This window comes from Acinetobacter bereziniae LMG 1003 = CIP 70.12 (genome assembly GCF_000368925.1).
Taxonomy (GTDB): Bacteria; Pseudomonadota; Gammaproteobacteria; order Pseudomonadales; family Moraxellaceae; genus Acinetobacter; species Acinetobacter bereziniae.
Map to the genome: position 1 here is coordinate 1454647 of NZ_KB849755.1, position 57671 is coordinate 1512317.

The 57671-nt window shown below is 37.3% G+C and carries 49 protein-coding genes and 1 tRNA gene (2 of these 50 only partly in view); 32 read left to right on the forward strand and 18 right to left on the reverse strand.

All coding sequences use genetic code 11. From position 1 onward, the window contains the following. From aspS to F938_RS08680, 6 genes are all read left to right on the forward strand, one after another. Positions 1–214 carry the end of an aspartate--tRNA ligase gene (aspS, locus tag F938_RS08655; protein ID WP_005030933.1) on the forward strand. It extends 1574 nt beyond the left edge of the window, so 214 of the gene's 1788 nt are visible here — the last part of the coding sequence; the start codon falls outside the window, past its left edge; its stop codon occupies positions 212–214. A gap of 138 nt (positions 215–352) precedes the next feature. Next, complete coding sequence (locus tag F938_RS08660; RefSeq protein ID WP_005030934.1) at positions 353–571, forward strand: hypothetical protein; 219 nt, start codon at positions 353–355, stop codon at positions 569–571. Between the two features lie 10 nt (positions 572–581). Next, complete coding sequence (locus F938_RS08665; protein WP_005030936.1) at positions 582–1445, forward strand: lysophospholipid acyltransferase family protein; 864 nt, start codon at positions 582–584, stop codon at positions 1443–1445. A 69-nt stretch (positions 1446–1514) separates the two neighbouring features. Next, positions 1515–2579 (forward strand): WaaS/CpsH family glycosyltransferase, encoded by a 1065-nt coding sequence (locus F938_RS08670; protein WP_005030937.1) that lies wholly within the window; start codon positions 1515–1517, stop codon positions 2577–2579. A gap of 122 nt (positions 2580–2701) precedes the next feature. Continuing rightward, positions 2702–3607: a glycosyltransferase gene (locus tag F938_RS08675; RefSeq protein ID WP_005030938.1), complete on the forward strand. Its 906-nt coding sequence runs from the start codon at positions 2702–2704 to the stop codon at positions 3605–3607. Between the two features lie 103 nt (positions 3608–3710). Continuing rightward, positions 3711–4616, forward strand: coding sequence for a hypothetical protein (locus tag F938_RS08680; RefSeq protein WP_005030939.1), 906 nt, complete (start codon positions 3711–3713; stop codon positions 4614–4616). A 2-nt stretch (positions 4617–4618) separates the two neighbouring features. Here the strand turns inward: F938_RS08680 and F938_RS08685 are convergent, their stop codons facing one another. The 4 genes from F938_RS08685 to F938_RS08700 form a co-directional block, all read right to left on the reverse strand. Next, positions 4619–5530, reverse strand: coding sequence for a glycosyltransferase family 32 protein (locus tag F938_RS08685; protein WP_005030940.1), 912 nt, complete (start codon positions 5528–5530; stop codon positions 4619–4621). A gap of 102 nt (positions 5531–5632) precedes the next feature. Then, positions 5633–6391 carry a glycosyltransferase family 25 protein gene (locus tag F938_RS08690; RefSeq protein ID WP_004827780.1) on the reverse strand — a complete coding sequence of 253 codons (759 nt, stop codon included), beginning with the start codon at positions 6389–6391 and terminating at the stop codon, positions 5633–5635. Next, positions 6381–7388, reverse strand: coding sequence for a hypothetical protein (locus F938_RS08695; RefSeq protein ID WP_005030941.1), 1008 nt, complete (start codon positions 7386–7388; stop codon positions 6381–6383). Before F938_RS08695 ends, F938_RS08690 begins: the two co-directional genes overlap by 11 nt. A gap of 39 nt (positions 7389–7427) precedes the next feature. Beyond that, a complete protein-coding gene (locus F938_RS08700) occupies positions 7428–8198 on the reverse strand; it encodes a hypothetical protein (protein WP_004827776.1) in 771 nt (256 codons plus the stop codon). Between the two features lie 235 nt (positions 8199–8433). Here F938_RS08700 and F938_RS08705 point away from each other — a divergent pair, with 235 nt between their 5' ends. Beyond that, a complete protein-coding gene (locus F938_RS08705; protein WP_005030942.1) occupies positions 8434–9603 on the forward strand; it encodes a nucleotide sugar dehydrogenase in 1170 nt (389 codons plus the stop codon). After that, positions 9600–10622, forward strand: coding sequence for an NAD-dependent epimerase (locus tag F938_RS08710; protein WP_005030944.1), 1023 nt, complete (start codon positions 9600–9602; stop codon positions 10620–10622). Before F938_RS08705 ends, F938_RS08710 begins: the two co-directional genes overlap by 4 nt. A gap of 91 nt (positions 10623–10713) precedes the next feature. On the opposite strand, the gene F938_RS08715 is transcribed toward F938_RS08710, so the two are convergent. The 4 genes from F938_RS08715 to F938_RS08730 all read right to left on the reverse strand — a co-directional run bounded on the left by F938_RS08715 (position 10714) and on the right by F938_RS08730 (position 17654). Continuing rightward, on the reverse strand, positions 10714–11640 hold the full coding sequence (locus F938_RS08715) for a branched-chain amino acid transaminase (protein WP_005030945.1): 927 nt from the start codon (positions 11638–11640) through the stop codon (positions 10714–10716). A gap of 26 nt (positions 11641–11666) precedes the next feature. Beyond that, complete coding sequence (glnE, locus tag F938_RS08720; RefSeq protein ID WP_005030946.1) at positions 11667–14417, reverse strand: bifunctional [glutamate--ammonia ligase]-adenylyl-L-tyrosine phosphorylase/[glutamate--ammonia-ligase] adenylyltransferase; 2751 nt, start codon at positions 14415–14417, stop codon at positions 11667–11669. 153 nt (positions 14418–14570) lie between these two features. Next, complete coding sequence (locus F938_RS08725; protein ID WP_005030947.1) at positions 14571–15848, reverse strand: sensor histidine kinase; 1278 nt, start codon at positions 15846–15848, stop codon at positions 14571–14573. A 534-nt stretch (positions 15849–16382) separates the two neighbouring features. Beyond that, complete coding sequence (locus tag F938_RS08730) at positions 16383–17654, reverse strand: Glu/Leu/Phe/Val family dehydrogenase (RefSeq protein WP_005030948.1); 1272 nt, start codon at positions 17652–17654, stop codon at positions 16383–16385. A gap of 253 nt (positions 17655–17907) precedes the next feature. Here F938_RS08730 and F938_RS08735 point away from each other — a divergent pair, with 253 nt between their 5' ends. The 5 genes from F938_RS08735 to F938_RS08755 all read left to right on the forward strand — a co-directional run bounded on the left by F938_RS08735 (position 17908) and on the right by F938_RS08755 (position 26559). Further along, on the forward strand, positions 17908–19185 hold the full coding sequence (locus tag F938_RS08735; protein WP_005030949.1) for a 2-aminoadipate transaminase: 1278 nt from the start codon (positions 17908–17910) through the stop codon (positions 19183–19185). A gap of 14 nt (positions 19186–19199) precedes the next feature. Next, positions 19200–20579: a 2-oxoadipate dioxygenase/decarboxylase HglS gene (gene hglS, locus F938_RS08740; RefSeq protein WP_005030950.1), complete on the forward strand. Its 1380-nt coding sequence runs from the start codon at positions 19200–19202 to the stop codon at positions 20577–20579. Positions 20580–20625: 46 nt separating this feature from the next. Continuing rightward, positions 20626–22119 carry an L-piperidine-6-carboxylate dehydrogenase gene (gene amaB / locus F938_RS08745; RefSeq protein WP_005030953.1) on the forward strand — a complete coding sequence of 498 codons (1494 nt, stop codon included), beginning with the start codon at positions 20626–20628 and terminating at the stop codon, positions 22117–22119. A 136-nt stretch (positions 22120–22255) separates the two neighbouring features. Further along, entirely contained in the window at positions 22256–23539 is a 1284-nt protein-coding gene (gene amaA / locus F938_RS08750; RefSeq protein ID WP_004827763.1) for an L-pipecolate oxidase, read from the forward strand. A gap of 86 nt (positions 23540–23625) precedes the next feature. After that, positions 23626–26559, forward strand: a complete 2934-nt coding sequence (locus F938_RS08755; RefSeq protein WP_005030955.1) for an FAD-binding and (Fe-S)-binding domain-containing protein — start codon at positions 23626–23628, stop codon at positions 26557–26559. A gap of 384 nt (positions 26560–26943) precedes the next feature. On the opposite strand, the gene F938_RS08760 is transcribed toward F938_RS08755, so the two are convergent. Next, complete coding sequence (locus F938_RS08760) at positions 26944–27816, reverse strand: LysR substrate-binding domain-containing protein (RefSeq protein ID WP_227560669.1); 873 nt, start codon at positions 27814–27816, stop codon at positions 26944–26946. A gap of 118 nt (positions 27817–27934) precedes the next feature. Between F938_RS08760 and F938_RS08765 the strand changes: the two genes are divergently transcribed. The 3 genes from F938_RS08765 to F938_RS08775 all read left to right on the forward strand — a co-directional run bounded on the left by F938_RS08765 (position 27935) and on the right by F938_RS08775 (position 29539). Then, positions 27935–28636, forward strand: coding sequence for an SDR family oxidoreductase (locus F938_RS08765; RefSeq protein ID WP_005030959.1), 702 nt, complete (start codon positions 27935–27937; stop codon positions 28634–28636). 64 nt (positions 28637–28700) lie between these two features. After that, positions 28701–28892 carry a 4-oxalocrotonate tautomerase gene (locus F938_RS08770; protein ID WP_004827759.1) on the forward strand — a complete coding sequence of 64 codons (192 nt, stop codon included), beginning with the start codon at positions 28701–28703 and terminating at the stop codon, positions 28890–28892. 68 nt (positions 28893–28960) lie between these two features. After that, positions 28961–29539 (forward strand): pyridoxamine 5'-phosphate oxidase family protein, encoded by a 579-nt coding sequence (locus F938_RS08775; protein WP_005030961.1) that lies wholly within the window; start codon positions 28961–28963, stop codon positions 29537–29539. A gap of 317 nt (positions 29540–29856) precedes the next feature. On the opposite strand, the gene F938_RS08780 is transcribed toward F938_RS08775, so the two are convergent. From F938_RS08780 to F938_RS08790, 3 genes are all read right to left on the reverse strand, one after another. Beyond that, a complete protein-coding gene (locus F938_RS08780) occupies positions 29857–30750 on the reverse strand; it encodes a LysR substrate-binding domain-containing protein (protein WP_005030962.1) in 894 nt (297 codons plus the stop codon). 221 nt (positions 30751–30971) lie between these two features. Further along, a complete protein-coding gene (locus F938_RS08785; RefSeq protein WP_005030963.1) occupies positions 30972–31844 on the reverse strand; it encodes a DMT family transporter in 873 nt (290 codons plus the stop codon). Positions 31845–31942: 98 nt separating this feature from the next. After that, a complete protein-coding gene (locus F938_RS08790) occupies positions 31943–33340 on the reverse strand; it encodes an amino acid permease (protein ID WP_005030964.1) in 1398 nt (465 codons plus the stop codon). Between the two features lie 383 nt (positions 33341–33723). Between F938_RS08790 and F938_RS08795 the strand changes: the two genes are divergently transcribed. Continuing rightward, complete coding sequence (locus tag F938_RS08795) at positions 33724–34890, forward strand: hypothetical protein (protein ID WP_005030965.1); 1167 nt, start codon at positions 33724–33726, stop codon at positions 34888–34890. 276 nt (positions 34891–35166) lie between these two features. On the opposite strand, the gene F938_RS08800 is transcribed toward F938_RS08795, so the two are convergent. Continuing rightward, complete coding sequence (locus F938_RS08800; protein ID WP_005030966.1) at positions 35167–36183, reverse strand: Fic family protein; 1017 nt, start codon at positions 36181–36183, stop codon at positions 35167–35169. A gap of 422 nt (positions 36184–36605) precedes the next feature. Next, positions 36606–36692, reverse strand: a tRNA-Leu gene (locus F938_RS08805). Positions 36693–36876: 184 nt separating this feature from the next. Here F938_RS08805 and queA point away from each other — a divergent pair. The 9 genes from queA to secF all read left to right on the forward strand — a co-directional run bounded on the left by queA (position 36877) and on the right by secF (position 46246). Then, positions 36877–37932, forward strand: coding sequence for a tRNA preQ1(34) S-adenosylmethionine ribosyltransferase-isomerase QueA (gene queA, locus F938_RS08810; protein ID WP_034715030.1), 1056 nt, complete (start codon positions 36877–36879; stop codon positions 37930–37932). Between the two features lie 118 nt (positions 37933–38050). Next, the gene (locus tag F938_RS08815) at positions 38051–39067 is read left to right on the forward strand and encodes a hypothetical protein (protein ID WP_005030968.1); all 1017 of its coding nucleotides are present in this window, start codon (positions 38051–38053) and stop codon (positions 39065–39067) included. A gap of 101 nt (positions 39068–39168) precedes the next feature. After that, positions 39169–40194, forward strand: a complete 1026-nt coding sequence (locus F938_RS08820) for a membrane protein (protein WP_005030970.1) — start codon at positions 39169–39171, stop codon at positions 40192–40194. A gap of 19 nt (positions 40195–40213) precedes the next feature. Continuing rightward, on the forward strand, positions 40214–40783 hold the full coding sequence (locus F938_RS08825) for a LemA family protein (RefSeq protein ID WP_005030971.1): 570 nt from the start codon (positions 40214–40216) through the stop codon (positions 40781–40783). 290 nt (positions 40784–41073) lie between these two features. Further along, positions 41074–41490 (forward strand): hypothetical protein, encoded by a 417-nt coding sequence (locus tag F938_RS08830; protein ID WP_004827746.1) that lies wholly within the window; start codon positions 41074–41076, stop codon positions 41488–41490. Between the two features lie 227 nt (positions 41491–41717). Further along, positions 41718–42848, forward strand: coding sequence for a tRNA guanosine(34) transglycosylase Tgt (gene tgt / locus F938_RS08835; protein ID WP_004827745.1), 1131 nt, complete (start codon positions 41718–41720; stop codon positions 42846–42848). Positions 42849–42982: 134 nt separating this feature from the next. Continuing rightward, complete coding sequence (gene yajC, locus F938_RS08840) at positions 42983–43312, forward strand: preprotein translocase subunit YajC (protein WP_004827744.1); 330 nt, start codon at positions 42983–42985, stop codon at positions 43310–43312. A gap of 53 nt (positions 43313–43365) precedes the next feature. Continuing rightward, complete coding sequence (secD, locus tag F938_RS08845) at positions 43366–45267, forward strand: protein translocase subunit SecD (RefSeq protein ID WP_004827743.1); 1902 nt, start codon at positions 43366–43368, stop codon at positions 45265–45267. A 7-nt stretch (positions 45268–45274) separates the two neighbouring features. Then, positions 45275–46246 (forward strand): protein translocase subunit SecF, encoded by a 972-nt coding sequence (gene secF, locus F938_RS08850; protein WP_085944225.1) that lies wholly within the window; start codon positions 45275–45277, stop codon positions 46244–46246. A gap of 295 nt (positions 46247–46541) precedes the next feature. Here secF and F938_RS08855 read toward each other — a convergent pair whose 3' ends face one another. The 4 genes from F938_RS08855 to F938_RS08870 form a co-directional block, all read right to left on the reverse strand. Beyond that, complete coding sequence (locus F938_RS08855) at positions 46542–47249, reverse strand: XAC2610-related protein (RefSeq protein ID WP_005030973.1); 708 nt, start codon at positions 47247–47249, stop codon at positions 46542–46544. Between the two features lie 125 nt (positions 47250–47374). Beyond that, positions 47375–48829 (reverse strand): NAD(P)(+) transhydrogenase (Re/Si-specific) subunit beta, encoded by a 1455-nt coding sequence (locus F938_RS08860; protein ID WP_004827737.1) that lies wholly within the window; start codon positions 48827–48829, stop codon positions 47375–47377. Positions 48830–48832: 3 nt separating this feature from the next. Further along, positions 48833–49153 carry a proton-translocating transhydrogenase family protein gene (locus tag F938_RS08865; protein WP_005030974.1) on the reverse strand — a complete coding sequence of 107 codons (321 nt, stop codon included), beginning with the start codon at positions 49151–49153 and terminating at the stop codon, positions 48833–48835. Positions 49154–49164: 11 nt separating this feature from the next. Next, on the reverse strand, positions 49165–50292 hold the full coding sequence (locus tag F938_RS08870) for a Re/Si-specific NAD(P)(+) transhydrogenase subunit alpha (protein WP_004827733.1): 1128 nt from the start codon (positions 50290–50292) through the stop codon (positions 49165–49167). 928 nt (positions 50293–51220) lie between these two features. Here F938_RS08870 and F938_RS08875 point away from each other — a divergent pair. The 6 genes from F938_RS08875 to F938_RS08900 form a co-directional block, all read left to right on the forward strand. Continuing rightward, complete coding sequence (locus F938_RS08875; protein ID WP_010590755.1) at positions 51221–52147, forward strand: DMT family transporter; 927 nt, start codon at positions 51221–51223, stop codon at positions 52145–52147. Between the two features lie 24 nt (positions 52148–52171). Further along, the gene (locus F938_RS08880) at positions 52172–53047 is read left to right on the forward strand and encodes a S66 peptidase family protein (protein WP_005030977.1); all 876 of its coding nucleotides are present in this window, start codon (positions 52172–52174) and stop codon (positions 53045–53047) included. A 740-nt stretch (positions 53048–53787) separates the two neighbouring features. Next, on the forward strand, positions 53788–55134 hold the full coding sequence (locus tag F938_RS08885; protein ID WP_005030981.1) for an amidase family protein: 1347 nt from the start codon (positions 53788–53790) through the stop codon (positions 55132–55134). A gap of 55 nt (positions 55135–55189) precedes the next feature. Next, on the forward strand, positions 55190–56074 hold the full coding sequence (locus F938_RS08890) for a polysaccharide deacetylase family protein (protein WP_004827699.1): 885 nt from the start codon (positions 55190–55192) through the stop codon (positions 56072–56074). Between the two features lie 22 nt (positions 56075–56096). Then, the gene (locus F938_RS08895) at positions 56097–57476 is read left to right on the forward strand and encodes an MFS transporter (RefSeq protein WP_228129512.1); all 1380 of its coding nucleotides are present in this window, start codon (positions 56097–56099) and stop codon (positions 57474–57476) included. A gap of 10 nt (positions 57477–57486) precedes the next feature. Beyond that, positions 57487–57671, forward strand: the beginning of a protein-coding gene (locus F938_RS08900) for an SDR family NAD(P)-dependent oxidoreductase (RefSeq protein ID WP_005030983.1). It continues 586 nt past the right edge of the window; 185 of the gene's 771 nt are visible here — the first part of the coding sequence; its start codon is at positions 57487–57489; its stop codon lies off the right edge, out of view.

Below are 57671 nucleotides of genomic sequence, written 5' to 3' on the forward strand. Positions count from 1 at the left end.
TGCGCCTCCGCATGGTGGTTTAGCATTTGGTCTTGACCGTTTGGTTATGTTGATGACAGGTTCATCTTCGATTCGTGATGTGATTGCATTCCCGAAAACCAAAACAGCTGAATGTCCGCTTACACAAGCACCTGCACCAGTAGAACCAAATCAATTACGTGATCTTGGTATTCGCTTACGTGAAAAAGCTAAAGTTGAAACCAAAGAAGCTTAATTCTTTATTCAGCATGAAAAACCCTGTTTTTGAACAGGGTTTTTTATTTTTAAGTATGATCCTATTTATTGATGTTCGAATTGAGATAAATTCTCATAAATGGCATAATATACAGGTTAAATTTTAAGGTAAAAACCAATGGCTATGCGTCCCAATGTACTTCGTCATACAATTATTGTCATTGTATTTTCAGTGGTTCAATGGGGATTCATGCGTTATATTCTTAACCATCAATTATTTAACTTAGACACCCACCAACGTATTCTCTATTTCAGTGCGAGTAGTTTTATTGCTGGTTTTTTTATTATTGTGGCACTGATTTATTTAGTGTTAAAAGGCAATGCTGATCGCGATTAATTTCTAATCCATGTATAACTTACTTAAAAATTTTTCTCGTTTGCCTTTAAGCATGATTCAGACTATTGCGAGAGGGGTTGGCAGTTTATTATTTATCAGTAACTCCTCAGCAAAACGAATTACAGAAATCAATATACAAGCAGCCTATCCTACGCTTGAAGAACAGCAACGTCAGGAATTGATTAAAGCCAGTTTGAAAAGTCAGTGCATGACCTATGTAGAGTCGATCAAAGTTTGGGGCTCTCCTCCTGAATTTGCCTTAAATCAAATCAAACAAGTGCATAATGCTGAAATTTTTCTCAATGCGTTAAAAAATCCCAATGGAACTTTAGGTGTTGTTCCTCATTTTGGGAATTGGGAATTGATGAATGCTTGGGTGAACCAGCACACACATCCTGTCATTATGTATAAACCGAGTAAAAATAAAGATCTAGACCGATTTATGCTAGAGTCTAGACAACAATTAAATGCAACATTAGTTCCCACAGATGATACGGGTGTACGTGCTTTATTTAAACACTTAAAACAAGGTGGCTTTTCAGCCATACTTCCAGATCATATTCCCAAAGAATCTGGTGGTGTTTATTCGGACTTTTTTGGACAAAAGGCTTTTTCATCCACCTTACTGTCTAAACTAGCTGCGAAAACTCAATGTTCTGTAGTAGGACTCACCTGTATTCGTCGTGCCGATTACGCTGGTTTTGATTTGCATTTTACAGCATTGTCTCCAGATATTAATTCCAAGGATTTACAACTTTCTGTTGATACACTCAATAAAGAAATGGAACGGATGATTAATGTTGCACCAGAACAGTATTTATGGGGCTATAAACGTTTCCGTAAATTAGAGGGTGAACGGAATTTGTATAAATAAATGATTTAAAATTCATTAATTTAAATTACTCAATAGACGCCTTATAGATTCTGGTCTTGGAGATAACATATGAAAATCACTAAAATAGTCTTAGCCATGCCAAGCCATAGTAACTTTGCATATCCTATTCAAAAGAATCTAAAATATCATAATTTTGATATTAAATTTATTAATAGTTCTCCTGAGCATTTGAAACGTATAAAGTTACCATTTTTAAATTCACTTTATAGTTTTTTCCGTAAATTGTTTTTCTCTGACTCTTCATATAAATTAAAAGCAAAACAGATTATAAAACATAAGACTATTACTCAAAGTATTCAAACACAGCTTATTGACCAAAAAAGCGATTACACCTTAGTTATTCGACCAGATTTATTTGAGTTAGAACACTTACAACTTCTTAAAACTCATACCAGTCAGTTTATTGGTTATCAATGGAATGGATTAGCACGTTTCCCCACAACATTATTATCTATTCCTTACTTTGATCGTTTTTTTGTTTTTGATAATACTGATCTATCTAATACAGACTATAATAAATACAATTTATTAGGCACTACAAATTTTTATTTTGACATGTATCAACCTCAACCAATTCCACATCAAGGCATTATTGCTTATTTTGTCGGTTTACATTTTGATGAACGAGTTATTTCTCTTGATATTTGTGCTCAAGAATTAATTAAACACGGAATAAAATTGGATTTTAATATTAGATTTTTAAAGAGAGATCCTGATAAGCAAGCTCAGTATAAATGCAAAGATATTAAATTCATCAAGAAGAACATCGAATTTGATGACAATTTATATCATATTAATCAGGCAGATATTTTAGTAGACATCGTTAATCCTGTTCACAATGGTTTATCATTTAGAACATTTGAAGCATTATATTATGAAAAAAAATTAATTACGAACAATAAAACTGTCATGGATTACGATTTTTATCACCCCAATAATATCTTAATATGGGATGGAAAAGATTTATCAATGTTAAAAGACTTTCTATCAAAACCACTTGTCTCAATTGATATCAAAATCCGAGAGAAATATGGCTTTAAAAATTGGATCAGAAATTTATTAGATTGCCACCCATACACAGAAATCAATTTACCTTATGCAAGCCCTAAATAAAGTGAATAAAAATCATATATTTAAATTCACATACTAGATTTCATGATATTTTCTAATTAATTCTTAATTACTACCAATAATTTGCTAATATAGCAAATATACAAAATTTGAAGAGAATCTATATGTCAAATGATGTCATTAAAATTTTTGTAGGTTGTGATCCTAATAATTGTGACCTTGAACAAATGATGGTTCTTGACTACAGCATTCGAAAAAATACACAATATCCTGTTGAAATCACTTGGATGCAACTTAGTCATGATCCTGATAGTCCTTGGTTTTCAGACCAAACTCATCATTTAGGTTGGCATACTGAAAAATGGGCTACGCCCTTTTCTGGTTTCCGCTGGGCTATTCCTCAATTATGTAATTTTGAAGGTCGTGCTATCTATATGGATGCCGATGTAATTGTTTTAACCGATATAGCTGAATTGTGGAATACACCTTTCAACCAAGATACAATGGTCATTGCAAAAGGTGGAAAAAGCACAGCAAGATTATGTACTTGTGTGTGGAATTGTGAAGTTGCAAAGAAATACTTACCTCCATTGCAACAACTCAAAACAGATCCTGATGGTCATAAAAAATTAATGAAGCTTATCCAAGATAGACCTGAGCTCGTACAAAATTATATAAGCTCATACAATTGTATCGATGGTGAAGAGCTTCCGATAACAGAGATTAAAATACTCCACTATTCAGATATGGGTACCCAATTTAGTCATAAATATTCAATTCCACGTTTAAAATTAAACAACCAAAAGCATTGGTTCGACGGTAAAATTTTTCCTCACCCTCGACAGGACTTGACTGAGTTATTTGATCAATACTATCAAAATGCAATAGATGCTGGTTATTCATTAGAAAACTACAAAGTTCCTACATATGGTGACTTTAATAAAGCATCACAAATCAATTATCACGGAAATAAGATAACTCGTCCTGAAATTGAAACTCATTGGTTAAATAAATTTTTTGGAAAAATAAAATCAAAGTTTAAAGCACAAAAATTTACCTTAGATGAGTAAGCTCTATAAACTATATTATCTATATTACTACTGAATTAGTATCATGATTTCTCTATTTATATGAACTAATTCAGTAAAAAACACAATCTAATGGATCAAATTTATGAGTAATTTTTTTTCAAATATATTATTAAGAAATTTTTTTAAATATTTGTATAAAATCTCTCATTCAAAATCATTTAATCATAATCGTCGATATTGGCCATATTTTTATGTGGAAAGAAATAAACTAGGTTATTTAGATAAAGTATTTTATAAAAAAAAATTAATTTCAGATAATACAAAATGGCACAAGCCTATTAATGATACTTGTGTAATTGTTGCAACAGGACCTTCAATAAACGAAATTGATGAGGTTTTTTTTAAGAATCAAAAATATGATTATTTTGGGCTAAATGGAGCTATTAGTTTAGCAGATACCAATTTTAAATATTATGTTATTATCGATCATGATTTTATTGAGAATAGATTCAAGCTCGTTACTCAAATATTAAAAAATAAAGAATGTATTTTTTTTACAACACCACGGTGCTTAGAACTGATTTTAAGAAAATATCTCAGCAAGGAAATTCAATGCACGCTTAAGATTATAGAAACGATTACAGAAAAAAAACTTGAACGGTTTATGGGACCCAAAATAATTTTAACTCAGCCGTTGAGTAATTCTGACTTAGTTGAAAATAGTCATATTGGTTTCTCTACTGAAATTTTCAATGCTGTATATGATTACTATACTGTTGCTTATGTCGCATTACAGATAGCATATGCTCTAAACTATAAAAGAATATTAATTACTGGTCTTGATATGAGCAATTTTACTCAACCAAGATTTTATGAAACAATTGAAAATAAACAACCCACTCGCTTAGAACAAGATTTTGAAGCAATTTCTCTTGCATTCAAAGCAGCCGCATCCTTTCTGGAAAAAAACAAAGTTCAAGTAATTAATCTATCTCCTAACAGCTCAGTACAAGCCTTTGAGAAAGATAGCTTTCAACATTTCATTTAATTTTAAAAATCAATTAATGAACCTTTAAAATACATTCCTTTATTATAATACTGGCATAAATAATTTCGCTCTTTACCGGCAAGTTTAATTAATTTTGGATATTCTTCAGCCGGATAATTTATTGCCATATTAATCAAAATTTTCTCTTTAACCCAACGGTTTTTTACTTGGTAATAAAATGCATTTTCATCACAATCAATCAGAGTAATACTTGGAAAAAAATGTCTTAGTATTTTCTGGCAGGCAACATAAGCAACTAAATATTCCAAATTACTAATTCTTTGAAAAAAATCTTTGCTATTCTTTTCTGTATTTCGAATATTTTGTACATAACTTTTAGGTGTTTGCTGAATTGCTAAATATAATTCATCATACCAATGTTTAAAGAAAACATTATTTTTAACACTTGCCAATAACCAATTTTCCAATACAGGATAATCAAAATTTGTGGTATTTTTTTTACGATAATAAGCAAAACATTCTGTCTGATTTTTTTGCATCAGTTCAGGAATCCAGTCCAAATTATCATAAACAATAATACTGGCATCCAACCAAATTCCACCGTGCTGGTATAATAGATCAAATCTGAGTAAATCAGCCTTTTGTTGAGGTGTTGCATCCTTCAATAAGGAGAAATCAATATCGCTGTACTCACTTACATTTTCTGGATTAAGTACATATACATGATAAGACAGGTTTTTTTCTCGAATATTTTGAACACACTTCTCTACAAACTCAGGAAAATTACCTTCCCAATATATCCATATTTTTTTTGGCAGTTCAATAGAGCTAGCAACAGGATTAAAAACCAATTGTCCCGCAAAATTATCAATCTTTTTATTGGTATGTCTAATTTTGTAATAGTACATCATATGAAATTTAGCCAAATAGAATAGTTTTTTAAAAATTTTCATATAAAGACCTAATACTTTAATAAGCACACAATAACAATAACAAGCGCCCTAAACAGCATTCAAAATATCGAATACATTCCAGAACTTAAAACCTTAATTCATTCAAAAATAAAGATGTTTAAAAGCATACAGACGATCACGCCACATCCGCTTTTGTTTTTTTAAGCCATAAGAGCTGTCACGATTTTCCTTCTCTTTCCGAGAAATCCCCTGTGTTGCCACAGTACCCAAAATATCACTATCTAAACCAGCCGGCTTCACCAAGGCTGGCCAAACACCTAAGCCTTTGCCATTTTTACTCAGCCATGTTTGGAAAAAAATATCTACTGGCATGGTCATCGTTTTACCAGAAGCGACGAATGCTTCAGCACCTTTTCTTGACCATATTAAACCTAATCCGCGAATCGGGAAATAATAAGCATGCCATAGTGAAAAATCATCTATTTTTACGATATCTTTTGCAAACTTTTTCTTCTTGGCGGCCAAATTTATCAGATACCAATCTAGATCCTGATGCTGATCTAAATATGACAAAATTTGCTCTACAGATGTTTTAAAGTCAGTGGTGATTTTCATATCATCTTCTAAAACCACCAAATAATCTGCATCAGTTTGTAAAAACTTTTCGGCACAACCATAATGGCTGAGATAACAACCTAATTCAGAATTCAGCAGTCGACGCCCTAAAGTTTGTTGTGTTGCAACATCATCATAATTTTCAAATGAAGCTAAATCCTGCCCTCGACCATCATAGGCAGAAAATCGTTGGAACGACCAATCAACTGCTTGTAACTGTTCCGTTGCTCGTTGAAGTCGCTCATCACTGCCATCAAGATTAATAAGATATGTTTCAACTTTCATGAAAAACTTCCAATGACAAAACGTCGTTTGAGATGACAGACTGAGGTAGATAATCACTAAACTTAGCAATCATTGCATTTTTGACTTGGACTGCATCTTGTGGAGTCAACTGATCCAAACTTTGAATACAGCCATATTTAATCTGATCTTGATTTAGAGCTTGTATAAACACATTTAAACTTTCAGCATTTTTTAAATAGGCTAAAGCTAAATCTGGCTTTAACACTGCCTCACCTTTTTGAATTTTTAAATGATTCATCAACGAAATTGGATTCAATTGCTCAACACTACGAAATTTATATTTAATTTGTGTTTCTAATAAGGTTGGGTGATTCAATAAATATTCGCTTAAAATTTTACGATCTACACAATGCGGATAATGATGGATTTCAAAAAATTCTTTAAACCCTAAGATATCAGCACCCAACATCTGCGCAATGACATGTCCAGGTTGAATGGGTTTGTTAAAATTTCGATTTAAAAATTGACGATATTTCAGTTTAGTCTTGTAACTAAAACAACTTTTCCAATGCCCATAGGTCACGATTTTGTCTTGTTCAAGAAAATCTTCAACCTGAGCCGATGCATTAAAAAAGAAATCATCATTTAAATAGATAAAATAGTCTGACAAGCCCTGAATATTCCACAACATACTTTCTATAGAGCGGGTATTAAAAGTCGGTAGAAATTGTTCAAAGCCTGCAAAAATTTCTCGATGATCAACCACTCGGATTTTATTTGTATCGCAAAGACCTTGTACGACAAATTCATTTAAAAACTCAGGTTGCTGCCCATCCGTAACAATCAAAATATGACGGCAAAAAGGAACATATTTCAATATAGATGCAATGTTGTAATAGATTTCATCATTACTGGCAAAACGGGTTTCACTGACAGCATCACTGGCATCATTGCCTGTCAGGTACAAATGACGTTTACGTTTTAACTCAACATCATTGCCATCGACCCAAGCAATCACGATATCAAGGTTTTGCATCTATCTTGTTCTCAATTTTGATCAAAGGATATGGTTGAATTATTGCCAAGCGTCTTTAATCCAGTCTGAAGGCAATACATAACGATACCATTTACCACCGCCACCCGTGACTGCATCAGGTGGATTTATTTCACCATGAAAAATAATGATTTTGGCATCTTGTGGTTTTACTGGTGGCTTAAAATAGGCCAATGGCAGCTTTTGTAAACAATGATATTTATAACTCTTACACCAATCTTTTGGCCAATAGCTGAGCTTTTTCTGCTGATCGACATACCACGACAAATATTCTTGCTCATTTCTAAACTTATGACTAATTTCTTTAAAGTTTTCTCGAAAGTAAGGCAAAATGTCTGGAAAAGAACCCAATTTAAAACGGTACACAGAACTATTTCCTGTGACTCGCCAAGGGCGTTTCCAATCATGAATAATTAAGAACTCACCCGGATAAGTAAAGAAATCATCAATATTATCAACAATCACCACATCAAGATCTAAGAACAGTAAATTCCCTTTTAAACCATATAAGTCAGGTTCAAAAGTCGATAATTTGTTCCAGCCACGTTCTGGGCTTCCTTCAGGCAATGCTAATGGTGGAATTGGAAAACATTGAATGTCTGGGTTGATACCTTCTGTACGGTCAGTCAAACAGACCATTTTAAAATCAATGGTGGTATGTCTTTTGACCATGTTATACAGTCGATTGACATAGTCTGCACCATACTTGGTTCCCCATTTCATACACAAAACAATATTTTGTTCTGATTCAACTAAATTATTTGACTGTAAATTTGATTCATTAACCTGCATGCATCAATCTTCCACCTGAGCAATCTCTATATCATACCATTACCATAGCCAAGTTACTGTATTCGATTGCATATGCTGAACAATTTGTTTCATCAGAATATGCTATGATGCTCAAGCCATTTATACGTATGATGTTTATTTCATTATTCCAGTTTTTTGAGGATGGGATGCTTTAAACAATTCGTTAAAATGCCGAATACAACTTTTGCAAGCACATTTTCTATATTAGGTTTTTATGAAAATAGCAGTCGCTGGAACAGGTTACGTTGGCTTATCCAATTCAATGATATTTGCACAACATCATGAAGTTGTTGCTGTTGATATTTTAGAATCTAAAGTTAACATGCTCAACAATAAAATATCGCCTATCCAAGATGCTGATATTTCATTATTTTTAAAAGAAAAAACACTGAATTTCACAGCGACCACAGATTATGAAACAGCTTATCAAGATGCTGATTTTGTGATCATCGCAACCCCAACAGATTACGACACCAAAACCAATTATTTTAATACGCAAAGTGTTGAAAGTGTGGTTCAGCAAGTCTTAGCAATTAATCCGCATGCTGTAATGGTGATCAAATCCACGGTTCCAGTGGGCTTTACCAAAAGTTTAAAAGAAAAATTTCATACTGAGAATCTCATTTTCTCACCTGAATTTTTACGTGAAGGCAAAGCACTGCATGACAATTTATACCCATCCCGAATTATTGTGGGTGAAAAGTCTGAGCGTGCGCAGCAATTTGCTGATTTACTGATCGAAGGCGCAATTAAAAAAGATAGTCCAGTTTTATTTACTGACTCTACTGAGGCAGAAGCCATCAAACTATTTGCCAACACTTACTTGGCGATGCGTGTTGCTTACTTCAATGAACTTGATACTTATGCGCAAATTTTTGGTTTAGATACTCAACAAATTATTGAGGGTGTTTGTCTGGACCAACGCATTGGGAATCATTATAACAACCCATCTTTTGGTTATGGCGGATATTGTCTCCCTAAGGATACCAAGCAACTTCTAGCAAATTATCATCATGTGCCAAGCAATTTGATTCAAGCCATTGTTGATTCAAATAGCACACGTAAAGACTTCATTGCTGACTCGATCATTGCACGCAACCCGAATACGGTCGGAATTTATCGTTTAGTCATGAAAAGTGGTTCAGACAACTTTAGAGCTTCAGCAATTCAAGGCGTGATGAAACGTATCAAGGCAAAAGGAATTGAAGTGATTGTCTATGAACCCACGTTACAAGATGATGATTTCTTTAAATCTAAAGTGGTCAATGATTTAGCGCAATTTAAACAGCAAAGTGATGTAATTATTGCCAATCGTATTTCAAGCGATCTCAGTGATGTACTCGACAAAGTTTATACACGAGATATTTTCGGAGCAGATGAATGAAAGTTCTCGTTACAGGGGCAGCAGGATTTATTGGTTTCAATGTTGCAAAAAAACTATTAGAACGTGGTGATGATGTTGTTGGGTTTGACAATGTCAATGATTACTATGATCCTGCATTGAAAGAAGCCAGATTAGACGTTTTAAAAAATACAGCAGAACACGTTCAAGGTTCTTTCATTTTTATTCGTGCCAACCTTGCAGATAAAACTATTGTTGACCAATGCTTCCAAGATCATTCATTTGATCGAGTGATTCATTTAGCAGCTCAGGCAGGTGTACGCTACTCTCTAGAAAACCCGTCTAGTTATGTAGAGAGTAATCTTATTGGCTTTACCAATATTCTTGAAGCATGTCGCTATGCCAAAACGCCACATCTGACTTATGCCAGCACCAGTAGTGTTTATGGTGCCAATACCACCATGCCATTTAGTGAAAAACATGGTGTCAATCACCCTGTTCAGTTCTATGCGGCAACCAAACGTGCCAATGAACTCATGGCGCACAGTTATAGCCATTTATTTAATTTACCCACGACAGGACTGCGCTTCTTCACAGTATACGGTCCTTGGGGACGTCCAGACATGGCGCTATTTAAATTCACTAAAAATATTATTGAAGGTCGCTCTATTCCTGTCTTCAATCATGGCAATCACACCCGCGACTTTACTTTTATCTCAGATATTGTCGAAGGTATTATTCGTTCAAGTGATCAAATTGCACAACCTGATCCAAATTGGGACAGCAAAAATCCAGATCCATCGACCAGCTATGCGCCATTCCGTATTTTTAATATCGGCAATAATAATCCAGTCAAATTGATCGAATATATTCATGCAATTGAAAAGGCTGTCGGTCAAGACGCTATTTTAGAATTATTACCCTTACAGCCAGGTGATGTTCCAGATACCTTTGCTGATAGTACTGCATTGGAAAATATGGTGGGTTATAAACCATCAGTTTCTGTAGATGAAGGTGTAAAACAGTTTGTTGATTGGTACCGAGACTTTTATAAGGTTTAATACAATATGACGATGTAGCAGCCATTGCGATTGCTCAAGCTAAAACAAAAAAAAAGGATTCCAAATGGAATCCTTTTTAGCATTGAATGGCTTATTTTACATAAGTCAGCCAATGTGCATATTTTGGATCTTTACCTTGAACAGCATCAAAGAATGCTTTTTGAATCTTCTCAGTAATCGGACCACGTACACCTGAACCAATTTGACGGTCGTCATATTCACGGATTGGCGTCACTTCAGCAGCAGTCCCGGTAAAGAATGCTTCATCACCAATATAGAATTCATCACGGGTAATACGGCGTTCAACGACATCAATACCAAGATCTTTAGCAATGGTAATAATCGTTTGACGGGTAATACCATCCAAAGCACCGCCTGCGATATCTGGTGTATGTAAAACACCATCTTTCACCAAGAATACGTTTTCACCAGAACCCTGACATACATAACCTTGAGGATCCATCAACATCGCTTCGTCATAACCTGAATGTGCCACTTCTTGGTGAGCAAGAATTGACAAAGTATAGTTACCTGAAGCCTTGGCTTTACACATCGTCACGTTTGGATGATGATGGGTAAATGATGAGGTTTTAACACGAATACCCTTCGCCATTGCCTCATCACCAAGATATGCACCCCAGCTCCACGCAGCTACTGTTGCGTGAATGGTATTATCTGTTGCAGCGATACCTAATTTTTCCGAACCAATGAAAATAATTGGGCGTAAATAGCATGATGCCAATTTATTTTCACGAACCACATCAATCTGAGCTTGCTCAAGCGTTGCTTGATCAAATGGAACTTTCATTTGATAAATTTTTGCAGAATTTAACAAACGTTTTGTGTGATCTTGGAGACGGAAAATCGCGGTACCATTTGGTGTTTCATAAGCACGGACACCCTCAAACACACCCATACTATAATGTAAAGTATGTGTTAAGACGTGAATTTTAGCCTCACGCCATTCAACCATTTGTCCATCTTGCCAAATAAAACCATCACGATCAGCCAAATTCATGGCGCACACTCCAAATTTTTACACAATTATTCACTTTCCAAAGCGAAAGTCGCTGTTGGATCAATTAATCTTTGCCATAACTTGCAAACGACCTCTCGGGTATCGTGCCAATCCGCAGCACTTACTTGCATATTATGATTTGCAAGTGCTAAACGGTGGCTCTCGGCGCGTTCACTGAGATAAGCTTGAATCAATGCGGATACATCGTCGCTGGATAAGCAACCTGCCTTTGCGGCATCTTCAAGGATTCGTACGTTGTCGGAATAATGGGCGAGATCAGGATTCGTCCCACTCCAGGCTAATACGACATACTGTGCCATAAATTCGATGTCAACGATACCACCTGCATCCTGTTTTAAGTGAAAAATTCCATCTTTTTTCTGATCTTTTGATGAGCCCAGATGATCTTTCATTTTTTGGCGCATATTGAGGACCTCTTGACGAACTGTTTCCTCTTGTCTTGGTAAGGTAAGAATCTTACAGCGCAATTCCTCAAACTTGGCTCTCAATGTTGGCTCACCAGCAATCGAACGTGCTCGAACAATGGCTTGATGCTCCCATAACCATGCACTTTTCAGTTGATACTGTTCAAATGCCTTTAAGCTGGTTACCAAAAGTCCTGCTTCACCAGAAGGACGCAAACGCGTATCCACTTCATAAACACGACCATCTAAGGTCTGAGTTGTCATCAATGACATAAACTTCTGAGCAACACGCATCGCAAATTCAAAGCCACTAATGGCTTTTTGACCATCTGTATCCGATTGTTCATCCATATAATGAATAAACACCAAATCCAAGTCTGAACCATAACCGAGCTCAATTCCCCCGACCTTACCATAACCAATCACACAATATGCCATATGCTCCAAAGAACAACGCTGCCCTTCTGCATCTATTGGATATCCATGACGTTTCGCCACTGTTTGATAGGCTAAATTTAATGTTGCAATAACTGAAACTTCCGCAATATCCGTTAAAGCATCAGACACTTTCATCAACGGACTTTCAGCCAATACATCACTTGCAGCCACTGTCAGTACATTGGACTTTTTAAACAGGCGCAGTACTCGCATTTGATCTTCGACTTGATCAATTTCAATACGTAGCAACTGTTGACGTAAAGAATCCTCTAAATAATGTCTTGATGGAAGCTCAAAATCCATCGAAAGGAACTCATCCAAAAGCACTGGATAATGCGTTAATTCCTCACAAATCCATGGGCTTACTGTCGCCATTTTAACCAACCGCTGCAATGCACCTTTACTTTCGATCAGCATGACCAAATACACCGTACGGCGCATGACAGACTCGACCAATGGCATTAAACGCATCAACGCAACTTGCGGGCTATTCGACTGTAAAATTGCTTCAACCAAATGTGGCCAAAACTCTTTTAGACGTTGAACGGCTTTTGCAGGTAATTTTTTGATGGCATGACCATACCAAAACTCATGAATTAAGTTTTTAGCATCATCATCTAAAATTTCATTGAGCTGGCTCTCAAGCTGACTATAGCTTTCAATAGGCGACTCAAGTCCCTTTTCTTTAATCAAATGCTTAAATTGGAACGTCACCTTTTCTCGTTTTTGATTTAAAAAATCAATAAAATTATCCCAATCAGTAAAGCCCAATGTATCAATCAGCCGTTGACGTAACTCAGGCTCAGTCGGCAAAGATTGAGTTTGTTGATCATTCAGTGCTTGAATCGCATGTTCAACGCGACGTAAAAATAAATAGGCATCTTCAAGGTCAACAACAGATTGTGAATCGAGTAATCCAACCTCACCTAAATGCTGAAGACTGACGAGACATTGGCGATCTTGCAGCTCTAATTTAGCGCCACCATAAATCAATTGAAAAACTTGGACAATAAATTCAACTTCACGAATCCCACCTGCACCCAACTTGATGTCATCGGCAATATTACGACGTGCCACTTCACGCTCAATCATAGCTTTCATTTCGCGCATGGCTTCAAATGCGGTGTAATCAACATATTTACGAAATACGAATGGGCGTGTCATGTCCAAAAGACTATCACCCTCTTGTCCGCCCGTAATAATACGTGCCTTAATCCATGCATAGCGTTCCCATTCGCGTCCATGCTGACTGAGATATTTTTCTAATGCCACATGACTAATCGCGAGGGCTGAACCATCCCCCCAAGGACGTAAACGCATATCTACACGAAAAACAAAACCATCCGCAGTAATATGATCCAGCAAATAAATCAGCTTCTGTCCCCACAAAATACAGAACTGCTGTACATCAATACATTTGCGTCCATTGGTTTCACCTTGTTCATCAAAAGCAAAAATCAGGTCGATATCACTTGATAAATTAAGCTCTTGTGCGCCAAGCTTCCCCATACCAATCACGATCAGATCTTGAATTTTACCGTTATACCCGACTGGCTCACCATGTTTGGCAATGAGTGGAGCCCGCGCAAAATCTTTGGCTGCAACGATACAAATATCTGCAAAATCCGAAAGTTCACGGGTCAATGTCACTACATCGGTGAGTTGATTGGCATCCTGCCAAATCCAACGGAACATCAAACGTGCACGAAGTATCCTTAACACACGCATCCATGTAATTTCATCTTGAATAGCTGCTAAATTATCATCAACAAGTTGTTGAATTTGCGAGGTACTGAGTGGTACTTGAAATTGATCAATTGCATAATCATGTTCTAATACACTTTGATGTAGACTTAATACTTGTTCTGCATACTGACTGGCATGTAAGGTTTTTTGCAATTGCTCAGCATTCATTAGAAAAGCCTGTACTGATGTTTTATATGATTATTTATAGCAGTTTGATTGACTGTTAGGGAGTCTTTTATCGTTGTATAAAAAAGCACAGATTAAAAAAACATCAAAAAACACACATTGATCACTTTAAAATTTCATCGCATACGTTGAAGATTAGAAAATTTTTACTTTATCTGATTTTAGGTCTGTATCCAGCAAAGACTGATGGGCATTTTTTGCCGCAGGGAGGGCAACGACAAAAGTTGTTCCCTCACCTTTTTGAGAGCTAACTGATATTTGCCCATGATTTAAGTCAACAAATCTCTTGCACAATACCAATCCTAAGCCTGTACCTTGTTCACCAATCGTACCTTTTATACTGGCTTTAAGTTGCGGTTCAAAAACCTGTTCAATCTGTGCCTGAGTCATACCCAAACCAGTATCATGAATAATGATTTCAATACGATTTCCCACAGGTTGAGCGGAAATCGTCACTTTGCCTAAACCATCAGTTTGAGTAAATTTTAAAGCATTGGACACTAAGTTTTGAATAATGGAGGTTACCATATTCATATCTGCAAAAACCGTTAGATCATCAGCAACATTTTCAATCAATTGAATATTTTTATTGACTGCTAAGGGTTGCAGTACATCATAAACAATTTTGGTGGTCTGTTTGAGCTTAAAATTAATCGGGTGATAGACAAAACGACCTCCTTCTGACATTGCCCAATTGAGTAAATTTTCAAGTAAAGCATATGTGGACTGCAAAGTATCATGCAAATATTGTGCAATACTATGAATATTCTCTTCATCCAAGGTTTCTCGCTCATTGGCTAAAACATCTGAAAAACCAATCAATCCATGAAATGGTGCACGTAAATCATGGGCAATCACCTGAAAAAACTTTGTTTTACTGAAATTTAGAGCACGTTCTTGTTCATAAAGCTCATAATAGTCTTGAGACTCCGACTTGCGCTGCAATATCGTCACAAGGTCATCACTCAACTCTTCTAATAATAGTTTTTGTTTAGCCGAGAAATTCTCGGACTGATGATCATAAAAATAGACATGCGCGATGGACTCGCTGTCTTGAAGTCTAAAGTCATAAGCGATAAGTCGTGTATGGCTAAGACCAATCTCCGTGATATAATCTGAACATTCTGGATAACTTGGGTGTGTACCTTCAACAATTAACGTATTTTGAAAATCTGGTAAAAGATTAGGCTTTGGAGAAAGATAAGCGGCAACAAAGTCACATTCACTATTGGCAACCCATGCATAAGGTTCATTGTGAAAGCTAAAAAAGGCATTTTCGACATTCAAAATAGCACGGACAATTTTCAGATAGCGCTCAATTTTATTGTCTGGTGTATAAGCTCCTAAAATGAGCGACAATCGACATGCACTGAGTTGCTCAGTTTGATGAGAGTCTAAGAATTCTAGTTTCATGTTTACCTCATTTTCACTTTCAGTTCACACGTTATTGATTAAACTCACCCATTTCTAATATTAATTTCTTTTAAATAGATAAAAACTTAATTCGAAAAATAAAAAAATAGCATCAAAGACGTCGCTGTACATTTACAAATGTTCACATAAAACACTATAGCAGTAATACTTTTAATTAAAATAGAAAAGTTAAAAATTTCAAAAAAAATCATATTTTTGTAATCAAACACCGTCTATCAAATCACAATAGTATTTAATTCTGTGAACTGAAAAAATACCCAAGCCATTTGTATTCGCTTGGGTTCTGTTGAATAGAGAATGATTCTATAGATGGGCAAGGAGAGCGTGTAAACCGATATGCTATCACTGAAAGTAGATTTTTGAATGACATAATTTTATATAAACATCGTGTCAATAAAAGCAGCAAAACAATTATTTTTTATTTAAATATTTATAGTTAATTACCGCTCTAAAACACATGTATTACTGCTAATAGCCATCCAGTAAAACATATTTCTTGAGTCATTTATTTCTTTATCCAGGAAAAACACCACGCTCTTTACGCGCTTTTAAAATACGTTCGCACGCCAAGATATAAGCCGCTGTACGTAAGGTACATGTATTGTTATTTGCCGTATTCCAAACATCCTCAATTGCTTGAACCATGAGTTTGTCTAAACGCTCATTAATTTCTTCTTCGCTCCAAAAATAACTTGCCATATCTTGCACCCATTCAAAGTAACTTACAGTCACCCCACCCGCATTACAGACTACATCAGGAACGACAACAATACCTCGTTCAACCAATATATCTTCTGCCTTTGGATAAGTTGGACCATTTGCCCCCTCTAAAATCAGTTGAGCTTGAAAATTCTGAGCACGATCAATGGTGATTTGCCCCTCTAAAGCCGCAGGAATCATGATATCAACTTCTGCTGACCAAAATTCTTCATCAGCAATGAGCTGTGCACCAGTAAAACCACCGACACCTTCATTCACAGTGACATAATCACGTAATGCCTCAAGATCAATACCGTTTTTATTGAAAATAGTCCCTGTGTGGTCTTGAATGTGAGTAACTTTTGCATTTGATTCCACAAATAAAAAACCAGCTTCACTCCCTACATTACCAAAACCTTGAATAGCAACTTTAGCTCCTTTAAGGGAGAGCTTAATTTTCTTCGCAACTTCGCGACCTGTAACAAATACTCCACGACCAGTTGCCTTTACACGACCTAATGAACCCCCCAAGTGAATAGGTTTACCAGTGACCACACCAGTAACCGTATATCCCTGACCTGATGAATAGGTGTCCATAATCCACCCCATTACGTGTTGATTTGTTCCAACATCTGGTGCAGGAATATCCTTTTGAGGACCGATAATATGACTGATTTCACTGGTATAGCGACGAGTTAAACGCTCTAATTCTCGAGCCGATAATTTACGTGGATCGACACGGACACCCCCTTTTGCACCTCCAAATGGTAGGTTCAATACCGCTGTTTTGATCGTCATCCATGCTGAAAGCGCCATAACCTCATTCAGATTGACATCTTGGTGATAGCGGATACCACCTTTACCAGGACCACGTGATAAATTGTGTTGTACACGATAACCTTCAAAATGTTGAATTGAACCATCATCCATGACAATCGGTACATCTACGATAAGAACTCTTTTGGGTCTTTTTAATATCTCAATATGTTGTTTTAGATGCTCTAAATAGGGAGATACGCGTTCAATTTGTTCAAGAAAAGTTAACCAAGCTGCATCATTTGCTTGAATATAAGAGAGTTTTGTCATATTGAATATCCAACTGATATTTGTTCTGCTCTATCACGTTATTAATAATGTCTAAGTAAATACACAAATTTCTCAAAGATATTTACTTAACTTTTAATCAATTAAACTAGGTTAATTTTTTTGTTTATGAAAGCAATTTTCGGAAAAAGTGATACGAAAAAAAGGAATAGTGTGAGTATTTTAATTCGTTTGTAGGACGATATTTCGAAGGTTTAAATAACAACATCAAATAAATTCTATCGAGAAAAATGAAGTGGATAATTATCAAAGAATTTCAAGTGCTTTAGGACTTATTCACCCCATTACACTTGAGACAGGTCTGAATGCAGAAGTCTGGGATCGAAATGGTAAAAGGTATATTGATTTTATTGGTGGGATAGGTGTCCTAAATTTTGGGCATTGTCATCCAAAAATTGTCAAAGCGATCCAGCACCAAGCCCAAAAACTTACTCATTATGCTTTTAATGCTGCACATCATCAGCCTTATGTACAGTTTATGGAACAACTCACTGATTTTATTCCAGTTGAATATCCAATTGTAGGAATGCTCACCAATAGCGGTGCCGAAGCAACCGAAAATGCTTTAAAAGTAGCTCGTACAGTTACGGGAAGATCCGGTGTCATCGCTTTCGATGGTGGCTTCCATGGTCGCACCTTAGCTGCTGTGAATTTAAACGGCAAAGTAGCACCTTATAAAGGTGGGCTCGGTGCTTTACCCGGTCCTGTTTATCATATTCCATATCCGAGCAAAGACAACGATATAACTTCCGAGGAAGCAAAAAAAGCTTTGGCTCGATTGTTCCAAGTCGAAGTGGATATAAAAAATATCTCGGCAATTATATTTGAACCAGTCTTAGGCGAAGGTGGCTTTCACGTCATGAATGCCGATTTTGCACATTTTTTACAAGAATTCTGTCAAAAAAATGGCATTTTAATCATTCTGGATGAAATTCAATCTGGTTTTGGTCGTACAGGTGAAGCTTTTGCTTTTAAAAAGTTAGGGATTGAACCTGATTTACTGTTACTCGGAAAAAGTATTGCAGGTGGCATACCTTTAGGCGCTTTAATTGGTCGAGCAGAATACATGAATCATCCACATAAAGGGGCTTTAGGTGGAACATATTCAGGTAATCCGATTGCTTGTGCAGCAGGTTTAGCCACACTCGACATCATGCGATCTCAAATTTACCAAGAAAATATTCAACATTATATTGAGACAATTGAAGCTTATTATTCAAAGTGGAAACAACAGAATTTAACACCTTGGTTGGGACGTTTAACCGGTATTGGCGCGATGCGTGGTATTGAACTTTATCACCCCCAATATGGTGCAGGTACACATGTATTAGCAAACATTCTGACTCAGGCTAGAAATAAAGGTCTATTACTCATGTCAAGCGGACAAGAGAAAAATATTATTCGTCTATTAACCCCATTGACGATAGAACCTAAAGTATTAAAAGAAGGTCTGGATATATTGGAACAAATTTTGGCAGAAACTGCTCATCAAGAAATGATGACAAGTGTTTAAAAAGGAAGATAGTCATGACTAATTGGATCAATGTGGATGAGATCCGAGCGAAATTCTCAAAGTTAATGTCAGAGATGTATCAAAACGAAGTTCCATTATATGGTGATTTAATAGAATTAGTGGATGACGTAAACCAATCTGTTTTAGAACAGCAAACTGTTTTAAAAGCGCAATTACAACAAACTGGTGAATTAACTCGTTTATCACAAGAACGCCACGGCGCAATTCGATTGGGAACAGCAGAAGAACTTCATAATATGCGTCGCATTTTTGCGGTGATGGGAATGTACCCTGTAGGTTATTATGACTTAGTACCTGCTGGTGTTCCTGTACATGCAACTGCATTTCGGGCAATCCAAACAGATGCTTTAAATCATAGCCCATTCCGAGTATTTACTTCTTTATTACGTCTGGAGTTAGTGGATCATTCTGAATTACGCCAACTCGCAAAAGAAACGCTGGCAAAACGTCAAATTTTTACTGAAAAAGCGCTGGCTTTGACGGCAAAACATGAACTGCAAGGTGGATTGAGTGTAGATGATGCAGATCTGTTTATTATTGAAGTTTTAGAGACATTCCGTTGGCATACTCATGCACCAGTCACTGCTGATTTATATCAAGCATTACATGACCAACATCGTTTAATTGCTGATGTTGTTGCATTTAAAGGACCACATATCAATCATTTAACACCGAGAACACTTGATATTGACCAAGTTCAAAATGGAATGATGGGGCGTGGGATTACACCTAAAGCGATAATCGAAGGACCACCTCGTCGACGTTGTCCGATTTTATTGCGTCAAACCAGCTTTAAAGCTTTACAGGAACAAGTGATCTTTACAGATCAACAAGGAAGTCATACTGCTCGTTTTGGTGAAATTGAACAACGAGGCGTTGCGCTTACACCAAAAGGTCGTCAACTTTATGATGAATTGCTTGTCAAAGCACAACAGCAATTAGGCGGTATCGCGACTGAAGAAAATGCAGCGCAATATATGCAGATTTTAGAGGAAACATTCAAAGCGTTTCCAGATTGTTACACCACATTGGCCGTAGAGGATTTAGCTTACTTTTATTATTACGCACAACCATTTAGCACTCATCAGGTATGGACAGAAACGGATTTGCCTGAATTGATTCATACAGGTCGAGTTCGAATTGAACCGATTGTCTATGAAGATTTTTTACCTGTCTCTGCAGCAGGAATTTTTCAGTCCAATTTGGGCGGAAATGAACAAACAGATTACAGCTCAACTTCAAATCAAGACGTTTTTGAGCAGTGTTTAGGCACAAAAGTATTTGATGAAATCCAACTTTATGCCCAGGCTCAACAGCAATCAATAGAGGCTTGTTTAGCAACTTTAAATCAATCAATTGTGTCAAAGGTATAACAAGGCTTTGATGAGTTATTCATTTTAATGATGGAAAGGAAATAACATGATTCAGGAATTATTAAATAAATTAGGTGTTGCTGCTGAAGCGTATCAAACAGGTTCATTAACCGTAAAAACTCCAATTGACGGAAGTGTCATTGGACAGGTTGTTGTAAATGATCTTAAACAAGCTGATAGCTGTATTCAACAGGCACTCATTGCTTTTAAAGAATGGCGAAAAGTCCCTGCTCCGCGACGTGGCGAACTAGTGCGTATTTTTGGGCAAATTTTACGCGAATATAAAAATGAACTTGGCGCTTTGGTCTCGTGGGAAGCAGGTAAAATTGCTCAGGAAGGTCTAGGCGAAGTTCAAGAGATGATTGATATTTGCGACTTTGCAGTCGGTTTATCACGCCAATTGTACGGTTTAACGATTGCTTCAGAACGACCAGGACATCACATGCGCGAAACTTGGCATCCATTAGGTGTTGTCGGCATAATTTCCGCATTTAATTTTCCTGTTGCCGTTTGGTCTTGGAATACAGCATTGGCTTTAATCTGTGGTAATGCTGTAATTTGGAAACCCTCAGAAAAAACGCCACTTACTGCATTAGCTTGTCAGGCATTGTTTGAAAAAGCGGTTAAACAATTTGGTCGTGATGCACCTGCACAGCTATCCCAATTACTCATTGGTGATGCTTCAATTGGTGAAAAACTAGTGACTGACGAGCGTGTTGCATTGATTAGTGCAACGGGTAGTACACGTATGGGTAAAATTGTTGGTCCGAAAGTCGCAGAACGCTTTGGCAAATGTATTCTCGAATTGGGGGGGAATAACGCCATGATTCTTGCGCCAACAGCTGATTTGGATTTAGCCATCCGCGGTATTTTATTCTCAGCAGTAGGTACGGCAGGTCAACGTTGTACTACACTACGTCGTTTAATTGTACATAAATCGATTCAAGCTGAGGTTGTTGAAAAATTAAAGAAAGCGTATGCCACAGTTTCAATTGGACACCCTTTAGAAGGTAATCTTGTTGGACCATTAATTGACGAACATATTTTTAATCAAATGCAGACAATGCTTGTTCGAGCGCAACAAGCAGGTGCAAAAGTAACAGGTGGTGAACGAGTATTATCAGATCAATTTCCTCATGCTTACTATGTCAAACCAGCATTGGTTGAAGTGACGGCACAAGATGATGTCGTTAAAACAGAAACTTTTGCACCGATTTTATATGTGATTGGCTATGAGGATTTTGACGAAGCCCTCGATCTCCAAAATGATGTTCCTCAAGGATTATCTTCATGTATTTTCTCCAACGATATTCGTGAAGCTGAAAAATTCCTCAGTGCTGTTGGGAGTGATTGTGGTATTGCGAATGTCAATATTGGTACGAGTGGTGCAGAAATTGGTGGTGCATTTGGTGGTGAGAAAGAGACAGGCGGTGGGCGTGAATCTGGTTCAGATGCTTGGAAAGGCTATATGCGCAGACAAACAAATACCATCAACTATTCTCGGGAATTACCTTTAGCTCAAGGGATTAACTTTGGTTAATTATTTATTATAATCACAGGGTTAAATGAGCATATAACCTTATTTAACCCTTAAAATGCAAAAGTATATTGAATGATCTAAAAACAACAACATTTTGATGTTGCGATTTGATTGCTATAAGGATAGAGCAATAATCATGTTAAAAAATCAAGTATTATGGTCAACCCTCGTGGATAATGTACCTCATTTCCCTCAATTACAAACAGATATAAATACTGATGTTTGTATTATTGGTGGCGGATTCACTGGTCTATCAGCAGCAATTCATTTAGCAGAAGCAGGACACCGTGTCGTAGTCGTAGAAAGTTTAGAAGTTGGTTCTGGAGGATCTGGGCGTAATGTCGGTTTGGTCAATGCAGGAACATGGGCTCAACCAGATGAGCTAAATAAATATTTGGGAGAAAAAGTCGGAGAAAAGTTGACCACAGCATTAGGTCATGCACCACAACTGGTCTTTGATACGATTGATCGCTTAGGTATACAAGCACAAGATACTCGCACTGGTAATCTACACATGGCGCATAACTCGGAAGGTGAAGCTGATATTGATCACCGTTACCTTCAACTGAGTCGTCGCGGTGCAAATGTTGAAGTGTTGACAGGTGCAAAATGTCATGAATATTGTGGGACAAAAGTGGTTCAAAAAGCGTTACTTGATAAGCGAGCAGGAACCATAAACCCATATGCCTATGTCACAGGTCTAGCACAAGCTGCCAAGCGTTTAAATGTTGAAATTTACGAAAATTCATCTGTGAATGAGATTGTGAAAAGCGACTCGCAATGGTGTGTTAAAACCACCTCCGGAAGCATTACTGCGGATAAAGTTGTTTTAGCAACCAATGCTTACACACAAGGTGAATGGACTGAAATTCTAAAAACTATTTATTTTGTTAAATATTATCAAATTGCCTCTGAACCTTTGACTGGCTCAATTGCAGATAAAATTTTACCTTATAAAAATGGTTCATGGGATACACGTTTAGCGTTATCAAGTATTCGCCGAGATAAAGAAAATCGTTTGTTACTCGGAACTGTCGGTGGACATGAAGGAAAAGAGAGCATTTATCATTCTTGGGCTGATCTAATCACCCAAAAATACTTTCCTGAATTGGGTAAACTCAAATGGCAATATCAATGGACTGGAAAATTTGGATTTACCACAGACCATATTATGCGTATTTTTGAACCCGCACCAGGAATTGTGGCTGCAACTGCCTTTAATGGTCGAGGAATCACGACTGGCACATTGATGGGAAAAGCATTTGCTCAGTATCTTCAAGATGATGATCGTGAAAACTTACCGCTACCTTTTAGTGATCTGGAATCAAGCAAAGTCTCTTTCCGTAATGCTCGAGCAATGTTCTATGACTGTGGCATTACCTTATATCACGCAGGTCAATGTTTAAGAATTATCTCTTAAATGACCAAGAGTTAAAGAATTCTTAACTAAAACTGTCATTGCCAAAGCAAGACAATGCTTGTTCGTGATTTTAATAAGGCATATATATGAAACAGGATTTAGCAATTATAACGCAGCAGTTTATTGAACAACTCCAATCCAGTTTTGAAGGTGAAATAGATTGTTCCGAAGCGACTCGCCAAGTATTTTCTACAGATAATTCAATTTATCAATACCATCCGCAAGCGATTATTTATCCGAAACATCAACATGATATTGAAATGATTATGCGTCTTGTGAGTGAACATCAATATCAATCTGTAGTATTGACTGCTCGCGGTGGTGGTACAGGAACGAACGGACAATCTTTAACAAATGGAATTGTCATCGACGTTTCTCGACACATGAATAAAATATTATCGATCGATGTTCAACAAAAAAAGGCTATTGTTCAGGCTGGTGTCGTCAAAGATCAACTCAATGCTGAATTAAAAAAATATGGTTTATTTTTTGCTCCTGAACTGTCTACTTCAAATCGAGCAACCATTGGAGGAATGATTAATACAGATGCAAGTGGACAAGGGAGTTGCCGATATGGAAAAACACGTCATCACGTAACGCGTTTATCTACAGTATTAAGGGGTGGTGAGATTTTACATTCCCAAGCATTAAAACGAGAATCATGGCAACAACAAATTTTAGATAAAACTCCCTTTCAGAAAAATTTATACCACCAGATTTTTACAGTCGCTAAAATTAATCAAGACATAATTAAAAATAGTTTCCCATCGTTGAATCGATCATTGACGGGTTATGATTTGCCTAATTTATTGGATGATGAATATTTTAATCCAAACGCCCTACTCTGTGGTAGTGAAGGAACTTTAGGCATTATTGTCGAGGCAGAATTAAACGTTTTAGAGATTCCAAAGTATCGACTGTTAATAAATATCGGCTATACCAATTTTCAGGATGCATTAAAAGATGCCAATGTGCTCATGCAACATAAGCCACTATCAATTGAAACGGTTGACTCCAAAGTCTTAAATTTAGCTAAAAATGATATCGTTTGGCACAATGTCGCAAAATTTTTTCCAGACAATCATTTAGAAAAACCGATTGAGGGGATTAATTTAGTTGAACTTGATGCAACAACTGAAATTGAATTAAAACAACATCTAGAAGATTTTTTACAGCATTTATCTCAAGACAGACAAATCGAACGACTCAGTACCACTGTTGCATGGGGAGAAACTGAAATTAATCACGTTTATGCAATGCGTAAGCGTGCAGTCGGATTATTGGGTAATGTCGAAGGGGAAAAAAGACCTCAGCCTTTTGTTGAAGATACAGCCGTTCCCCCTGAGTACTTGGCGGAGTATATAGCAGATTTTAGACAGCTTTTAGATCATCATGGTCTGGAATACGGCATGTTTGGACATGTTGATGCTGGTGTACTGCATGTACGCCCGGCATTGGATATGAAAGACCCCAAGTCATTGGGAATGATAAAATTAATTACAGAGAAGGTCGTCGAATTAACGCATCATTATGGTGGTGTGTTATGGGGAGAACATGGTAAAGGCTTGCGTTCTGGTTACGCCCCTATATTTTTTGGACAAGCCTATCCCCTATTACAACAAATCAAAGCGCTTTTTGATCCATTTAATCAACTCAACCCTGGGAAAATTGCAACGCCTGCAACATTACCCACCAGTAAATTGATCGGACTCACCGAAATTCCGCTACGCGGGGATTATGATCGTCAAATTTCAAAGATCGACTGGAATAATTTTGGCACGACCATGCACTGTAATGGAAATGGCGCATGTTTTAATTATGATTTAAATGATCCCATGTGCCCTTCTTATAAAGTGACACGAAATCGTATTCACTCTCCCAAAGGACGTGCAACATTAGTGAAAGAGTGGCTTAGACGAGAGGAAAATCAACAATCTAGTATGGGTTTTGATCAGGAGGTATATGAGGCTTTGCATGGTTGTTTGTCTTGTAAATCCTGTGTTGGACAATGTCCTGTTAAAGTAGACATTCCTGATGCAAAAGCACGTTTCTTAGCCCGCTATCATCAACGATATCCTCGTCAACTTCGTGATTATATATTGGCAAAATTGGAATTTATCTTACCCCAAGTCGCATCGATCTCATCTTTATATAATGTGACACAAAGACTGACCTTACTAAAATCATTCCAGAAAAAAATACTCAGAATGACAGATATCCCATTGTTTCATCCTAAAGTGAAGGAAAGATTACAAACATATGGTGCTGTCCTCGTTGATCAGGACTTAAATAATTTACCCAGTAATGAGCATGATGTGGTTTTCATTGTACAAGATGCATTCACACGCTATTTTGATACTTCTGTCTTTTTGGATTTAATCACGCTAATAAAAAAATTAGGGGCTATCCCTTATGTATTGCCCTATTTCCCCAACGGAAAACCTTTGCATGTGCATGGTTTCCTTGATGAGTTTGAAAAGCTGAGAAGAAAAAATATTACCCTCTTAAATCAAGTTTCTGATTTAGGTTATCCTATAGTTGGTTTGGATCCAGCAATGACTCTAGTTTTTCGTCAAGAATATCATAAGAGATTTACTGAAGAATTGCCTGAACATCGTTATCAAGTCATGTTGGTACAAGAATGGCTAAAGCAACGCTTGGACGAATTTGAACTGCCAAAATTATCAACAACTCAATCCATGTATTATTTAGCTGGGCATTGCACTGAGCGAACACAAGAACCTAAATCGAATCAAATGTGGAAAGATATTTTCCAAGTGTTTGGCTTAGAACTTGAATCACTTACTTTGGGATGTTGTGGTATGGCTGGAACCTATGGTCATGAAACTGAACATTTAAACCAATCAAAAATGATTTATCAACAATCATGGCAAAGTAAGGTAGAACTGCACCACCAATGGATTTTAGCAACTGGATATTCATGTCGAACTCAAGTCAAACGTTTAGAAAAAACTCAACTTCGCCATCCTATTCAGGTTCTGTTAGAAAAATTGGGCTGAGTCTTAAATATCATCGGGTCTGTTGACCTTTTATAAATGGCTCTTGTTATAGGTTAAAATTGGGCATGAGACCGATACATTTTAAAGCATGAAACGAAGAAAATTGCGAAACTATTTTTAAGTTCCATAATGCATGGTTAAGATAGTTTAGCCACAACCCTGAGCAAAAATAAAGTATGGCTTTGTCCTTGCTTATATCTCCCAGCTCAACATGGCGACATCGATGTCGCCTCGCCATAGAAAGACCATCTATAACTCAAAAATGCAAAAAATATGTTTAAGCAAAACTTTTAAAAATTCATATAAAAAGTATCAAGTACATTGGATATGAACGATTCAAATCACATGTCTGAATCATGAAATGCTTTGACTCAAATTAATAAATCATTGTGAATTCATTAACCATGACTTTACCAATGGCAAGGATGGTGGTTGATGAGGTTTTCGTGGTGATATGAGGTAAAAGCCTGATCCTGTATCGAGTGTAATTGAGTTTAAACGTATTAATCGCCCTGCCTCTAAATCATCTTTGACAAAATTTAGGCAAGTTAAGGCTATCCCTTGCCCAGCAATTGCTGAATCAATGGCAAGTGAGGTCTGATTAAAATAAATATTTTTAGAATTAAACAAATCATGATCAGGAAAAGCGACCTGAAGATATTTAGGCCAAAAATTATGGGCATCATGAATTAAAGTATACGATTGAAGACTTTTAGAATCATGCGGATGCCCTATTTTTTCAATGAGCAAAGGATTTGCTACAGCAACCACCTGGTTTTCAAAAAGCAAATCAGCATTCACACTATTTTCAAAAGGTGGGGCTGCTAAACGGATAGCTAAATCAATTCCATCTGTGCCAAAATTTTGTACCTTTGGACTCGCAACAACTCTTAAATCCAAATCAGGATAAGTCTCTGCAAATTCATTTAAACGTGGAAGTAACCATTTCGCAGCAAATGAGGGGGGAACGCTGATAGTAAGATAGGGTTGAGTTGGATGTAATATTTCTGTTGCTTCTTCTAATATTTTAAATGCCTGTTTTACACTTATCGCATATCGATAAGCACTCTCAGTCATTGTTAATTTTCTTGGTGTTCTTTCAAATAATTTGAGACCCAACTCCTCCTCTAAGCCTCTAATTTGTTGAGCCACAGCAGCTTGTGTGACCCCTAACTCATCAGCAGCTAATCTAAAATTTAAGTGCCTTGATACAACTTCAAATACATATAAACCTTTTAACGATGGAAGCTTTCTCATGAACTTAGCCAATAGTTTTTCTATCTGATCATACAAAATAATATCGTTTGTTTGCGGTGTACTCAACACTTAAACTCAATAAATAAAATGATTACCATCTATAGTGAGGAAAATGAAAATGGTTGATAAAGTTGCAGTTATTACAGCCGCAGGGAGTGGCATGGGCGCCGCAGTCGCAAGAAAATTGGCCAATGAAGGATACAAAGTAGCCATTCTTTCTTCTTCAGGAAAAGGAGAAGCGCTTGCTCAAGAGTTAAATGGTTTAGGTGTGACTGGCTCAAACCAGTCTCCTGAAGATATTCAACGCCTGATTGATGAAACACTTAAACGTTGGGGACGAATTGATGTCTTAGTTAATAGTGCTGGTCACGGTCCGCGTAAAGGAATTTTAGAGTTAACGGATGAAGATTGGCATGCTGGTATTGATACTTACTTTTTAAATGCTGTACGTCCAACTCGTTTAGTTGTACCGATTATGCAAAAGCAGAAAAGTGGTGTGATTATTAATATTTCTACTACATGGGCATTTGAACCAAGTCCATTATTCCCAACCTCGGTGGTTGCTCGTGCAGGTCTAGCTGCCTTTACAAAAATCTGCTCAGATCAGTATGCCACTGACAATATACGTTTTAATAATGTCTTACCAGGTTGGATTGATAGTTTGCCAATGACAAACGAACGCAGTGATAGTGTTCCAATGAAACGTTATGGTACTACAGAAGAAATTGCAGCGACGGTCGCATTCTTAGCTTCTGAAGGTGCTGCATATATTACTGGTCAAAACATTCGTGTAGATGGCGGTCTAGCTCGTTCGATCTAATAACAAATATCAGTGATTATTGGGATAAAGCGATGTAGCTTTATCCCTTTGGGAGTTTTACAAAATGCCGTTAATTACAATTGAACTTGCCCCAGGGCGTACACATGCGCAAAAGAAAGCGTTTATGCAAGAAGTCACAACCTTGACTTCAGTGATATTAAAATGTCCAACAGAGACCATTGATATTATTTTTAAAGAAATACCATCATCTGATTGGGCACATGCAGGAAAGTTTTACGCTGAACCTGATCAATAAGATTTTAATGATATAAGGCTGGAATTAAAATCTTACAGCCTTATCCTATCGGTCATCCGAGGTGTTATATGGGTATACCGCTTAAAAGTGATTTATTCAAACAAATTATGGATCACCTAACCCAAGCTTCTATAGAGCGCTCCCCTTTTACCCTGATGCAACTTGCGACCATAAATTCAAAAAATGAACCTAAGCTTAGGACAATTGTACTTCGCGACTTCAACGCAGAGAAAGGAATAATTTCTTTTTTTACTGATACACGTTCTCAAAAAATAGAAGAAATAAATAATAATCATAAAGTTGCTTTAGTTGCATTTGATCCTAAAGGAATCCAATTACGAATTGAAGGTGAAGCGAATATTATTCAAGATATGCAAACAAAAAAAGAAGCATGGCATAAATTAAAACAACACACTCATTTACTGTTTACAACATCCGTTTCACCTGGAAAAAAAATTGCTTCACCTCACGAAGTCAGATATATAGATGAAGAATATGGCAATAAAGAACCATCTATTTTTTTTGCTCTTATTGATATCCACATAACAAGTTTAGAGTGGTTGGACCTGAATGAAAATCCCCATATAAGATGTTTTTTTGAAAAAGATAAAAATGGAGAATGGCAAGGACAGTGGTTAGCCCCTTAATTATCCAATCTTTTGCGTTTTAACATGAACGTGAGTTCGATGCAAATACATCTTCAACTCATTGAAAAACAATAAGTCTCGGCGGAGTCTTGCTGAGTTTTCACCCAATTTCAGGATCAGCCTGCGGCTCGCCCTACTTTTCTTTCGGGAAAAGTAGGCAAAACCATTGTCACCCGCAAAACTCGTCAACCACCAGCAACATATTTAATCAGTCGCAGAAACAATACTTTATAGAAGTAACCCTGCCTCAAACAGTTGCAGATGACGTTTCCGAGTATCACATTTCATCAAGAATTTTTATCGAACTCAGGTTAACATTAATTTAAATGATCTTGAATCCATTGTGTAATTGTCACGACTTTTGGCGTTTTCGCCATCGATGTTGGATAAGTCATATAATAAGCTTTGGTATTATTTAATTCATAAGGCCAAGCCAAGATTAATTTTTGAGTTAATAACTCTTCTTCAATCAAAAATTTGGGAATAAGTGCAACACCACAACCTATTATTGCCGCATTAATACATGAATAAAAAGTATCAAATCTTGGACCAATAAATGGGTGTTCATTTACGAACTCTTGCATTTGAAAATATTCATCCCATGCTCTAGGACGTGATCGACATTGAATTAAAACATGACAATGAAAGTCTTCTAAACTATTAAAAGGCGTTTGTGTAATTTCAGGAGAACATACGGCTACACACTGCTCTTCAAATAATTTGATGCTGGTCATATCCCTCCAGACGCCTTCACCATATAAAAAGGCAATATCTGCTTGTAAATTTTCAATTTCCGAATCATGAATTTGTTCTTGAACATCGAGATGTATATTGGGATGAGATTTTCCAAATCCTTTTAATGCTTTAATCAACCATCTCGCGCATAACGTAGGGTGAACAGCGATATTCACCGTCTCTGCTTCACTCCCATGTGCCAATATATTTAAAACAGAGATTTCGATTTGATTGAGTATCTTTTGGGCTTCTGCTAGGAATATTTTACCTGAAGGAGTAAGATTTAAACCCTTTAAAGAACGGTCAAATAAAGTCGTGTTAAGGCTATCCTCTAAATGGATAACTTGTTTACTTACAGCACTTTGAGTCATGTGGAGGACTTGAGCAGCTTTGGTAAAACTTAGAAATCGAGCAGAAGCTTCAAAGCATCGTAATGATGTCGTCGATGGAAAAGTTCTGGATGTCATTTTATGCATTTTTTAAATTCCTTTTTTTAATATTGAAGAGTGCCCAAATCCATTGAAAGTTACTTGTTTTTTAGTCTGCCATATCATTGCTTTGACCAAATACCTTTAGATCACTGACTCAATAATACGAATTTCAATTTAACCCATTCAGTAAAAAATAAAAATTCAAAAAATACCCAATCAAGCAGATATTTTTCATCTTTTCGCTGTCCTTTTTAACAACAATCATCTTAACCTAGCTTTGTAGTTTGGATGACAATTACTCCTCCGATAATAAGTGTGAGCGCGAACCACTCAATTGCTGTTACATTTTCCCCCATTACAGCACCAATAATCACAGCAATGACAGGTGCTATATATGTTGCAACTGAAGCTTTCACTGCTCCTAATTTTTGAATAATGTAATAATACAAAAGAAAGGCTCCTCCCGTACCCATTACACCTAGCCCAATAATAGTACCTAAAAGTACATGTCTATCAGAATATATTGTTGTAATACCTTTAAAATCAATGAATAAAATAAGTATCAGTACTGCTATACCTAATTGCCAAGTTGCAAGTGCAATGGATGGTATCTCTAATGGCAAAAGATAATATCGGGCATAAACAAATGAGATACCGAAGCTCAAAGATCCGACCATTACCCAGAATATTCCCATTAATGAAATAAATTCAGAACTTTCCCACGGACGAGCACTTAAAATAATCCCCGAAAAACTGAGCGCAATACCCATAATGACGCCTAGTGACAATCGATCTTCACGCAAAAAAATGAGTGTTGCAAGTAAAGTAAAAATAGGAATAATTCCACTTAATAATCCAGCGATACTACTTGGTAATAATGCCGTTCCAGCAACAATACCATAGTAATAAAGGATCGCTGCTAAAACAGACATGACCACAAAATGCTTTAGATAACGTAGTTGCTTCAATGAAATACTTCCTGTATACAAAGCAACGATTAAAAGAGGGATGAAAGCAAAGAAAATCCGCATGAATACCGTCTGAGCTGGAGAAATTAAAGCGGTCGCCCATTTCATATAGATGAAATTGCTTCCCCAAATGATACCCAGTAAGACAAGTGCAGCATAAGCACGCAACATAGTGTCCTTAACTCCTCAGAGCATTCATAACATTCGAGCTCCACAAGAGCTCGAACTCATTTGATTAAAGAATTCTTTTTGACAGTTGTCTCGTATATTTAAGAATTCGATTTATTCTTTATGAATTTAACAATGAAACTAGCACTCACTGTACCAATTGCCAAAACCAAAGTGACTATGGTTTCGTACTGATACTTTTCATTCACAAACATATATCCCAATGTGAGTGTAATTAAAGCAATGACAACATAAGTCAAATATGGAAAACACCACATTTTAAAATCAAGCTTAATACCTTGTTTGTCTAATGATTTACGCATTTTTAATTGAGATAACGCGATAATTAAATAAATGAGTAAGCTAATTGCGCCTAAGGTAGATAAAAAGAAGAAAAACAATCCCTCAGAAGCATAATAATTAAGTCCTAAACAAATGATTGAGAAAATGGTGGTGACGATAACTGCTGTTCGTGGTACACCTGCCTGGGTTACATTAGCGCAAATTTTAGGTGCATCTCCACGACTTGCTAAAGAAAACAACATACGAGAACTTATGTAGGTGCCTGTATTTAAAACACTGCTTACCGAAACGAAAACAACCAGATCCATGATGAGTTTTGAACCCGGCACATTTAGAACATGCAGAACATACTGAAACGTTCCCATTTCCTGTAACCCTTTATCTGTCCATGGCACGATACACAGCACTAGAAAAATGGAAAGTACATAGAATATTGCAATACGATAAATCACCAGATTGGTTGAACGGCGAATTTCCTTGCCTGGATGTTTTGCCTCTGCAGCAGCAATTGACAACATTTCCACACCAAAGAATGAAAACATCACAATTAATATCCCAGACAGAATAGCCCCATAGCCATGAGGAAATAGTCCGCCATGCTGATATAAATTAGCAATACCACTAATATTTGGATTTAATGACCAATAACCCAAAATTGCTGAAACACATATAACAATGAAAATAACTATGGCAGCAACTTTAGTTAAAGCAAACCAAAATTCAAACTCACCAAATTTTTTTACGTCGAAAAGATTTGTCAAGGTTAAGATTAAAAGAATACTAAAAGCAAAAATAGCGGGATGTACATCAGGAAAATAAGCAACTAATATATTTGCCCCCATTATTGCTTCAAAAGCAACAACTAACATCCAAAACCACCAGTATAACCAACCTGTGGTAAAACCAGCCCAATGTCCTAATGTTTTTTCAGCATAAACTGAAAATGAGCCTGAGTCTGGATGTAGCACTGCCATTTCACCCAACATACGCATCACTAAGAATACTAGAATACCTACAATCATGTAAGAAAATAATATCGTGGGACCAATCGTATTAATGGCTGATGCTGATGCAATAAATAGACCTGCACCAATAATTCCACCAATTGTTATCATACCCACCTGTCGGCTTGATAAACTGTGGCATAATTTATTGTCCGTATCACTACGATTAGATATATTGTCATGTTGTTCCATTGAATCCTTCCTTATAAATTTTAATTGTTTATTGATCCATATATTAAATTTAGAAAAATTCTAATAAACGACTACAGTACACTCCATTTTATAACTGTAGATAATTGATCGATTCACAAAACTATCAATTTCAATAAACTAATTTAGTATGTTTTTACTGATTCTGACCTACAAACGAAAAAAGGGAATGTCTTTACGACTTATTTTCGTAGACATTTAATGCATGCAATATTCTTTTTCTTTTCGTGTTTTGCTATTAATAAATCAAAGAAAATCCATGTTCTAAATTTCTCCATATAGAAATTCATAACAAATATATTTTCAAGCTTCAGTCTGGAGCACAAAAAAATAAATTCAGTAAATCAATATCAAGGAAGATATCAATGTTTAAATTCAAATACTTAGCTATAAACTTGACCCTATTATCTATATTTTATCCTCAGATGACACAAGCTTCCTCTCAAATCGGAGATCCCCAATCTAATCTTGGGGCACTTACATTTTCAGGATGGCTACGTGCCAATATTCAGGATAAAAACTATTCGAATGATGAACATAAGCTCAAATTTGATGCAGCAAAATTAGCCATTCAATATGACGCAACCCAATTCTTTGGTAATTTTGAATATCGTTGTTATCAATTTGATGAAATCTGTGATTTTTCTTCTTTGGTCAATGCCAATCTTGGCTATAAGATTAATCCAAGTAATCGTATAACTATTGGGATACAGGATGTACCTTTCGGACCTGGTCGTGGCTGGTCAACCAATTGGTTTGGAGACATTACTGTGACTTCAGGTTTATCAGATATTCACCATTTGGGCGTGAACTTCAATACTCAGCTCTCTGATGATACGACAATCGACCTCGCCTATTTCGTCCGTGATGCGGGAAGTTATGTAGGAGATAGTAAAAATGCTGCACGCTATTCTGCCAGTTATGTCAATCCCAATGATCCGAATGAAACCCGCTTGCAAGAAAAAAATATGCTCGTTTCACGTATCGATCAAAAATTACCTCAATGGATTGACGGACTGAATCTAAGCGCAGGAGGCTCTTATTGGTATTCACAGTTGGATAATAAAACCAATAATCAGACAGGGCATCGTAATAGTTGGGCTATTTTCTCTCGTGCTCATTATAATAACTTTAATTTAACATTAACGACTGGTAGGAACAAAATTAAAAACAAAGATCTATTACAACCTAATTATTCCGTCATGGGAGCATTTGATACTAATTATTATGTTGCGAATGATGCTGATTTCTATGCCATCGATATTAATTATGCTTATAAAGATCCAAATGGTCGTTTTAATCTAACACCGTATGCGACTTATTCGCTATATAATAAAAATATTGATGATTATAAAGACTCAACACGTCATACGATTGGAGCGCAACTTGATGTGAAAAAGTTCTCTTTTGCAACAGAATATATTTTTGGAAAAAATGATCCATTTATTAACGGAAATATGCAATCCTTATCAATAGCTGATAATAAACCGACCCATAAAATGTTAAATTTATTATTCTTCTATAATTTTTAATTTACTTGGTTATTATTTTCAATCTAATCATACGATCATAGTAGAAAAGAAAGTTCTCCAGTTTGCTCAAGAGTCATATCTTAATCAAATCGTGGGAACTTTCCTTCGGTTTTCTACTTTTGAGTTCAATTATTTTGAGGGGGGTTACCGATAAGTACTGATAATTCAAAACAGCTCAAGTCACGAAAAAATAATCTAGCTGTCTACAGAAAAGCTACAGAATTTTTTGTAGACTTTATGCCTACCTTTAGTTGTTAACAATAACTACGGTGTTCATCATAGAATTTTACGATACCTCTGTTTTGGGCTTTTCGGCTTGTCAGGAATAGTACGATCAACCAAACCCGCCTCTATCGCGGGATTGAGATAATTCTTTTGAAAAGTTGCTCGATGCGTTAACCCCACCAATTGCATCAACTCAATCAACGTATAGTCTTCTTGTTTCATTACTGAAATTAAACGTTCTACTTGATCGCTACGTTCTAAACGAGCTTCTGCATCAGCTTGAGCGGTAGCATGATCGCTATCTTGAGCGGTGTCATTTGAACTAAGGATTGCATCTAAAATCATCTGTAAAATGAATTCGATAAATGGCGCTGAATCAGCCCGATCAGTACTTGCTTGTAAAGCCTCATAGTAGGCTTTTTGATTTTGATAGATCAGACTTTCAACTGGGATATTGACAAAGATAGGATTCCATCTACTCAGTATCAGTGTTTGCCATAGTCGCCCCATCCGCCCATTACCATCTGAAAATGGATGAATAAATTCAAATTCATAGTGGAATACTGAACTTTGAATCAATGGGTGTATTTCACTATCATTCAACCAATCGAGTAAATCAGCCATCAGTCGATTGATCTGATTGGTAGGAGGCGCCATATGCACAACTTGATCGCCTGACATTACACCGACACCACCATGACGATATTGACCGACTTCATCGATCAAGCCCGTCATTAAAATTTGGTGTGCTTCTAATAAGTCTACTTCGTGACCCGGTTGCCATTGCTGAAAGCCTTCATAGGCTTTGATAGCATTACGCACTTCTTGCACTTCTTTTGGAGGCGCAATTACTGTTTTACCATTAAGGATCGCTGTGATTTGTTCTGTACTGAGCGTATTTCCCTCTATTGCCAATGAACCTTGAATAGTGCGGATACGATTAGCTTTCCTTAATTTTAGACTATCTTGGATTTCTTCTAAAACAGTCAAACGCCCTATATTCTCACTAATCTGCGCAATCAGATGAATGATTTTGGATGTGATGCTATAAGGCGGTTGGTATTTCATAAGTAAAATTTCAACTAATTTGAAGATAAACCCAATTTATCAAAAAATGCTTTATTCAATAAACTGCCTCTAATATAGCCAGTATGGACCAAAATGTTTACCAATCTCAATACGATAATTTTTTCTGTTTTTGCGGCGTTCTGCAATATACGCTTTCGATTTCTGGGTAAAACGAAGAGCAGAACCTACTAAAGAAGAATCATGATCGGCTTATTGACCTGTTTTTCCAAACTCAACTTTATCAACAAAAGATTTAGAAACTTCATAGGTAGCCATGCAAATACCGACCATTCAGAACATTTGAAGATAATAGATATGGAAATATTAGCATTTGTCTACAAGAGAGTTGTAAATTTAGAAAAAACCACAAAATTTTAATTGTTTATAAAAATTATTTTAATATAACTTATTGCTTAAATAAGTGGTCCCGAGGGTCGGACTCGAACCGACACGTCATCGCTGACAGTGGATTTTGAGTCCACCGCGTCTACCAATTTCACCACCTCGGGAGAGGTTGTGTGCGTATAATAGCGCGTTTCATTTTCTTGTCAACGACAAGTTTTCACATTTGTATAAAATTAATGCATATCTGGTTTTTTTGGATTATAAATCACCAATTTCAGCCTTTAATTTGAAAAAAGACTATACTAAGCGCAGTTTTTAAATCTCCAATGTCAGTTTTTCTTTCCCATGATGCAACTCTCTGATTTTAGTTTCGAACTTCCCGATGAACTTATCGCACGCTACCCGCTTGAAACACGTAGCGCTTCTCGCCTTTTACATCTCAATGCAGATGGCTCATATCAAGATCACAGTTTCACCGATATATTAGATTTATTCGATGAAGGTGACTTGATGGTACTCAATGATACCAAAGTGATGAAGGCACGCCTTAAAGGTAAACGAGCATCTGGAGGTGTAGTTGAAGTCTTGGTGGAGCGTATATTTGATCAAACTATTGCACATTGTCACATCAAAGCCAGTAATTCACCTAAAGCAGGTGCTGAACTATTTATTGGTGTAGATGGTGTTAAAGCCACTGTACAAGGGCGTCATGAAAACTTATTTATTGTCGAATTTTCTCAGCCAATTTTGCAGGTTCTGGATTTGTATGGGCAATTACCTATACCACCTTATTTTAATCGAGAAGCTGAAGCGATCGATACTGAACGCTATCAAACAGTATTTAATGATCCAACCAAGTTAGCAAGTGTTGCAGCACCGACCGCAAGTCTGCACTTTGATCAAAGCTTGCTGGAAAAATTAAAACAAAAAGGTATCCAACAAGCTTTTGTGACCTTACATGTCGGTGCAGGTACATTTTTACCTGTGCGGACAGACAATATCGAAAATCACATTATGCACAGTGAATGGTGTGATGTACCTGAGGCAACCGCAAAACTTATTCAAGAAACCAAAGCACGTGGGAATAAAGTCATTGCAGTAGGGACCACAGCAACACGTGCATTGGAAAGTGCTGCACAAGCTTCAGGTGGTAAAATTGCGGCTTGGACAGGAGATACCCAAATCTTTATCTATCCTGGCTATCAGTTCTGTGTGGTGGATCGCTTGATCACTAACTTCCACTTGCCTGAATCAACGCTGTTAATGCTGGTTGCTGCATTGTCCAATCGAGACAATATTTTAAATGCTTATAGACATGCAGTTGAGCAAAAATATCGGTTCTTTAGTTATGGCGATGCCATGCTGATTGAAAATGCAAATACAGAACAAATGACAGCAGAATAGTTTACGCCATAATTTACAGCACGACCTGCAAAGTATTCATTCAAAGGATGCTTTGCATTTAAAATCATTTTTTCGTTACAATTAAGCTTCTAAAAACTCGTCACAATAATGAATAAAGATGAATGATTTACCGACAAAAATTCAAAATGCGTTTAGTCAACAACATGTCAATAATGGTAAAACCCAAAGTAATATTGATTCAATCAACCAATTATTAGCTTCAACTGAAAATTTTGAGCACTTGATCGAAAAGTTAAAGCATTGGCAAGATGATCCAAGCCTGTCTATTCAAAATTATACCTTTTGGCTTTTTATCTGTGTGGGTATAGGCTTTGCCATTTTGGCTTTTTTTACTCACCCAATTCTATTTTTATTTGCAATAGCCAGTATTGCCTTTGCTTTTTATAAACGTACTTCAACCAAGCCACTCAATCAACTCATAGATTATCTCCAGCAAAAGAATTTAGAAGCAAAATATCAAATTCGCTTCTTTCCGAACGAGACCGATAACAAAATTATCTCCCCTTATGATTTTCCATTATTTGGCTTAGGGGACTATGAAAATTCAATTCGCAATACCATTTACGGCACTTGGCAAATTAATGGTTTCATCTATCCATATATGTTGTTTAACTATCATTATGTTGATGAAGTTGAAACTCGCGATTCGGATGGTAAAACAAAAACTGAATATCGCCATTACGATTTATGGGGAATCATTGTTGAGAATTTTCCAACCCAAGGTATCAGTATTTCTTCCAAACAAAACCGCGCGTGCCGACTTGGAACGAAATGGTCCAGTGGCGATATTCGTTTTGACAATCAATATCAACTCAGCGGAACCAACGAAATGCGTTTGGCTAAATTTTTCAGTCCCAATCATGTACTCATGCTTGATCAGGCGATGTCGAATTTCAAAGGTGATTTTTACATTCACCCACAACACCCAGCACTGTGTTGGTTATTTAAGATTGACATCACCAAACCGCATTTGCCAGTGAATCAAGTCCAGACTGTACATGACCTAGCAGCTCAACTGGAAAGCATGGGCATGCCTGATTATGAGCAACTTAAACAATCACTCATAACAATATTGCAAGAAGTTCAACCTAACACTGAAACAAATAAGTTTTAAAAATAAATAAGTTAATTGGTATTTAATGTGATTTATCGCATAATTATCGATAAAGTATTTAAAATTTTAGTTGCTGAAAGGCCAAATCATGATGAGCAATTATGCCTATAGAAACCGTTGAACGATTACTGCATTACCGCACTCGAAAAAATCAACATGTGATGCGTAATATTGCTCGATTGTGGGAGATTGGGCAACAGGCTCAATCTGCACAAGATATTTTAGATGGTCTACATCCCTGGGGTGAAAGCAAAGATCTGTTTTTCTATAATGTAATTCCTCGATTTTTGTTTATTTTGGGGATAGCAACTTCGCTAATTGGCTGGTTTTTTCATCCATTCATCCCCTATCCACTGGTGCTTTTAGCTGGATTATTATGTTGTTTTGCTGCCTATTTAATTTATGAGCCCAGTGACCCAATTGACGAAGTCATTAATTTTCTAGAGCAGAAAATAATGTTGTTGCGGTATGACTTGCATTTCAATAAAACACCAACTCATATCTCGACCACAAGCAATACCTTATTGGTTATGAGCAGATTAAAACAAACCTTTCCTTTTTTTGCCCAAGGCAATGTATCAAATGAAATCGAACAATTTGCCTCTACAGTTTGGTTTGATGGAGAACAAGAACATCATGTGATGTTGTTTCAATATCATTATATTGATGAGTTTTCACTCCCAAATAGCCAAGGTGAAAAGCAAAAAATCAGAGAAATTCACAAAGACCAATGGGGCGCTTTTATTTTTCAAATGCCTGCACTTGGATTTGCTGCCAGCAACAAACATCATGAGTTCACACCGCCGTATACACAGCGCTGGAAAACAGCCGATATTATGGTGAACCAAAACTTATATATTTTTGGCTATAATCAACATCAATTAGCACGAACCATCAGCCCAAGTATTACCTTAAAATTAAGTGATTTTTTTCAACAATATTCAGGTGATATTGTTTATCATTTTGAGGAAAATATGCTGTGCTATATGGGTGATCAAAACTTATTTCGAATTGCTCGAAAAAAGCAAAGCCCTCAAGATATCTCGGCACTACGTGGACATTTAAGAACATTAACCATGCCTGAATATGAAAAATTCAAACAGAGCATGCTAAACTTGATTTCATAAATCATAAGGAATAATCAGAATGGGTTTAATCATATTTATTGGGATTTTTATCGCCATTATCGTTTGGGGCATTTTAGTCAGAAATAATATTGTGCGTTATTTCAATGCAACCCAACGTGCATGGGCCGAAGTGGCGAATTTTGAACGTCAAAAAGTAAAGACGCTTGAGACTTTAGAACAGACACTGGCGCAATATACTCAATTTGAAAAATCCACCTTAGAAAAAGTGACTGAATTACGTCAGCAAATTTTGAATTTAAATTTAAACAATACTGATGTTTCTCAATTACAACATGTGGAAAAACTCAACCAAGACTTAATGAAAAGCCTAAATGTTGTTGTTGAAAATTACCCTGAACTTAAGGCTGATACACTGTATGCAAAAATGATGGATGATATTCAAGAGCAAAATGAAAATGTCGGTGCAGCGATTACAATCTTCAATCGTAATGTTGAAGAATTTAACAACACTATCGAAATCTTCCCGAATAATATGATTAACACCATCACTTTAGCGAAGAAGACGATTCGTCCATTTTCAGATAATGTTGTAACTCAAAACTTCGATTACAAACCAAATTTCAATTAGTCACCAACATCCCCCCAAACCTTTTATATGCCTTCTTAGATAAATGCTAAGAAGGTTTTTTTGAATTTTCGTTTTATACTATGAATGCGTCAAATAGACTTATTTTAAAACCAAAATATAAATCATCATTCGCAAATCTCCATCATCTTTGAAGATAAATACAGCTATTTTTAGATTAAAAAATGACATTTCGATCATTTTCTGATATTTTTCAAACCGCTAAAAAAATGACTATTTTTAGAACAAAACGATCAACTTATAAAAAACAATCTAAAGATTGGAGTTATACAATGTTAAAAAAACTATTCATGATGTTCTGTCTGTGTTTCATATGGCAAGCTCCTGCTCAAGCAAAAGGACTCTTGGTTTTCAATACAGGTGATGAAATGTTTAAAGTTGGTGCATTTCCACAAGAACTCATCAGCCAATATGAAGACCTCAAAAGCTTAAATGTAGGCTACAAATGTAGTCACTTCGGAATTTTATGGGCAGATGTGAGAACATGGGATTGTACACTGGTTGGAATGACTGATGCTGAACCAGATACTTTTTATGAATTACCTGAAGATGTGATTGCATCATTAAGTAAAAATCCTGATTACCAAGAAAATAAAATGCAACGCAATTTTTGGAATCATTATGGCATTTTTATTTTAGTTCTTGCGATCATTGGATTAATCGTCATGGGGCGCAAAGCCAAAGATTAATCGGACGGTTATCCTAAAAGAAGTGGACCAAAGTTCGCTTCTTTTATAAAGAATAAAATACAAACACCAGCAACTATCTATTCGCATACAAATAAATCAAGTCATATCTTCAATTTTTAACATGATGAAAAATAACATGACTGGTATTCAACCCTAAAATCAGGGAAAATAGCCCCTTTTGCAATTATCAATCAGCGAACTGTTTTTTCGCCAGATTTAGGTCATTTATGAAGTTTGAAAAATTAGGTCAGTCGGGGCGTGCTCGTCGTGGTCGTTTAACTTTAGCACATGGTGTCGTAGAGACTCCTGTGTTTATGCCTGTCGGTACCTACGGTACTGTTAAGGGGATGTTGCCACGTGATATTGAAGATATCCAAGCACAAATTATTCTAGGAAATACCTTTCACCTTTATTTACGCCCTGGATTAGATGTTATTCGTGAACATGGCGGTTTGCATGAGTTTATGAAATGGGGCAAACCTATTCTGACGGACTCAGGTGGCTTCCAAGTATTCAGTCTTGGAGCAATGCGCAAAATCAAAGAAGAAGGTGTGACCTTCCGCTCTCCAATCGATGGTTCAAAAGTCTTTTTATCACCTGAAATTTCAATGGATATTCAACATACCTTGAACTCAGATATTGTGATGATTTTTGATGAGTGCACACCGTATCCTGCAACACATGAGGAAGCCCAAAAGTCATTACAATTGTCATTGCGTTGGGCAAAGCGTTGTAAAACTCAACATCATGATGTGCTTAAAAATAAAAATGCCTTGTTTGGAATTATTCAAGGTGGCATGTATGAAGATCTTCGTGAAGAGTCTTTAAATGGTTTAAAAGAAATCGATTTTGATGGTTTTGCAATTGGTGGACTCTCAGTAGGTGAACCAAAAGAAGAAATGATCAAAGTTTTGGATTATCTCCCAGCGAAAATGCCAGCAGATAAACCACGTTATTTAATGGGCGTAGGGAAACCAGAAGATATCGTTGAAGCAATCCGTCGTGGTGTGGATATGTTTGACTGTGTGATGCCAACACGTAATGCACGTAATGGTCATTATTTTGTTACAGATGGCTTAGTGCGAATTCGTAACAGCCAATATCGCCATGATCAACGTCCATTAGACCCGCATTGTGACTGTTATACCTGCACCAACTTCACTCGTGCCTATTTATTCCATTTAGAAAAATGTGGTGAAATGCTCGGTTCAATGTTGGGTACCATCCATAATTTGCGTTATTACCAACGCTTTACCCAAGATATTCGTGATGCTTTAGATCAAGGTACTTTTGATGAATACGTGACAGATTTTTATCAACGTCGCGGTTTAGAAGTTCCACCTTGTCCTGTGGACTAATGCCCCAATATAAAGCTGAATTGAAGATTAATTCAACAGTATTTGCGCTGAAACCCAAGACAAGGTAAATTGCAGAACAAGTCGATTTAAAAGCCATGCAAATGGCAGAAAATTTTTAACATTAGGAAACTGAAATGAGTTTATTTATTTCTTCTGCTCACGCTGCGGCAGCGCCTGCACAAGGTCCAGGCATGATGGCAAACATTTTGATGATCGTTGTATTTATCGCGATCTTCTATTTTCTCATCTGGCGTCCTCAAGCAAAACGTGCAAAAGAACACCGTACTTTAATTGAAAGCTTAGGTGTGGGCAGTGAAGTTGTATTTGCAGGCGGCTTAATGGGTCGTATTCTGAAAATCGACGGAGACTTTGCAGTGGTTGAATTAGGCAAAGGAAATGAAGTGAAAATTCAACGTGCAAGTGTTATTTCAGTTCTGCCTGAAGGCACATTAAATAACCTTTAATCATAAAACGGTCGTGCACTTAGCACGACTTTTTCATTTTAAGAAGAAAGCGAATGCGTTACCCTGCATGGAAATATTTATTGATTCTAGTGGTACTAGTAATCAGTACATTATACGCGCTGCCAAGTTTATATCCTGATGAACCTGCTGTTCAAATTTCGGGTGCCAAGGCTGGTACCACGATTGACAAATCAGTGATACAAAAAGCAGAGCAAATTTTAAAAAGTGAAAATATTAGCAGCCATGATAATACTTTCACCAACAATGCTGCCCTCTTACGTTTAAGCACATCAGAAGCCCAATTAAAGGCAAAAGATGTACTAAGCAAAGGTTTGGGTGAAAACTATACGATTGCGTTAAACCTTGCGCCAACAACACCTGAGTGGTTACAAAAAATTGGTGCTAAACCAATGAAGCTCGGTTTGGACTTGCGTGGTGGTGTTCATTTCCTACTTGAAGTAGATATGGATAAAGCGATTGCACAGCGTATGGAAACATCAGCAACTGATTTACGTCGTGAATTCCGTGACAACAAGATTAATTTCAATAGTCTTGCATTGAATAACAATGTGATTACCATTCAGTTTGCCAATAATGATGACCGTGCAGCGGTGATGGATTTCTTACGTCGCGATGGAAATAAATATAATCAACAAGCTTTAGCTACAGATACTGGCTCTACGCTTAAGTTGACCTATAACGATGCGACCAAGCAAGACATTCAGTCTTATGCGTTAAACCAAAACTTAACCACACTACGAAATCGTATTAACGAATTAGGTGTGGCTGAAGCCTTGGTGCAAAGTCAAGGTAGTAACCGTATCGTGGTTGAACTGCCGGGTGTACAAGATACTGCTGAAGCAAAACGTGTATTAGGTCGCACTGCAAACTTAGAGTTCCGTTTAGTTTCAGATTTAAATGATCAATATATTGACCGTTTTACAGGTAAATATAATGGGCAACCTTTACCTCCGGGTACTGAGGTTTTTGCTTATGAATCGTTAGACAGTGGTCGTGAGTTATTATTAAACCGCAACCGTATTTTAACGGGTGAACGTGTCCAAAATGCATCAAGTGGCTTTAGCCAAGATACTGGTGGCGCTGAAGTAAATATTACTTTGGACACTGCTGGCGGTAAGTTGATGTCAGATGCAACACGTAACGCTGTTGGTAAACGTATGGCAGTTTTGTTTATTGAAAATAAACAAAAAATTACCTCGGTTCCTGATCCTGTTACAGGAGCAATGACTGAAGTCCGTACACCATATACAGAATCTGTTGTGATCAATGCTGCGAACATTCAAGCTGTATTGGGTTCATCTTTCCGTATTACAGGCTTAGACTCACCTCAAGAAGCGTCTGAACTTGCTTTGATGCTTCGTGCAGGTGCATTAGCTGCGCCAATGTACTTTGTTGAAGAACGTGTGGTTGGTCCGAGCTTAGGTCAAGAAAATATCGATAAAGGTGTACTTTCTACCCAAGTTGGATTCATCCTTGTTGCGCTTTGGATGATCGTATTCTTCCGCCTATTTGGTTTAATCGCAGATATTGCGCTAGTGATTAACTTGGCAATGCTTCTGACAGTCATGTCTTGGATTGGCGCTTCATTGACCTTACCGGGGATCGCGGGAATCGTGATCACGATTGGTATGGCGGTCGATGCCAACGTACTGATCTGCGAGCGAATACGAGAAGAAATGCGCTGGGGCGCCTCGCCCAAACAAGCGATTATTGCAGGTTATGATCGAGCCTATAACACCATTCTCGACTCAAACTTAACCACATTCTTGGTTGCATTTATTCTGTTCGCGATTGGTACAGGTCCAATTAAAGGCTTCGCGGTTACACTGATGATTGGTATTATTTGCTCAATGTTTACTGCAATTACAGTCACTCGTGCAATTGTCCAACTCGTGTACGGTCGTAAACGTAACTTGAATAAGTTGAGCATATAGGAGATCGATGATGACTGATGTGACTCAACCGAAAAAGAAATATGGTCGCCCTGATGATGAGCATGTAATTAATTTCATGAAGATTGCCAAACCAGCGGCAATCATCTCGATCATTTTGACCATCGCCAGTATCTTCTTTATCGCAACCAAAGGCTTAAATCTAGGATTAGATTTCACAGGTGGTGTTTCTGCTGAGTTGAATTATCAACACGCAGCAAAACCTGCTGATGTAATTGCCAATCTAGACCAAGCTGGCTTTAAAGATGCTGTTGTACAAACATTAGGTTCAAATAAAGACCTTATTGTTCGTATGCCTGCGCAAGATCTGAAAGTTGAAGACTTAAGCAATACCATTACTAAAGCTGTTCAATTACCGAATAATGCTGCTGTTGTTCATAAAGTGGATTCTGTCGGTGGTCAGGTAGGTAATGAACTGTATTTACGTTCTGCCGGCGCTGTTGCACTTGCAATGTTGCTTATGCTGATCTACGTGACCATTCGCTTCGAGTTTAAACTTGCAGTGGGTGCAGTCCTTTCATTACTGCACGATGTAATCGTAACGATTGGTATTTTTGCAATGATGCAGTGGCCATTCGACCTTACAGTCTTGGCAGCGATTCTTGCATTAATTGGTTTCTCACTAAACGATAACATCGTCGTATCGGATCGTATTCGTGAAAACTTCCGTAAGATTCGTGGTGCAACCCCATTAGAGATCGTCAATATTGCATTGACTGAGACCTTAAAACGTACCATTCATACCTCAATGACCCTATTACTGGTTGTACTTGCAATGATGTTCTTGGGTGGTGATGGTTTACACTGGTTCTCTGTGGCGATGTTTATTGGCGTATTTGTAGGTACTTATTCGTCAATCTATATCGGTACTGCATTTGCATTATGGCGTGGTCTAAACCGTCAAGACTTTATTGTACAAGTTAAACCTGAGTTTGAAGATGAAGAACATATTCCTCACTAAGTTTCAGTTTTAATTGAAAAAGCTCATCTTTGGATGGGCTTTTTTATGCTTAAAATTTACCTCACAATGCAAAGAAAATGGTCGAGTTGTGATGACTAAGACCCTAGTCTGCCAAACGATTGAATAACCATCTAGAATTCACAAGCACAAAAACGAATTAAACACCCACAATTTTAAAGGCTCATAAAATGCATAGGTTTTATTTATAATCAATGACTCGATGCAAATCAGGTGTATAAATAATTAGGTGGTTCAGTACAGAATAGCGATACCATGTAAACCATATAAATTATGACTACTGAGCATAATATTTTTCACTTGGATAATATTTTACTTTTTCTTTCCATTTTCCATTAACCAAATTACGATCTGTTACCTCAACTTGATTACCTCTTGATAAAGTTGCATCTTCAATAAATTCTCGAACCAGTAATAGCCCCTTTTTAGGTACAATTCGATATTCGGAACGCATATGATAACAACAACCACTTTTGTTAAAGGTGATGATTCGTTTACGCTTTTTATCTAACTGAAACATCCCTATATTTTCTCGGGTAAGTGCTGAGAGTTCAGAACTTAAAACAAATTCATGCTTGCTTTGATTAAACACATAAATATCATAAATAACACCACCATAGGGACCATAATGACCATTCCTTATTGCAAGGTCTTGTGTTCCATCAAAGTTAAAATCAGCAAAAATTAAAGGACTTCGTTCATCATAAAGTTGTACCACATTAACATTGGGCTTAAAATTTTTATCTAGATATATGGTCAGTTCATCAGAGTGAAATGCTTGAAATACTGCTTTACTGCCCTTTTTAAATAACTTTATTTCGGCCTTGTCACCACATTTTTCCTTCTCACATACAGTATCAATAATGACATCATAGTGTTTTGAACCATTCTTAATTTCAAAAACTTGTGCTTGTGCTATAGACAAACTAAATACTAGATAAATGCTCACGCTTTGACAGATCGTTTTAATTACTTGCTTCATCATTTTTATTCAGTCAATTTTGATTAAAATCATAACATCAAACAGTGAAGAATAAAAAACCGCCCGAAGGCGGTTAGGTTCCCTCCTTAATCAAAGGAGGGTCGGGGTGGATTTAATCCGATAGCAGTTTAGTGCCCACCACCATTAATTGCTTTGGTCATTTCTTCAACAACTTTCTTAGCATCACCAAAGATCATCATGGTTTTGTCATTGTAGAACAAATCGTTGTCTAGACCCGCATAACCTGTTGCCATAGAGCGCTTGATCACCATAATGGTACGAGCTTTATGTGCTTCAAGAATCGGCATACCATAAATCGGTGAGCTTGGATCATCTTTAGCTGCTGGGTTAACAACGTCATTTGCACCAATAACCAACACCACGTCTGTTGCAGGGAAGTCCGAGTTAATCTCATCCATTTCCAAGATGTCTTCATATGCAACGTCAGCCTCAGCCAACAATACATTCATATGACCAGGCATACGACCTGCAACTGGATGGATCGCAAAGCGAACTGTTACACCTTGCTCTTTCAAAATTTCGCAAAGCTCTTTAACGGCATTTTGTGCACGACCTTGCGCCATACCATAACCTGGTACGATCACAACACTATCCGCATTCGACATCAAGAAGCCAGCATCATCCGCAGAACCTGAACGGTAGTTACGCTGAACTTGTTCACCTTTGTCCGCAGAAGCAACAGCTGCCCCACCCATTGCACCACCAAACAAGACATTGATGATTGAACGGTTCATTGCTTTACACATGATGTAAGACAGAATCGCACCTGAAGAACCCACCAGTGAACCTGCAACAATGAGCATGTTGTTTTCAAGCGTAAAACCAATACCTGCCGCAGCCCAACCAGAGAATGAGTTCAGTAGCGAAACCACAACTGGCATATCACCGCCACCGACTGGAGCAATCCACACCCAGCCAAAGACTAGTGCAAGTGCTGTCATCGCCCAGAAAGCCTGCATATTGCCAGTGGTAAAGAAGTACACACCACAAGCCAGCATCGCAAGAAAAACAATCGCTTGAACAGGTTTAACCCAAGCACCAGAAATGGTTTTTGCCCATTTCTTGGCAGCCAACTTACCATAAGCAAATACAGATGCTGTAAAGGTAATCGCACCAACAAAACAACCCACGAACAATTCAAACAAATGAACTTTGCTCATATGTGCATGCTGTACACCAGCAGCAGTTAAAGCAGATTCGTTTTGCGCAAATAAAGCAGTCAGTTGGTTGTTATGTAAAATCGCAGCAATCGCAATCAATACCGCAGCCAAACCAACAAGTGAATGCATCAATGCTACAGTTTCAGGCATTTGTGTCATTGGAACAGTACGTGCACGTGCAATACCCACAATTGCACCAAGCACCATTGCACCACCAATCATCCAAACGACTGGATGATCTGCAACAAAGAATGTGGTGATCACAGCAATCGCCATCGCGATCATACCGTAACGGTTACCAGCAATCGCAGTTTTAGGACCTGAAAGACCACGCAACGTCAAAATAAAAAGGACCGCACCAACAAGGTAGAACCAATCCGCATACTCTCGAATAAATTCCATAGATTAGCCCTCTTTTTTCTTTTGCTTTGGCTTAAACATTTCAAGCATACGTGCAGTCACTGCGAAACCACCAAAAATGTTAATACTTGCCAAAAACACTGCAATTGCACCAAGTACACTGACAACATTCACAGACTGAAATTGTACATTTGCTTCAACAACACCTGGAATTCCAACAGTTTGTATCATCGCACCAACAACGATAATTGAGGACAATGCATTAGTTACCGCCATTAACGGCGTATGTAATGCAGGTGTTACTCCCCAAACCACGTAGTAACCAACAAAGATGGCTAAGACGAAAATAGTAATAGTTTCAACCATGATGACTCTCCTTAACCACGCTTCAGCAGTACTTGACCGCCATGAGTTACTAGAAGTGCTTTTTGAATCTCATCTTCTTGATTGATCGCAAAGTTTTTCTCTTGATCAAACAAAGTTTCAACGAAATTAAATACATTACGTGCGTACAGTGCTGAAGCTTCGGTCGAAACTGTAGATGGAATATTTGGAATACCCAAAATAGTCACGCCATTGTCTGTGACAACATTTTCACCATTCTTGGAACCTTCAACGTTTCCGCCAGTTTCCACAGCCATGTCCAAAATGATTGAACCTGGTTTCATTTTTGCAACGGTTTCAGCCTTAATTAAGCGTGGAGCATCACGACCTGGCAACAACGCAGTTGTAATCACGATGTCTGCATTTGACACTGCTTTATCTACGATGACAGCTTGATCTTGAATGTACTGCTCACCAGGCATCCAGCCATAACCATTTTTAGCAGCATCGGCAGCCTTTTGCTTTTCTTCATCAGACATTGGAACGTCTAACCACTTTCCGCCCAATGATTCAACTTGGTCACGAGCAGTCGGTCGTAGATCTGTAGCTTCAACCACAGCACCTAAGCGTTTTGCTGTTGCAATTGCTTGAAGACCCGCAACCCCAACACCCATAATGACGACACGTGCTGGTTTAACTGTACCCGCAGCAGTCATCAGCATCGGGAACATTCGTTGATATTCCGCAGCAGCAAGAAGCACTGACTTATAACCTGCAAGGTTGGCTTGAGAGGACAATACATCCATATTTTGCGCACGTGAAAGTGTACGAGGCAAAAGCTCTAACGCAAATGCAGACACTTGTTGTGACGCAAATTGGTCAAGTTCAGTATTGCGATACGGGTCAAACATCGCCACGACGGTTGTACCCGCAGCAAGTTTTTGAATTTCGTCTCCTTGCGGTGAACGAACTTTCAGAATCATTTGACTGCCCGTATAGGCATCATCCGTGATCTTAGCGCCGACTTGTTCATAAGCACTGTCAATATACGCAGCTTTCTTACCAGCTCCACGTTCAATGACAATGCTATGACCAGCACTAATCAACTTTTTTACTGTCTCTGGCGTTGCAGCTACACGGTTTTCACCGATGACAGTTTCTTTTGGGATTCCAATCTGCATGAGCGTTCCTCAAGCTAATTTTTCTTTAAGTCAACATCGTCAATAAACGATGCTTCCCCCAGATGCGTTTGTTATGAATTTTTGGATTCTAATTGAACTTTTTTAAAATACCACCCAATATTTATTTAATAAATACCCATATTTTGAACTGATGATTCATAAATATAATTGTAAGATATACCTACTATTCAATTTATTGTATTTTTCCTGTAATACACATCCTGCATTTTTCATCATCCTTTGACTCCAGTTTGACCAATTGATCTTTTTTTCATCATATCTTTACTGTTTTTCATCAAAACTTGCTTCAATGGATTGGCATTTATGGCATTTTTTTATCTTTTTCTAGCGTATCCATTGTGGCTTAAATACGCTATAAAACAATAGATTTAACCTAAATATCATTCACAGTATTGGCATTTCTGACAATTTATAACTGTTTTTATCCTGCTTCAATTGGCTTTTTATGACATTTTTTTAGTCAAAAATGTAAGTCATTTTTCATTCCATTTTTTAATTTCATTAATAAAAAAAAGTACTTGGAATAAATAACCTCATTAACCTATATCCAAGTCAAAACCAATTACAAAAATTTTTACTCTTTTTCAATTTGCCATTTTGTCAATTAATAGTACCGAACACCATTCAGGTGAGTTGCTTATAAATTGCACCACTTTTGTGCAAAAAACAACACAACAATCTCAAACCGACAAAAACAAATTATTCCGCGTTGATTTTGATCAATTTTTATTCTAATACGAGCTCATTGCCGAGTAAAAAATTGCACAAAGTATTATTTCCTTGTGTAGTATTCCTTTTATTATGCAAATTCATTGCTTTTTTGCATTTCACCTGATGAAAAACAACATTTATACTGCTTGTTCAAATATACATGTCGAATGACGACATCGTTAATGCAGTCAAATTCATGAAATTTTCTATCTCTAGCACACAGCTTGGTTCAATTTTCGCACTGGGTGCAGCTTTCTTGTTTAGTACTAAAGCTATTTTTATTAAACAAGCCTATGCTTTATCGCCATTAGTCGATAGTACAGTCCTTATGGCTTTACGAATGGCAAGTGCATTACCCTTCTTTCTTCTATTATGTTGGTTCAACCGCCACCATAACAAAAACATCACACCTAGGGATTGGGGTTTATTGGTCGCTGCTGGTTTGATGGGGTATTATTTTTCAAGTTGGTTAGATTTTGCTGGCTTAATGTACATCAGTGCTTCACTTGAACGAATTATTTTATTCCTCTACCCCACACTGACTGTAATCGCCACAAGCTTTATTTATAAACAAAAGTTAAATCTTAGAACCATCATTGCAATTGCATTAAGCTATGGCGGAACCGTCATTGTGATGCTCCAAGAGCAAAGTACTGTGCCACATGAAGGAAACTTCTGGCTAGGTGTGAGTCTAGTCTTTGCCAGTGCCGTGTCCTTTGCCACTTATTTATTGATGACACCACGTTTGATTCAAAAGTTTGGCTCATGGAATTACACAGGTTTGGCTTTGAGTATTGCTTGTTTTGGTACTTTAACGCATTTTGCTATTGCGACACCTCACCCTATACAACTCCTCAATCAACTGCCGATGACCGTCATTTGGTATGGTATAGCCTTGGGTTTATTGGTTACTGTATTACCTACAATTTTAGTGGCTCAGAGTATTTCTCGCTTGGGAGCAGCACAAGCGGCAATGATTGGTTCAATTGGTCCCATTCTCACCATTATTTTGGCAGTTGCTTTGCTGGGTGAACATATGAATGCGATACAATGGTTTGGTTGCTTGTTGAATATCATCGGTGTCATGATGATCACCTTATCTAAAAAGAAACTTGCACACTAAGTTTTGTAAAAGTTTGGAAGAAATATGCATTTTAAAATTGTATCGCCAAGTGCGTGCGTAGATATTGAAAATATCAAATTGGCTCAAACTCATTTAGAACGCTTAGGTCATCAAGTCAGTTTAGGACAACATGTTTTTGCACAATACCGTTATTTGGCTGGTACGATCGAACAACGTGTAGAAGATTTAAAACAAGCTTGTTTAGATCCCACCGTTGATGCTGTTTGGTGTGGTCGTGGTGGTACAGGCGCTGCGATGTTATTACCCTTTTTAGGTGAATGGATTTTAAATAAGCCAATTATTGGTTATTCAGATACGACGGTATTATTAAATTATATCGCCATGCATGGCGGTCAAGCATTACATGCACCCGTGTTTCAAGAAATTGCGGTTAAGAACTTAGATAATTCACCATTATCTTATGATGCATTAAAAACCATTAGTCTATTAACTGCGGACTCTCACAAACAAAACCTGTATGCATTATCTGCTATAAATAGGTTTAATCAAAATCAAGTGCTTGAGAACTTACATATATTAGGGGGTAATCTGACAGTACTTTGTAGCTTACAAGGAACACCTCATGGTTTAGTGCTTGATCAACCGAGTGTCTTACTGATTGAAGATGTTGGTGAACCATATTATCGAATTGAACGCGCTTTCACTCAACTTCTGCAAAGTATTCATACATCAAACCTCAAAGCTGTGGTGTTAGGTGATTTTTATCAGTGTCCACAGAAAAACGTACCTCAAACAATTGCTGAGATTGTGGCAGAACACTTAGAAGCGCTCAACATTCCACTTTACCAATGTGATTGGTTTGGTCATGGTGCAGTCAACCGCCCTTTTTGGATTGGTCAGAAAGGAAAAATTACAGGTACTCAGTTAATCATTGGGTGAGGCTACATAAAACCGATTGAATCAAGTGGTATAAATAACGGAACTCAACACGGCTTTGTTGCATAAAGACTACTTAAATATCTGATTTAAAAGGTTTTCAGTGTTTTTTGATCTGAAATTAATTTTATTAAAATCAATTTCTTACGTATTTATGCAACAAAGCCTTTTTGAATCACAAATAACCTTCCAATCATGAAAAAACATAGATGCCACTATATTGAGTTAATGTTAAGCATATACCCCTCACTCAGCGAAAGATTTTTATCATCTTTCATCTAAGCAAAAAAAATCACTGCTTTGTTTACAGCGCAAGAGTGAAGCATCACCTACACAAATCTATTTAAACTTTAGATGTAAAGCATGGCATTGAAAGCTTTATATCATCAAACAAAATCCTCTTAAGATTAATCTTATTGATTATGAAAAATTATATTTTGCTATATGAATTGCTCAACAGATTAATGATAAAACTCCAGATTGTCATAGTTTGCTCAATATCCAAAATTCACAACACAATAACAACAAGTTAAGTAAAATCACCACTTAATGATCTTTTTTTTAAAAAATACATTTTATATTATTCTTAATAAAATATTGATAATGATAAAAAAATGACAAAAAAATAAAAAATAATTTATTTTTTAATCGTACTTAATTTACTCTTTTGATTTTTTAACTTAAGATTAAATAAATTAAAAAATGTATATATTATTAAAATATACAATTATCAGGAGAGTGGCATGGATGACGCAATTTCCTTATCACAGCAATATGCACAAGGAATAACCGATCCAATTCAAGAGCTGGAAAGAGCGTTTGATGTTATACAACAGGTAAATGACAGCACTTTTATTTCCTTAAGCATAGAACGTGCTTATCGAGAAGCACACGCTTCGACTGAACGTTGGAAAGCCCATGCACCGTTATCTCTATTTGATGGTGTTCCCATTGCGTGGAAAGACCTTTTTGATGTGCAAGGAACTGTGACCACAGCAGGTTCAAAAACTCGAGTGCATCATGCCGTTGCACAGCAAGATGCAGATGGCGTCATGCAATTGACTCGTATGGGTATGGTCAATCTGGGAAAAACCAATTTGACTGAATTTGCTTACTCTGGGTTAGGTTTAAACCCACACTTTGGCACACCTAAGAATGTGGTTGATCCACGATGTATTCCTGGGGGATCATCATCTGGCGCAGCAACATCTGTAGGACAAAAAATTGTCCCTATTTCTATGGGTACGGATACCGCAGGTTCAATTCGGATTCCTGCATCCTTTAATGGCTTAGTGGGTTATCGAAGTAGCAGTTCACGTTATAGTAAAAAAGGCGTTTTTCCTCTTGCCGCAAGCTTAGATAGCGTAGGTCCAATCAGTCGTAGTGTTCGTGACTGTATTGTTTTAGATCAGCTTATGCTTGGACAAATTCAGTCAAATATCCCCTCTCAACCCCAATCAAGAAAGATGCAAATCTATGTCGATTTAGACATGCTTAACCACCCAAGCGTTCAGGATTGTGTGAAGCATAATTTCTTGCAAACGATTGAAATACTTCAACAAGCAGATATCGGTGTGGTGTATAAACGCATAGGTGCATTTGATCAAGCACAAACCCTGATTGACTCAGGTCAATGGCTAGGTGCTGCTGAGGCATATACCTTACATGAAGCCTTATTACACAGTGATCAAGCCGAATTCATGGATCAGCGGGTAAGAAAACGCCTGCTTTCGGCAAAAGATACCTTGGCTTCTAGCCAAATCCATCTTTATCAAATGGCACAGCATTTAAAAGCAAGCTTAAAAACAGAACTGGCTGAAGGATATTTACTGACGCCAACTACTGCACATACTGCACCTGAACTTGCACCTTTAGAGGTAGATGAAGCCTTATTTATCCAAACAAATCTCAACACGCTTAGATTAACCATGCCCGGCAGTTATTTAGATATGCCAAGTATCTCACTTCCGAATGGAACCGACTCAAATGGGCGCTCTACAGCAATTTTACTCTCAAGCTACAGTGGTAATGATCAAAGTCTTTTATCTGCCGCCCTGAGTATTGAACATATTCTTCACAACAATGATTAGCACAATCATTTTAGTTCCACCAAACACTTAACTTTATTTTATTGAGGATGATGACATGGCTAAAAAGGAAATCTTAGTTTCATTTGGAGTTGACGTTGATGCAGTCGCTGGTTGGCTAGGGTCTTATGGCGGTGAAGACTCGCCAGATGATATTTCACGAGGCTTGTTTGCAGGTGAAGTCGGGTCAATACGTTTACTGAATCTATTTAAAAAGTATGGTTTAAAAACTACTTGGTTTATTCCAGGGCACTCTGTAGAAACATTCCCTGAACAAATGAAAGCCGTTGTAGATGCTGGACATGAAATTGGTATGCATGGTTATAGCCATGAAAATCCAATTGCGATGACACCTGAACAAGAGGAAGCAGTGCTGGATAAAGCAATTGCGCTCATTACTGAATTATCGGGCAAACGTCCAACAGGATATGTCGCACCATGGTGGGAATTCAGTAATGTTACCAACGAACTTTTGTTAAAAAAAGGCATCAAATATGACCATAGTTTGATGCATAACGATTTCACACCTTATTACGTTCGTGTGGGTGATTCGTGGACCAAAATTGATTATAGCCAACAGCCTGAAACATGGATGAAACCATTACTTCGTGGTGAGGAAACAGACTTGATTGAGATTCCTGCCAATTGGTATCTCGATGATTTACCCCCGATGATGTTTATTAAAAAATCTCCAAATAGTCATGGTTTTGTCAATCCTCGTGATATCGAACAAATGTGGAAAGACCAATTTGACTGGGTCTATCGAGAAATGGATTATGCCGTTTTCCCGATTACCCTACACCCAGACGTTTCTGGTCGACCACAGGTTTTATTGATGTTGGAACGTCTGATTGAACACTTCAAAGCCCACGATGGGGTGAAATTCGTCACCATGGATGAAATTGCAAACGACTTCGCGCAGCGCTGTCCTCGCAAAGGTTAAAAATTCCATAGAAGGAAAAGGAATGATGAGCGAAAACATAGATGTTAAAAGCAGCATTGATGTGAATCAGGCTGCTTCGCAAGATAAATTAATCAGTTGGCATCCTGAGCAAATTCAGCAAAAAGATATCACTTATGCATCTTGGATTGCTTTTTTTGCATGGGTGTTTGCAGTTTATGACTTTATTTTATTTGGTACTTTACTGCCTGTCATGGGTGGTCATTTCAACTGGAATGAAGCTGAACAAGCCAGTTTAGTCACTTGGATTGCCGTCGGCGGTGCAATTGTTGCGTTCGCTATTGGACCAATTGTAGATCGTATTGGTCGGCGTAAAGGGATTATTTTCACCATGACAGGTACAGCAATCGCTACAGCGATGACCGCCATGGCAGGGGTTGGAAAAAGCTCACTGGTTGCCATTCGTTCAGTTGCTGGTCTAGGTTATGCCGAAGAAGGAGTAAATGCGACTTATCTCACCGAAATGTATGCCACTTCAAAAGATGAAAAGTTTCAAAAACGTAAAGGTTTTATCTACTCTTTGGTACAAAGTGGCTGGCCTGTAGGGGCATTACTTGCAGCAGCATTGACTGCAATTTTACTTCCTTATGTGGGCTGGCAAGGTTGTTTTATTTTTGCTGCTATTCCAGCATTTATCATTGCTTTTCTAGCCAGAAATTTAAAAGAAAGTCCCCAGTTTCAAGTTGTGCAAAAAATTAATCAACTTAAACAGTCTGGCGAAAATGAACAAGCAGATCAATTGGCTCGTCAGTACCATTTAGACGACCCAGAACAACAAAAAGTGGGCGTGATGGCTGCTTTTAAAGGTTCGGCATTACGCCCGACATTAGTACTAAGTTTAGCGATTTTGCTGAACTGGTCTGCCATCCAAGTCTTTAGCGTATTGGGAACATCTGTGTTGGTGAATGTTCACAACTTATCTTTTCAAAACTCCTTAATCATTTTGATTCTCTCGAATCTGATCGGTTTTGTTGGCTATTTGGTTCACGGTTGGTTAGGAGATCGTATTGGTCGTCGTAATACTGTTGCCATGGGTTGGATGTGTGGCGGTGTGGCGTTCTATGCCATGATCGTTGCTTCTCATGACCTGGTCACAGTGGTCGCCCTATATAGTGTTGGTTTATTTTTCTTAACAGGTCCTTACTCTGCAATGTTGTTTTTTATGGGGGAATCTTTTCCAACACGCATACGCGCAACGGGTGGCGCAATTGTACATGCGATGGGACCGATCGGTGCAATTTTAGCTGGTGCAGGTATCACCAGTATTCTCACTGGTGGTGGAGCTTGGGCAAGTGCGGCAATTTGGTTTGGTGCCCTACCTTGCTTCTTGTCTGGTTTGGTCATGCTTATGGCACGCCATGTAAAACCTGAAGATGTGAAATAAGGAAATGAGCATGACTTTAAACAATACTCCCGTAGCATTTATTACTGGAGCTGCCAGTGGGATTGGACAAGCTTTGGCTGTTGCATATGCAAAACAGAATATTCGAGTAGTTGGTGGTTATTTTGAGAAAGATCCACATGACCCAAACATCACTGAACAACTGGTCAAAGAGGCAGGCGGACAATGTGTCATGGT

Bases quoted from the DNA above. Each gene is read 5' to 3' on its own strand.
- F938_RS08820 (WP_005030970.1), top strand. From the start codon at position 39,169: ATGCCTATAGAAACCGTTGAACGATTACTGCATTACCGCACTCGAAAA.
- F938_RS08675 (WP_005030938.1), top strand. From the start codon at position 2,702: ATGTCAAATGATGTCATTAAAATTTTTGTAGGTTGTGATCCTAATAAT.
- yajC (WP_004827744.1), top strand. From the start codon at position 42,983: ATGAGTTTATTTATTTCTTCTGCTCACGCTGCGGCAGCGCCTGCACAA.
- F938_RS08680 (WP_005030939.1), top strand. From the start codon at position 3,711: ATGAGTAATTTTTTTTCAAATATATTATTAAGAAATTTTTTTAAATAT.
- F938_RS08800 (WP_005030966.1), bottom strand. From the start codon at position 36,183: ATGAAATACCAACCGCCTTATAGCATCACATCCAAAATCATTCATCTG.
- tgt (WP_004827745.1), top strand. From the start codon at position 41,718: ATGAAGTTTGAAAAATTAGGTCAGTCGGGGCGTGCTCGTCGTGGTCGT.
- F938_RS08765 (WP_005030959.1), top strand. From the start codon at position 27,935: ATGGTTGATAAAGTTGCAGTTATTACAGCCGCAGGGAGTGGCATGGGC.
- F938_RS08700 (WP_004827776.1), bottom strand. From the start codon at position 8,198: ATGCAGGTTAATGAATCAAATTTACAGTCAAATAATTTAGTTGAATCA.
- F938_RS08755 (WP_005030955.1), top strand. From the start codon at position 23,626: ATGAAACAGGATTTAGCAATTATAACGCAGCAGTTTATTGAACAACTC.
- glnE (WP_005030946.1), bottom strand. From the start codon at position 14,417: ATGAATGCTGAGCAATTGCAAAAAACCTTACATGCCAGTCAGTATGCA.
- F938_RS08690 (WP_004827780.1), bottom strand. From the start codon at position 6,391: ATGAAAGTTGAAACATATCTTATTAATCTTGATGGCAGTGATGAGCGA.
- F938_RS08880 (WP_005030977.1), top strand. From the start codon at position 52,172: ATGCATTTTAAAATTGTATCGCCAAGTGCGTGCGTAGATATTGAAAAT.
- F938_RS08830 (WP_004827746.1), top strand. From the start codon at position 41,074: ATGTTAAAAAAACTATTCATGATGTTCTGTCTGTGTTTCATATGGCAA.
- F938_RS08705 (WP_005030942.1), top strand. From the start codon at position 8,434: ATGAAAATAGCAGTCGCTGGAACAGGTTACGTTGGCTTATCCAATTCA.
- F938_RS08815 (WP_005030968.1), top strand. From the start codon at position 38,051: ATGAATGATTTACCGACAAAAATTCAAAATGCGTTTAGTCAACAACAT.
- F938_RS08890 (WP_004827699.1), top strand. From the start codon at position 55,190: ATGGCTAAAAAGGAAATCTTAGTTTCATTTGGAGTTGACGTTGATGCA.
- secD (WP_004827743.1), top strand. From the start codon at position 43,366: ATGCGTTACCCTGCATGGAAATATTTATTGATTCTAGTGGTACTAGTA.
- queA (WP_034715030.1), top strand. From the start codon at position 36,877: ATGCAACTCTCTGATTTTAGTTTCGAACTTCCCGATGAACTTATCGCA.
- secF (WP_085944225.1), top strand. From the start codon at position 45,275: ATGATGACTGATGTGACTCAACCGAAAAAGAAATATGGTCGCCCTGAT.
- F938_RS08760 (WP_227560669.1), bottom strand. From the start codon at position 27,816: ATGAGAAAGCTTCCATCGTTAAAAGGTTTATATGTATTTGAAGTTGTA.
- F938_RS08695 (WP_005030941.1), bottom strand. From the start codon at position 7,388: ATGCAAAACCTTGATATCGTGATTGCTTGGGTCGATGGCAATGATGTT.
- F938_RS08790 (WP_005030964.1), bottom strand. From the start codon at position 33,340: ATGGAACAACATGACAATATATCTAATCGTAGTGATACGGACAATAAA.
- F938_RS08870 (WP_004827733.1), bottom strand. From the start codon at position 50,292: ATGCAGATTGGAATCCCAAAAGAAACTGTCATCGGTGAAAACCGTGTA.
- F938_RS08795 (WP_005030965.1), top strand. From the start codon at position 33,724: ATGTTTAAATTCAAATACTTAGCTATAAACTTGACCCTATTATCTATA.
- F938_RS08865 (WP_005030974.1), bottom strand. From the start codon at position 49,153: ATGGTTGAAACTATTACTATTTTCGTCTTAGCCATCTTTGTTGGTTAC.
- F938_RS08660 (WP_005030934.1), top strand. From the start codon at position 353: ATGGCTATGCGTCCCAATGTACTTCGTCATACAATTATTGTCATTGTA.
- F938_RS08715 (WP_005030945.1), bottom strand. From the start codon at position 11,640: ATGAATTTGGCTGATCGTGATGGTTTTATTTGGCAAGATGGACAAATG.
- F938_RS08770 (WP_004827759.1), top strand. From the start codon at position 28,701: ATGCCGTTAATTACAATTGAACTTGCCCCAGGGCGTACACATGCGCAA.
- F938_RS08725 (WP_005030947.1), bottom strand. From the start codon at position 15,848: ATGAAACTAGAATTCTTAGACTCTCATCAAACTGAGCAACTCAGTGCA.
- F938_RS08710 (WP_005030944.1), top strand. From the start codon at position 9,600: ATGAAAGTTCTCGTTACAGGGGCAGCAGGATTTATTGGTTTCAATGTT.
- F938_RS08775 (WP_005030961.1), top strand. From the start codon at position 28,961: ATGGGTATACCGCTTAAAAGTGATTTATTCAAACAAATTATGGATCAC.
- F938_RS08825 (WP_005030971.1), top strand. From the start codon at position 40,214: ATGGGTTTAATCATATTTATTGGGATTTTTATCGCCATTATCGTTTGG.
- amaB (WP_005030953.1), top strand. From the start codon at position 20,626: ATGATTCAGGAATTATTAAATAAATTAGGTGTTGCTGCTGAAGCGTAT.
- F938_RS08665 (WP_005030936.1), top strand. From the start codon at position 582: ATGTATAACTTACTTAAAAATTTTTCTCGTTTGCCTTTAAGCATGATT.
- F938_RS08685 (WP_005030940.1), bottom strand. From the start codon at position 5,530: ATGAAAATTTTTAAAAAACTATTCTATTTGGCTAAATTTCATATGATG.
- F938_RS08785 (WP_005030963.1), bottom strand. From the start codon at position 31,844: ATGTTGCGTGCTTATGCTGCACTTGTCTTACTGGGTATCATTTGGGGA.
- F938_RS08860 (WP_004827737.1), bottom strand. From the start codon at position 48,829: ATGGAATTTATTCGAGAGTATGCGGATTGGTTCTACCTTGTTGGTGCG.
- F938_RS08730 (WP_005030948.1), bottom strand. From the start codon at position 17,654: ATGACAAAACTCTCTTATATTCAAGCAAATGATGCAGCTTGGTTAACT.
- F938_RS08670 (WP_005030937.1), top strand. From the start codon at position 1,515: ATGAAAATCACTAAAATAGTCTTAGCCATGCCAAGCCATAGTAACTTT.
- F938_RS08855 (WP_005030973.1), bottom strand. From the start codon at position 47,249: ATGATGAAGCAAGTAATTAAAACGATCTGTCAAAGCGTGAGCATTTAT.
- hglS (WP_005030950.1), top strand. From the start codon at position 19,200: ATGACTAATTGGATCAATGTGGATGAGATCCGAGCGAAATTCTCAAAG.
- F938_RS08780 (WP_005030962.1), bottom strand. From the start codon at position 30,750: ATGCATAAAATGACATCCAGAACTTTTCCATCGACGACATCATTACGA.
- F938_RS08895 (WP_228129512.1), top strand. From the start codon at position 56,097: ATGATGAGCGAAAACATAGATGTTAAAAGCAGCATTGATGTGAATCAG.
- F938_RS08875 (WP_010590755.1), top strand. From the start codon at position 51,221: ATGAAATTTTCTATCTCTAGCACACAGCTTGGTTCAATTTTCGCACTG.
- F938_RS08885 (WP_005030981.1), top strand. From the start codon at position 53,788: ATGGATGACGCAATTTCCTTATCACAGCAATATGCACAAGGAATAACC.
- amaA (WP_004827763.1), top strand. From the start codon at position 22,256: ATGTTAAAAAATCAAGTATTATGGTCAACCCTCGTGGATAATGTACCT.